Origin of the sequence: Pseudomonas sp. QD4 (assembly GCF_049199125.1) — a bacterium.
Taxonomy (GTDB): Bacteria; Pseudomonadota; Gammaproteobacteria; order Pseudomonadales; family Pseudomonadaceae; genus Aquipseudomonas.
On the sequence record NZ_JBLZOM010000001.1, the window covers coordinates 2,032,368 to 2,089,019 of the forward strand.

Consider the following 56,652-nt stretch of genomic DNA (forward strand, 5'->3'; position numbering starts at 1 on the left):
CCCCCCCCCCGCGGTGGCGCGCCCCCCCCCCCGCCCCCCCCCCCCCCCCCCCCCCCCCCCCCCCCTCCTCCCGCCCGCCGCAATAAAAAATCCCCACGATTTCAGACAAATCGGAAAAAGTGCTGTCAGAAGATTTTCTTGAATTTTAAGCAGTTGCGAAATTGCCTACAGTTAAATACTGTACGCACGTACAGCTTAATAAGGATTACTCCGTGGCCAAGTCTTCTGCTGCAAGCAATACCCCACCAGGCTCCTACGAACGGATGGGGCTACGCGTTCAAAAAATCATCAACTCCCCTACCGCACAAAAGGCCAAAGCCGCACTGATCTTCCGACTTGAAGATGAGCCTGCGGACGAATGGGCGCGTCTATTGGAGGAAATTGCTGAAAACGACAATGTCACCCTGGCCTATCGGGACGACGGCGGCGTGCAGATTTTCTGGGTCGTGCCGAAGGAAGATTGAGTCGATGATTGTCCGCTGTCTGGTTTTTTTGCTGTTCTGCGTTGCCCTCAATGCCCAAGCCGATGCGCCAAGTACGTTCAGCCAAGCGAAAAAGGTCGCCTGGAAGCTCTACGCCCCGCAATCCACCGAGTTCTACTGTGGCTGTAAATACAACGGCAATCGCGTGGACCTTGCGGCGTGCGGTTACATACCGCGCAAGAACGCCAATCGCGCAGCCCGTATCGAGTGGGAGCACATCGTCCCGGCCTGGCAGATTGGCCACCAGCGCCAATGCTGGCAACAGGGCGGGCGCAAGAACTGCACCCGCACCGACAAGATCTACCAGCGCGCCGAGGCAGACCTGCACAACCTGGTGCCGAGCATCGGCGAGGTGAATGGCGACCGCAATAACTTCAGCTTTGGCTGGCTGCCGGAGAAAACCGGGCAATACGGCTCATGCCTGACCCAGGTCGATTTCAAGGCGAAGAAGGTCATGCCGCGCCCTTCGATTCGCGGAATGATCGCCCGTACTTATTTCTACATGAGCAAGCAATACGGGCTGAACCTGTCCAAGCAGGACCGCCAGCTGTATGAAGCCTGGAACAAGACCTACCCGGTCCAGGCCTGGGAACGCCAGCGCAATCAAAGCGTGGGCTGCGTGATGGGCCACGGTAACGACTTTGTTGGCCCGGTGGATCTGAAAGCCTGCGGCTAGCCTTCAGCGCCAAGGCCTCGCCGGTTCTGCGAGGCCTGGATCCAACCTTTCAGGCGAGGTTGCCGACCGTGCCTGTCGTCAGCCCCTTCAAGCTCACTGCGCCGCCCGGTGCTCGATCACCGTTGCATTGACGTTGCGCTTCTTGGCCTTGGCCAACTTCTCCTCGAGCTCGGCCTTTTTCGCCTCGGCTTCAGCCTGGGAGTTGAACGGCCCAACCAGAATCAATTGCTTGCCGTCCTGCATCACCACGCTGGAGATAATGCCGTGCTCGATCAGCCAGCCGGTCATATCGCTCACCGCCTGCGGCAGATCGCTACCCACCAGCACGTCCCACTGCGGGGTCGCCGCCTCTTGTACCTGTTGGGCCTGGGCCGGCGCAGCGGGCTTATTGCCGGCGTCTGCCACCTTGCCTTCGCCGCAGCCAGCCAAGGCCAATACCGCAACCATCATCGCTACTGTGCGCACAACCTACCCCTTAAAATTCTGAGGCGGCGATTTTAACACTGCCGGCTGCCAGGTCACTGCCACAAAAACAGGCCGAAACAGGGAGAATCATGTTTATCGCCTCTGTATAGTTGCACCCTGGGAATTAATACATCGTCTGCGCGTCAGAAAAGAGGCACCCACTCAGTGGAACTTCGCACTAATCTATACATACGACCGATATCTGCACTGTCTGAAATCAGGTGCCCTACTACGCAATCAAGGAGAAGCTCATGCTGATACTCACCCGCAAAGTCGGTGAAAGCATAAACATCGGTGACGACATTACGATCACCATCCTGGGCGTCAGCGGCCAGCAAGTCCGGATCGGCATCAACGCCCCCAAAGACGTAGCCGTACACCGTGAAGAGATCTATCAACGGATCCAGGCCGGGCTTACCGCTCCGGACAAACGCGAAACACCTTGAGCTTGATGAGTTGCCAGCCCTTTGTCTGACCACAATGGCTGGCGCTGGACTCAGCCTCATTCCCTCCCTGCTTCGCTAGCGCCCCCTTCCTGCAACTCGACCTGAAAAGTGCAAGGCCCTGTCCTTTTGCGCCCAAGGCACGCGGCTGCCTGCACCACCGGCAATTAGCCACCTTTGTATAAATGCCCAGTAACGCATGGCGCTGTCGCAGGAGTAGCTTTCAGCTATCGCACGTACGCGAGTCAGCCAGCGTCAACGACGCCAGTCGATGCCTTATGAACCAGGAGCAGTTTGATGCAAGAGTTCGCTTATCTGCTGATCACCAATGACCCGAATGCGATGAGAACCGTTGCCGCGTGCTCCACAGAAGGCCTGTACCAGGTCAAGCGTGGCATTTTCACGTTCCGCTCCAGGGCGAATGTCGACTTCCTGCACCGCGCCCTCTCCATCATCAGCGATGAGTTCGGCATCATTCCGGTGCAGCAGGCTGAGTACAAAACCAATCGCGACACGGTCTGCAAAGCCTTCAGCCAGCTTTCCTAGGCAGCCCCGCCCTCCACCGGCCTGAACCCCAGGTCCTGAGTGAAGCGCAGCAGATAACCATCAGGATCGAGCAGCAAACAGTTCAGCTCCCCATGCAACAGGGCATCGTGGCGATACCAGCGCTCCTCGATTTCCTTGCGCAATGGGTAACCGGCGTCGGCCAGGGCTTGAACCAACACTGCAAGGTCAGGGCATTCGATCGACAGGTTCATACCGCGCCCAAACGGCTGCTCCAGTGGACCGACGCGCCACGGGGACGCTTCGCCATCGTCCTGCTCCAACATCAGTTGGCTGCCATGGAACGACAAAAAGGCAAACAGGTGCTCCGGACGCTCGTATTCGACCTTGAACCCCAGCACATCGCGGTAAAACGTCAGACTCCGCTGCAAGTCACTGACGAGCATCTCCGGAACCAGGGCATTCATCACAAACATCGGCTGCGTCCATTCAGGTAAATTCAAGGGGCGAGCCTACAACCCCCGACCCGGTTTACGCAGCCCCCGCTTACCAATGTTCACAACTGATTAAAACTTCGCAACAGATGACGCGGTGAAGCCCCCCATTGCATCAGGCATAAAAAAGGCGCCTCAACCGAGACGCCTTTGGGTCCTGCGACGCGTTACAGGCACGTACCCAGGGCCGCGAGCCTGCGCTTGGCGATCCAGTCGTCGTGAAGCGCGTAGTAACTGACGCTGGTGCCCGAAGCCTGCACCTGGATATCGGCAAAGGACTCCGCGGAACGCGTATAGACCGTGTACCCACCGCCTTTGCGTGGCTCCAGATAGGCAGCAGCATCGACGCCGAAGACCGCCTCGTCCTGCCAGGCGAACTGCACGCACTGCGCCACCAGTTGATCGGCCTTGGCCGAAGAGAGCACCCGCGAAGGACTCTTGGAGCGCGCTTCATTCATTGCCGAACTCGCGCATCCCGCAAGCAACGCCGCGGCGATCATCGCCATTAACACCCGCATGATGCTACCTCGTGCTGAAAAACCGAGAGTATCGCCCACCCTGGAGCCGGCAGATACCACACAGCCAGAAAAACCCCTGGCGACCCGCGCTCAGCACTCCGCCAGGGATGAGGCCAGTTGGGCAATGGCCTCCTGATCGTCCTCGCCCAGGCTGCGGTAATGCTCGATGATCCGGCTTTCCTCCGCACTCAGTTGGCCGTCCGACAGCTTCGAACGCTCACCGGTCAGGACATACAGCAAATCCACGCCCTTGCGCCCCACCGCCATCAGGTAATCCGACTTGGGCAGCCGCTCGCCGCTCTCGTAACGACCCTGGGCATTGGCCTCAACCCCGCCAATGGCACCGAACTCCTGCTGGGAAAGACCAAGCGCCTTGCGCTCCTCTTTCAACCGTTCTCCAAACTTGTCCATGGAATTCCTCATTCATGACGCAACACGATTAGGACCCTGCGCCGCCCCAAACGTGCCCTTTTCCAACCCCGGGTCTCGCCCGGAACAGCCGCCCACCGACAAAAATCCGCGACAACCATTGCCAGATTCGCGAACGCGGATTAATCTGCGCGCCCTTCCCACACTTTCGCAAAGGAGATCCACCATGAAATACCTGATCGCTCTTTGCAGGACGTGCCTGGTTTAAACGCTATACCCGCTAGTTTCTAGCGCCTCGCTTACTCCGGATCCGCCCTGCCACTTACCTGAATATTTTCTCCAATCAGGAATTGGACATGGACAATTGCATCCGCAATTTGTCGGCCGGCGTATCACTTATCGCCTCCGACAGCACCTGGATCGAAGACAAAGCGATCCAGCAACTTCAAACGACTGCACAACTGCCCGGCATGCGCCGCGTGGTCGGCATGCCTGACCTGCACCCAGGTCGCGGCTATCCGGTAGGTGCGGCCTTCTTTTCCAGCGAAACCCTTTACCCGGCACTGGTGGGCAATGACATCGGTTGCGGCATGACGCTGTGGCAGACGGACATCCCGAGCGCCCGACTGAACCTGGATAAGCTGGAAAAGAAAATCGGCAACATCGACACCGCCCTGGATGAGCAATGGCAGGAGGAACTGGCGCAGTTGGCGCTGGCCGCCACCGGCCACGAACACTCCCTGGGCACCATCGGCGGCGGCAATCATTTCGCCGAGCTGCAACAGATCGACGAGGTTCATGACAGCGATGCCATGGACACCCTGGGCCTGGACCGGCGCTCGCTGCTGATGCTGGTTCACAGCGGCTCGCGCGGCCTGGGCGAAGCCATTCTGCGCCGGCATGTCGATCAACACGGCCATGCCGGTATCGCGGTCGACAGCCCGGCCGGCGTCGACTACCTGCAACGCCATGACGAAGCCCTGCGCTTTGCCGAAGCCAACCGCCGGCTGATTGCGGAGCGCATCCTGGTCAATCTGCGGGCGAAAGGCCGCAGCGCGCTGGATATCAACCACAACCTGGTATCGCCCGGCAGCGTCGACGGCGAAGCCGGCTGGATCCACCGCAAGGGCGCCACACCGTCCGATCAGGGCGTGGTGGTCATCCCCGGCTCCCGCGGTGACTACAGCTATCTGGTGCAGCCCATCCCGCTTGCCAGCAGCCTGTACTCCCTGGCCCATGGCGCCGGCAGGAAGTGGATTCGCGGCGACTGCAAGGGTCGCCTGGCGGCGCGCTTCAGCTTCGATCAGCTCAAGCGCACCAGCCTCGGCAGCCGAGTGATCTGCGAAGATCGCGCCCTGATGTACGAAGAGGCTCCAGAAGCCTACAAGGCCATCGACAGCGTGGTCGGCAGCCTGCGTGACGCAGGCCTGCTGCACATCATCGCGCGACTCAAGCCGGTGCTGACCTACAAACGCCGGGGGTGCTGCTGATGGTTCTGTTACAGCTGTCATCGGCACAGGGGCCGGCCGAGTGTGAATTGGCCGTGACCAAGGCCCTGCAAAGGCTGCATGACGAAGCCGAAACCCAGGCGGTCAGTCTGTGCGTGATAGAGCGCGAACCCGGCTGGCATAACGGCACCTGCAAGTCGGTACTGGTCGGCCTTGATGGCGACAATGCCAAGGCGCTTGCCGGACGCTGGACCGGCACCCTGCTCTGGAGCTGCAAGAGCCATTACCGACCCGGGCACAAGCGCAAGAACTGGTTCTTCGCCGGCCAGGTCTTCAACGCCCCGCAAGGCAACCAGGAGAGCCAGATACGCTTCGAAACCATGCGTTCTTCAGGACCCGGCGGCCAGCATGTGAACAAGACCGACTCGGCGGTGCGCGCCACTCACCTGGCTTCAGGGATCAGCGTCAAGGTCCAGTCCGGGCGCAGCCAGCACGACAACAAGCGCCTGGCAGTGCTGCTGATTCAGCAGCGCCTCGCAGGCCTTGAGCAGGAAGCCCACAACACCCTGCGCCTGCAGCGCCGGGACTCCCACCACAAGGTCGAGCGGGGCAACGCTGTAAGGTCGTTTGCCGGCCCGACATTCATCCCCCAGGACTGACCACCATCGACCAGAGCCGCCATAAAGGCGGCTCTGCTCCAATCCCGGTGATTGGTAGTGAATGCCAATGGGGAAATCAATGAATGAGGGCTTTGCAAATCCCAGGCAACAAAAAAGGGCCCACCTTTCGGTGAGCCCTTCTAGACCGCCCAGCAGAGCGGATTTTGTTTGGTAGGCGCGATTGGACTCGAACCAACGACCCCCACCATGTCAAGGTGGTGCTCTAACCAACTGAGCTACGTGCCTGCTGTGAGGCGGCATTCTACGGAATTCCGGAGGGGTGTCAACACCTTTTTTGCAGCTAAGCCTATGAATATGCGAATTATTTAATTTTTTAGTGGCGAGCAAGACTTTATCAGCGGCTGGCAGCCGATTTTCAACTCAGGTACGATCGGCGCACTCGTAAAATATATTAAACAGAGGCTGCAGGATGGCGAACACTCCCTACCCAGAATCCTATTACGCAGCGTCGGCCAACGCCGTGCCAGAACGCCCCTCACTGCAGGGCGAGGTAGAAACCGATGTCTGTGTGATCGGTGCCGGCTATACCGGTTTGTCGAGCGCGTTGTTTCTACTGGAAAACGGTTTTCGCGTAACAGTACTGGAGGCGGCCAAAGTCGGCTTTGGCGCCTCGGGCCGCAATGGCGGGCAGATCGTCAACAGCTACAGCCGCGATATCGATGTGATCGAACGCAGCGTCGGCCCCAAGCAGGCGCAGTTGCTAGGGCAAATGGCCTTTGAGGGCGCAAGGATCATTCGCGAACGCGCGGCCAAGTACCACATCCAGTGCGACCTGAAGGACGGCGGCGTGTTTGCCGCCCTGACCAGCAAGCAGATGGGCCACCTGGAGTCGCAGAAGCGCCTGTGGGAGCGCTACGGCCATAGCCAACTGGAACTGCTGGACCAACGCCGCATCCGCGAAGTCGTGGCCTGTGATCAATACTTGGGCGGCATGCTCGACATGAGTGGCGGGCACATCCACCCGCTGAACCTGGCCCTGGGCGAAGCGGCAGCCGTGGAGTCCCTGGGCGGCACTATTTATGAGCAATCCCCGGCCCTGCGCATCGAGCGCGGCGCCAATCCGGTGGTGCACACGCCACAGGGCAAGGTCAGGGCCAAGTTCATCATCGTCGCGGGCAATGCCTATCTGGGCAACCTGATTCCGGAACTGGCCGCAAAGTCCATGCCTTGCGGCACCCAGGTCATCACCACCGAACCCTTGAGCGACGAACTGGCGAACAGCCTGCTGCCCCAGGACTATTGCGTCGAAGACTGCAATTACCTGCTGGACTACTACCGCCTTTCTGCGGACAAGCGCCTGATCTTCGGCGGTGGCGTGGTCTACGGCGCCCGCGACCCGGCCAATATCGAAGCCATCATCCGACCGAAGATGCTCAAGGCCTTCCCCCAACTCAAAAACGTCAAGATCGATTACGCCTGGACCGGCAACTTCCTGCTGACCCTCTCGCGACTGCCGCAAGTCGGACGCCTGGGCGACAACATCTATTACTCCCAGGGCTGTAGCGGCCACGGCGTGACGTACACCCACCTGGCGGGCAAGGTCCTGGCCGAAGCCCTGCGCGGCCAGGCAGAGCGCTTTGACGCCTTTGCCGACCTGCCGCACTACCCCTTCCCTGGCGGTCAGCTGCTGCGCACTCCATTTACCGCCCTGGGCGCCTGGTACTACAGCCTGCGGGACAAATACGGTTTCTAAACTCCCACAAAAAACCCCGCCAAACAGGCGGGGTTTTCATGTGTGCGGCAGAACCAAAAAACGCGACTGACATTCCAAATATCGAAAACAAAAAACCCCGGTCTTTCGACCAGGGTCTTTGCTATCAATCCGAAGCACCTGTGGCGTCTTCGTAGCTTCAAGGCGTTCAGTGGGCCTTGAGGCAGATATGGCGCAGCGGACGGGACTCGAACCCGCGACCCCCGGCGTGACAGGCCGGTATTCTAACCGACTGAACTACCGCTGCGTATCGCTTGGACTTGCGTCCATTTGAACCTTTTAAATCGTCGGACTGATCAGCTTCGAGGCTTTTCAATCTCAAGCCAGGCGAACCTGACTTGGAAAATATGGCGCAGCGGACGGGACTCGAACCCGCGACCCCCGGCGTGACAGGCCGGTATTCTAACCGACTGAACTACCGCTGCGCGTCGGTTGGAGGCTTCCTTGGAAGCTTCCGCCTTTCTTTCGAAAGACACTCAAGAAGTGGTGGGTGATGACGGGATCGAACCGCCGACCCTCTGCTTGTAAGGCAGATGCTCTCCCAGCTGAGCTAATCACCCTTTGCTTCGTTGAGGCCGCGAAATTTACGCAGATACCGAAGCTAAGTCAATAGCAGCGTTGGAGTTTTTTTCAAAAACAGCTGAGAGCAGCTAGCTTCAAGCTGCAAGAAAAAGCAGCAACAAGGGATACTGCTCACCCCTGCTTGCCGCTTGCAGCTAAAAGCTTGTCGCTGCTCTTATTCCTGATAAATCATTTTCTTGGTCATGCCGCCGTCGACCACGAACTCCTGGCCCGTGACGAACCCGGCGTTCTTCGACAACAGCCAGGCCACCATCGCCGCAACGTCCTCGACCGTCCCGACCCTGCCCGCGGGGTGCTGAGCATGATCAAGATCACTCAACGGCTGCGCACGGCGCGCTGCCGGGTCACGTGCGTCGATCCAGCCCGGACTGACCGCATTGACGCGGATTTCCGGACCCAGGCTGATAGCCAAGGCATGGGTCAAGGCCAGCAACCCACCCTTACTCGCCGCGTAAGCCTCGGTATCGGGCTCGGACTGGCCGGCGCGGGTCGAGGCCAGATTGACGATGGCGCCGCCGTGAGCGCGCAGGTAAGGCGCACAGTGCTTGGCCAACAGCATCGGCCCACTGAGGTTCACCGCCAGTACACGGTTCCAGTACGCCAGATCGAGGCTTTCCAGGGTGATATTGCGCGGATCGGCCACGGCCGCGTTGCACACCAGCGCATCGAGCCGACCAAACTGGCCGAGCACTTGCGCCACACCCTGGGCCACCTGCTTTTCGTCCGAGACATCCATGGCGATAAAGCAGGCGCTCTCCCCCATGACCTCGACCACCTTGGCGCCGCGCGCGCGATCAAGGTCGGTCAATACCACTTGCCAGCCCTCGCTGATCAGCCAGGCGGCGATCCCCAGGCCAATGCCCCGCGCCGCGCCGGTGACCAGCGCAACGCGACCATTGGCACTGCCCTGCTGCGAGGACAACTCGATCACAAGGCGGCCAGGCCGCGAGCCAGGTCGGCTTGCAGGTCGGCAACATCTTCGAGACCCACCGCGACCCGGATCAGACTGTCGCGAATGCCCGCCGCTTCACGCTCCTGCGGCGCCAGGCGACCGTGAGAGGTGGTGCTCGGGTGAGTGATGGTCGTTTTGCTGTCACCCAGGTTGGCGGTAATAGAAATCAGGCGCGTGGCATCGATAAAGCGCCAGGCACCGTCTTTGCCACCCTTGACTTCAAAACTGACCACCGCCCCGAATCCACGCTGCTGACGCTTGGCGAGTTCGTATTGCGGATGGCTTGGCAGGCCGGCGTAGTGCACCTTCTCGATGCCATCCTGCTGCTCCAGCCACTGCGCCAAGGCCAAGGCATTGGCACAGTGGGCACGCATGCGCAGGCTGAGAGTTTCGAGCCCCTTGAGGAAGATCCAGGCATTGAACGGACTCAGGGTCGGCCCTGCGGTACGCAGGAAACCCACCACTTCTTTCATCTGCTCACCGCGGCCGGCCACCACGCCGCCCATGCAACGGCCCTGGCCGTCGATGAACTTGGTCGCCGAATGCACCACCACGTCGGCACCCAGCTTCAATGGCTGTTGCAACGCAGGCGTGCAGAAACAGTTGTCGACCACCAGCATCGCACCCTTGGCGTGAGCCACTTCGGCCAGCGCGGCGATATCCACCAGCTCTGCCAGGGGATTGGACGGTGATTCGACAAACAGCAATTTGGTATTGGCCTTGATTGCCGCATCCCAGCCGGACAGGTCCGCCAGGGGCACGTAATCGACTTCGATGCCAAAACGCTTGAAGTACTTTTCAAACAGACTGATGGTCGAGCCGAATACGCTACGCGACACCAGCACATGATCGCCCGCGCTGCACAGACTCATCACCACCGACAGAATGGCAGCCATGCCGGTAGCCGTGGCCACCGCCTGCTCGGCACCTTCCAGGGCGGCGATGCGCTCTTCGAAGGCACGCACGGTCGGGTTGGTGTAGCGCGAATAGACGTTGCCTGGCACTTCGCCAGCGAACCGCGCGGCCGCATCGGCGGCCGTACGGAAGACATAGCTTGAGGTGAAGAACATCGGGTCACCGTGCTCGCCTTCCGGCGTACGGTGCTGGCCGGCACGTACGGCCAGGGTGTCGAAAGCTACGCCATCAAGGTCGCTGTCCAGCCGACCGGCATCCCAATCCTGACTCATGCCGCCTACTCCTCAAGTCTTCTAAATGCTCTGAATCAGTTGTTGTACAGATCGATGATCGCGCTGACCGCCTGGGTCTTGACCTTGGAGGCATCGTTACGCGCGTTTTCGATCTTGTTCAGATAGGCCTCATCGACGTCGCCCGTGACGTACTTGCCGTCAAACACTGCACAGTCGAAATGCTCGATCTTGATCTTGCCGCCGCCGACCGCTTCGATCAGGTCCGGCAGGTCCTGGTAGATCAGCCAATCGGCACCGATCAGGTCAGCTACGTCCTGGGTCGAACGATTGTGCGCAATCAGCTCGTGAGCGCTCGGCATATCAATGCCGTACACGTTCGGGTAGCGCACGGCCGGCGCCGCAGAGCAGAAGTAGACGTTTTTCGCGCCGGCTTCGCGAGCCATCTGGATAATCTGTTTGCAGGTGGTGCCGCGCACGATCGAGTCGTCCACCAGCATCACGTTCTTGCCGCGGAATTCCAGCTCGATGGCGTTGAGCTTCTGGCGTACGGATTTTTTCCGCGCAGCCTGGCCCGGCATGATGAAGGTACGGCCGATGTAGCGGTTCTTCACGAAGCCTTCGCGAAACTTCACACCCAGGTGGTTAGCCAGCTCGAGCGCAGCGGTACGGCTGGTATCCGGGATCGGGATAACCACGTCGATGTCATGCTCAGGACGCTCGCGCAGGATCTTCTCGGCCAGCTTCTCGCCCATGCGCAAACGCGCCTTGTACACCGAGACGCCGTCGATGATCGAATCCGGGCGCGCCAGGTACACATGCTCGAAGATGCACGGGGTCAGTTGCGGGTTGGTCGCGCACTGGCGGGTGTGCAGCTTGCCGTCTTCAGTGATGTAGACCGCTTCACCCGGTGCCAGGTCGCGGATCAGGGTGAAACCCAGCACGTCCAGGGAAACGCTTTCCGAGGCGATCATGTACTCGACGCCTTCGTCAGTGTGACGCTGGCCGAAAACGATCGGGCGGATGCCGTGCGGGTCGCGGAAACCGACGATGCCGTAACCGGTCACCATGGCCACGACTGCGTAACCACCGACGCAGCGGTTGTGCACGTCAGTCACGGCCGCGAACACGTCTTCTTCGGTCGGCTGCAACTTGCCGCGCTGGGCCAGCTCGTGAGCGAACACGTTGAGCAGGACCTCGGAGTCGGAGTTGGTGTTGACGTGGCGCAGGTCGGATTCGTAAATCTCCTTGGCCAGCTGTTCAACGTTGGTCAGGTTACCGTTATGCGCCAGGGTGATGCCGTACGGCGAGTTGACGTAAAACGGTTGAGCTTCGGCCGAAGTCGAGCTGCCTGCGGTTGGATAGCGCACATGGCCGATGCCCATGTGGCCGACCAGGCGCTGCATATGCCGTTGATGGAATACATCACGGACCAGACCATTGTCCTTGCGCAGGAATAACCGGCCATCATGGCTGGTCACGATACCGGCAGCGTCCTGGCCGCGGTGCTGGAGGACGGTTAGCGCGTCATACAGCGCCTGATTGACGTTCGACTTACCGACGATACCGACGATGCCACACATGCGACGCAACCCCTACTTAATGAAACTGAACTGAACACATCTTACTGAGGCGTTTTGGCCGGTAAGAGGTGCTCCTTGAACGGAATATCAGCGGGTACGCTGATACCGCTGGCCAGCCACTGACTGCTCCACCCCAATATGAGGTTCTTCGACCAGTCTGCAACCAATAGAAATTGTGGCACCAGTCGCGACTGCTGCCACCAGGAATCCTGTTGTACCGGCCCCAGGCTCAAAAGCCCGACCGCCACGACCACCAGCAACGCGCCACGCGCGGCGCCAAAGGCCATGCCGAGAAATCGATCGGTCCCGGAGAGGCCGGTGACGCGAATCAATTCGCCGATAAGAAAGTTGATCATTGCGCCTACCAGCAAGGTGGCGACAAACATGATGGCACAGCCCGCGATCACGCGAGCCGAAGGTGTTTCGATGTATCCGGCGAGGTACTCGGACAGTGAGCCACCGAACATCCAGGCAACGACTCCAGCGATAATCCAGGTCAGCAGCGACAGTGCTTCTTTGACGAAGCCGCGGCTCAGACTGATCAACGCGGAGATGGCGATTATTGCAACGATCGCCCAATCAACCCAGGTAAATGGCACAGTGCAGCCTACAGACGGATAAGGCGGCGCATTTTAGCAGAGCGCTTGGCTGTCGGTAAGCTGCGATTCACTGTGCTTTTCAAATCAAGCAGATAGCCTTAACCACGCTCAGGCTGAAAACGCACCACAAAACCCTTGAGGTTCTGCTGGCGACCCAGCAAGTCACGCAGGCGATCAGCTTCGGCACGCTCGATCAGCGGACCGACGAATACCCGGTTCTTGCCATCGGCGGAACGGATATAGGCGTTATAACCTTGACTGCGCAGGGTTTTCTGCAGGTTTTCAGCGCTTTCGCGGCTGGACAGGCTGGCCAGTTGCACCGACCAACTCACCGACAGGCCATTGGCATCGATCCGGCTCTGGCTGGTGTCCGGCCGTGTGCTGGCAACAGATTGAGCAGGTGTAGGCTTGGGCGCGACCGGCGCTAGAGCTGGAGCTGGCTTGATCGCAGCTGTCGGCGGTGCAACAGGAGTCGCCGGTGCACTGGGCACAATCGGCGCAGACGGTGCGGACTGCTGCACCACCTCGTCATCGCTCGGAATCGGCTCCTGGGGCAGCGCTTGCGGCTCGGGAACCACAACCGGCTCGACCTGCACCTGAGGCATGACAGGCGCTTGCGGCGCGGCAGGCGCCTCGACGCTGACATGACGCTGCTCATCTTCGCGGGAAAACAGCATGGGCAGGAAGATCACCGCCAGTGCCACCAGAACCAGAGCTCCAACCATTCGCTGCTTGTAGACGTTATCCAGCATAGCCATGTGCAGCTTCCTCCGTGGAGCGCCGGGCGAGCCACTCAAGCGCCTCGGCAACACAATAAAAAGATCCGAACAGCAGGATTTCATCCTCTGCCGTTGCAAGCGCGCACTGCCCTTCCAAAGCGGCAGCAACGCTGTCATAGGACGTTACGCGAGCCCCAAGGTTCTCCAGCGCCGCCTGCAAATCCGCAACCGGACGCGCCCGAGGGCAATCCAGAGGGGCCACCGCCCAGGTTTCGACTTGCGGATGCAGATGCTCAACCACGCCAGCCAGGTCTTTATCCGCCAGCAGACCAAACACCGCCAGACGCTTGCCAGCCAGCGGCCGACGGCCCAAGCGTTCGGCCAGGTACTGCGCGGCGTGGGGGTTGTGGCCCACATCCAGTAGCAGATTAAGGCGCTTGCCTTGCCACTCGAACTGCCGACGATCCAGGCGACCGACCACCCGGGTCTGGCGCAAGGCAGCCACTATCCGCTCCGGCTGCCAAGGTAGGCCCGTCAGCAAATAGGCCTGCAAGGCCAGGGCGGCGTTTTCCATGGGCAGATCGAGCAACGGTAAATCGTGCAGCTCCACCGGTGCACCCGAAAGATCGAGGCCGCGCCATTGCCAGTGCTGCTCGGTCATACCCAGGTCAAAATCGCGCCCACGCAGGAAGAATGGGCAATTGAGCTCACGCGCCTTGTCCAGCAGCGGCTGTGGCGGATTGAGATCCCCACACAGCGCCGGCGCGCCCTGGCGGAAGATCCCGGCCTTCTCGAAGGCCACGGACTCACGGGTATCGCCAAGATAGTCAACGTGATCGACACCAATACTGGTCACCAGCGCCAGATCCGCATCCACCAGATTGACCGTGTCCAGGCGCCCACCCAGGCCGACCTCCAGCACCACCGCATCAAGCCCGGCACGCTGGAACAGCCAGAAGGCAGCCAGGGTGCCCACCTCGAAATAGGTCAGGGAAATCTCGCCACGCCCGGCATCGACCGCGGCAAAGGCTTCGCACAGCTCGGCATCGCTGGCTTCGACGCCATCGATCTGCACCCGCTCGTTGTAACGCAACAGGTGTGGCGAGTTGTACTCCCCTACTCGCAAACCCTGGGTTCGCAGCAGGGACGCCACGAACGCACAGGTCGAACCCTTGCCGTTGGTACCGGTCACCGTAATCACCCGAGGCGCCGGCTTGCCCAATCCCATGCGGGACGCTACCTCTTGCGAGCGCGCGAGCCCCATGTCGATGGCCGACGGATGCAACTGCTCGAGGTAGGCGAGCCATTCGCCAAGGGTACGTTGGGTCATAGGTTGGCTGGAGCCGGCGGAACCACGATCGGCTCGACAGGTGCAGCAACGAACTCAGGCGTCGGCAGCCCCATCAATTGCGCCAGCAGATTGCCCAGACGTGGGCGCAGTTCCTGACGGGCGATGATCATGTCGATCGCGCCGTGTTCCAGCAGGAACTCACTGCGCTGGAAGCCTTCTGGCAGCTTTTCACGCACGGTCTGCTCGATAACCCGCGGACCGGCGAAACCGATCAGGGCCTTGGGCTCGGCAACGATCACATCACCCAGCATCGCCAGGCTCGCCGACACACCACCGTAGACCGGGTCGGTCAGCACGGAGATGAACGGGATACCTTCTTCGCGCAGACGCGCCAGTACCGCAGAGGTCTTGGCCATTTGCATCAGGGAGATCAGCGCTTCCTGCATCCGCGCACCACCGGAGGCGGCGAAGCAGATCATCGGGCATTTGTTTTCCAGGGCGTAGTTGGCGGCACGAACAAAACGCTCACCGACGATGGCACCCATGGAGCCGCCCATGAAGGAGAACTCAAAGGCCGAAACTACCACCGGGATGCCCAGCAGGGTGCCGCTCATGGAGATCAGCGCGTCCTTCTCTCCGGTCTGCTTCTGTGCAGCAGTCAGGCGATCCTTGTACTTCTTGCCATCGCGAAACTTCAGGCGATCCACCGGCTCCAGGTCGGCGCCCAGTTCGGCACGGCCTTCGGCATCGAGGAAAATGTCGATACGGGCGCGAGCACCGATACGCATGTGGTGATTGCACTTAGGGCAAACATCCAGGGTTTTTTCCAGCTCCGGCCGATACAGCACCGCCTCGCAGGACGGGCACTTGTGCCAAAGACCTTCAGGCACCGAGCTTTTCTTCACCTCGGAACGCATGATCGAAGGGATCAGTTTGTCTACTAACCAGTTGCTCATGCTTTCTTTCTCCAGTACCGGCGGCCCGAACGCTCTGGTTCGCAGCCCCGCGTATGCCCTTGAGCTAAATTCATGTGTGCGGCGATGATCGGTGCGCTACCGCGGTCAGCACGAGGCTCGACCTGCCTGTAGCGAACTGCTCCTCAGCCATCCCGACAGCCCGCAACAGAGCGGTTGCCACTTCGACTTCGGCCTGTCCGAAGACAGTGCCCACCTGTTTTGTACAGTGGAGTTATGGACGGCGGCAGACTGCCAGCCGTCACATCGACTCACTGCTGCCGCGCACGGCCTGCATAAATGCGCGAATCTTTGCCTGGTCCTTGATGCCCTTGCCCTGCTCCACCCCACCACTGACATCCACCGCGTAGGGGCGCACCTCGGCAATCGCCCGGGCCACATTCTGCGCAGTCAAACCGCCAGCAAGGATGATCGGTTTGCTCAGGCCCTGCGGTACCAGTGACCAGTCGAAGGCTTCACCGGTTCCACCGGGTACGCCCTCGACATAGGTGTCCAGCAAAATCCCGCTGGCCTTTGCATAGGTCGCGCAACGGCCGGCGATATCATCCCCGGCCTTGACCCGCAGCGCCTTGATGTAGGGCCGATGGTAGCCGTCACAATCGGCCGGCGACTCATCGCCATGAAACTGCAGCAGATCCAGGGGCACCGCATCGAGAATCTCCCCCAGCTCGCAACGGCTGGCGTTGACGAACAGCCCAACAGTGGTCACAAACGGCGGCAACGCGGCAATGATCGACCGCGCCTGCTGCACCGTGACCGCCCTTGGGCTCTTGGCGTAAAACACCAGGCCGATGGCATCAGCCCCGGCTTCGACCGCCGCCAGCGCATCCTCTATGCGGGTAATCCCACAAATTTTGCTGCGAACGGCTGTCATGTTGTTTAAACCCCGGGGCAAATCCGTAAAAGTTCTGGATGGTAGCAAATGCTTTTCCCAGCGTCAGCCGTCAAGTTCGGTGAAACCGGTGAGGAAATGTGGCCCGATGTATCGCTCCGGCAGTTGGAACTCATCCCGGTACTCGACCTGCACCAGATACAGCCCGAACGGGTGCGCCGTAACCCCGCCAGTACGCCGAATGCGGCTCTCCAGCACCTCCCCGGCCCACTCCACGGGACGCTCACCCGCGCCAATGGTCATCAACACGCCGGCAATATTGCGCACCATATGATGCAGAAAGGCGCTGGCACGGATATCCAGGACGATCATCTTGCCGTGCCGGGTAACCCGCAGATGGTGAATTTCCTTGATCGGCGACTTGGCCTGGCACTGTCCGGCCCGGAAGGCGCTGAAGTCATGGGTGCCCACCAGGTAGCGCGCGGCCTCGGCCATGCGTTCGACATCCAACGGGCGGTGGTTCCAGGTGACTTCTTCGTTGAGGTGGGCCGGGCGGATCTGATCGTTGTAGATCACATAGCGATAACGCCGGGCAATGGCCTTGAAGCGCGCATGAAAATGCGCCGGCATGACCTGGGCCCAACTGACGCTGACGTCATGGGGCAAATTGATGTTAGCGCCCATGACCCATGCCTTGAGCGAGCGCTCGGCCTGGGTGTCGAAATGCACCACCTGCCCGCAGGCATGCACGCCCGCATCGGTACGTCCGGCGCAGGACAGCACTACCGGGGAGTCGGCCACCTTGGACAGGGCCTTCTCCAGGGTTTCCTGCACGGTGGGCACGCCGGACGACTGCCGCTGCCAGCCTCGATAGCGCGAACCCTTGTATTCAACACCCAGGGCGATTCTGAAAAAGCCTGCGGCCGCCATTTCGGCGGCCGCGTTATCTATATTTGCCAAGAACTTACAGCCCGCTGATGTACGCAAAGGCGGCCATTATAAGGCCGCCGGAAGCAGACGCCATGCGCCACCGGCTTTTAGTTGCAGATCGATCTTCCGCCCAGGGCCACACCTAATGGGATTGCATCGCCACCCAGGTAATCGCTATATAGATAAATATATAACGAACCATAAAAGACCCACCCGACCGAGACCTGATGAATGACCGCCACAAGCAAAGAAGCCGTGGGCCTGGCGTACAGCCTTGAAGGCATGCTCCACGCCAAACGCATGACCTGGGAAGCGATAGCCGAGATGGCCAGGCGCATCACGCCGGGCATGCTCGAATCAGAGGCCCGTGAGCTGGGACTGGCGATTCTCAAGGACCTGAGCATGGAGCGGATCTGGCACCCGCTGCTGATTCGCTTTGGCGAAAACACCCTGAAGACCTTCAAGCAACGCTCCGAAGGCGATCCCAGGCTGGGGCAGAACGATATTTTCTTTATTGACCTGGGGGTGGTCTGGGATCGCCACGAGGGCGACTCCGGTGCCACCTTTACCACCGGCAACGACCCCGAGATGCAGGCCTGCGCGGCCGCGGCCAAAACCCTGTTCGACCGCGTGCACGACCACTGGAAGAACCACCAGTTGGCCGGCCCCGAACTCTACCGCTACGCCGAAGAGCAGGCGAGCGCCATGGGCTGGGTGCTGAACCTGGACATCAAGGGCCATCGCGTCAGCGACTTTCCCCACGCGATCTACCGCGCGGGCGATCTGGGAGATTTCGACGAGTGCCCGAACGTCGGCCTGTGGATCCTGGAGATCCAGATCGCCCACCCTACCCGGCCCTTCGGCGCATTCTACGAAGACCTGCTTACCTGAAACCGCTGCAAGCAACGCCTTGCACCGGCCAGATGGCCATCGCAGGCAAGCGCCCAAGCCGAAGCACAAACGAAAACGGCAGCCTCGAGGGCTGCCGTTTTATTTGGACCTCAGCGTCGATCAAGCCAGACGCGTCAGCATCTCCTTGGCTTCGTTTTTCTGGCCATCGCTGCCTTCGGTGATCACTTCGCCGAGAATATCCCGGGCGCCGTCGTTATCACCCATATCGATGTAGGCCTGGGCCAGGTCCAGCTTGGTGGCTACTTCGTCGGTGCCGGAGAGGAAATCGAAATCGCCCTCGTCCATGCCGACCGCCGCGTCTTCAGCCGTAAAAGTAGGCTCGGCTACGGCCGGCTGCTCCAGGCTCTGAGACAAACGATCCAACTCGGCGTTGACATCGTCCAGCTCGGAAGCGAATGCATCCTTGGGCTCGGGCTGGGCATCCATCTCGTCGGCCAGCGACAGATCGAAGTCGGCCGGCAGGTCCAGATCATCCAGTGGTGCTTCGGTGATCGTAGGCACCTCACCCAGCGGCAGATCCTTGAGATCGTCCTCCAGGCTCAACAGGAAATCCTCGTCACTCTGAGCCGTAGCCGGCAAGTCTTCGCCCAGGTCCAGGTCGAAGTCCGACAGATCGTCCAGACTTTCCTTGGCCTCGGTCTGCTGTTGCAGCACCGACTCGAAACTCAGGTCATCATCCAGCGGGAACTCGTCCAGGACCGGCTCTGCCGCAACCACAGCCGGCGAGGCCGCTTCCAGATCGTCCAGGCTCAGATCGAAATCAGCATCAAAACCTTCGATTGGCAGCTCGGCAATCGGCGCCGGAGGCTCATCCTGCAACAGCTCCTTGACGTATTCGGCATCCAACTCCGCAGCCACTGCCGCCGCGCCCAGGCCCGCAGCCGCTGCTGCCGCAACCACCATCGCCGGGAAACGGCTCTTGAGCTGCTCGACTTCCGCGTGGTTCTTGCCATTGGCCACCAACTGCCGCTCTTGAGCAACAAAGGCACTCCGATCGCCCTGGAGACCGTAGACCTCCATCAGTTTCAGGCGCAATTCACTGCGCTGCGGCTCCAGCTTGACCGCTTCTTCAAGCAGCTCAGCGGCCTGATTCAGGCGCCCGGCATTGATATGGTTCTGCGCCTGCTCCAGCACATCGGTCGGATGTTCAACCGCAGCAGCCACCACAGGGGCTACCACTGCGATCGGCGCCACAACTGGCGCAGGCGCCGGAGCAGGTACTGGGGCGACCGCCAGCTTGACGCTCGGCGCAGGCACTTCCAGGCCTTCGAAGCTGCTTTCCGGCAGATCCAGCTCCTCGGTGGTGATGTCGTTCTCTTCAGACAAGGCCCGGGCCATGCGCAAATGCTTTTCCGCTTCCTGCTGGGCCTTGCGACGGCGCGCCAGAAGCAACAGCAACAGCAGGACCAGAACCGCGCCGCCCCCTACCAGACCCAGCAGGATCGGGTTGGTCAGCAGCTCGTTGAACGTGGCGTCATCGGACTTGGGCTCCTGAGCCACCACCGGGGTAGCGTCGGGAGCGGCAGCGGCGGCGACAACCGGGGCCGGATCGGTCACCGGGGTTGCAGCAACCGCTGGAGCTTCAGGCTTGGCCACCAATTCTGCGGGCATGGCCGGCAGCACTGCCGCAGCGGCTGCAGGCTTGGCTGCGCCTTCAGCTTCGAGTTTGGCCAATTGATTGTTTTTCAACTCGATCAGGCGTTGCAGCTTATCCAGCTGGCTTTGCAGATCGGTCATGCGGCTTTTCAGCTCGGCATTGTCGCGGCGGGTGGTATCCAGGCTTTCCTGGGTGACCGCCAGTTTGTTGCTCAAATCCTTGCTGTCCCCGGCCGCGCCTTTGCCACGCCCCTTGGCGGATTCGGCAGAGACCAGGCTCAGGCTGTCTTTGGCTGGCCCCTGCCCGGCCACCTTGTCGCCGCCGCCACGACGAGTGGCATCCAGTTGCTGCTGTCCACGTGTCGCGGAGCGACGGCCCTGGCGCCAGGCAGCATTTTGCGCGGCCACTTCGGCGATCGCCTGGGGCTGCGGCAAGCTGGTGCTCTGCACCGGATCAGGCAGGCGCAGGACCTTGCCGGTTTTCAGGCGATTGATGTTGCCATCGATAAAGGCGTCCGGGTTCAGCGCCTGGATCGCCAGCATGGTCTGCTGCACCGAACCGCCGTTGCGGGCCTTGGCAGCGATTTCCCACAGGGTGTCGCGGGCCGAGGTGGTGTATTGCGCAGGCTTGCTGGCCGCGGTGACCGGTGCCCGCACCGCAGCCACTGCAGGGGCAGGCTTGGCGGCGGCTTCGGCGGTTTGTGCGGAGAATTTCGACGGATCCAGCAACACGCTGTAATCCCGCAGCAGGCGACCGTTGGGCCACATCACCTGCACCAGAAACTTGACCATCGGCTCGGACAGCGGCTTGCTCGACGTGACGCGCAAGACACTTTTGCCGCTGGCATTGATGACCGGGGTAAAACTCAGATCGTTGAGGAAGGCCTGGCGGTCGACACCTGCCTTGGCGAAATCATCTGCCGAACCCAGGCTGGGGACCACTTCGGCCGCGGTGAGATCCTTGACATCCAGCAGTTCGATTTCTGCTACCAAAGGCTGGTTCAGAGTCGACTTCAGCGTCAGCTCCCCGAGCCCAAGCGCATGCGCCATACCGGAGGACAGCGCCGATGCGGCCGCTATTGCTAACACCAGTTTGCGAACTTGAACCATAGCCTCATCCTTTGTCTGAACATTCCTCGGCCAGCGAGAAGGTGTTGTAGCAACTGCCGTAAGGCACTGCGCGCGGCCTTGAATAGCCATTGCGCGCGATTATTTACTCATGCCCTTGGAAGCACCTGACGGTAGCTCACCTCCAGCAAACCAGCCAAGCATAGCGCCCGGCTAGATTCATTCTGCAAATTGTCGCCAAGTATCTTTTACAGAAGGTCTTTTATCAACAACTCAGCCAACTGCACCGCATTGAGTGCAGCGCCTTTGCGTACGTTATCTGACGTCAGCCACAGATTAAGTTCCGCGGGGTCATCGACCCCCGTACGCACCCGGCCGACATACACCACGTCTTGTCCGACCGCATCACCCACCGCTGTCGGATAATCGCCGGCTTCCACCAACTCGACACCCGGCGCGGACTCCAGCGCCGCATTGACCGCTGCCAGGTCGATGGCGCGGCCTGACTGCAAGGTCACGCTATAGCTATCGCCAAAAAACACCGGGGCTTGAACGCAAGTGACAGAAATCTTTAACAAAGGTTGTCCCAGGACCTCACGCAGCTCACGAACCAGGCGTTTTTCCAGCAGGGTATGGCCCTGGGCATCAGGCGTACCGACCTGGGCCAATAAATTGAAGGCCATCTGCCGATCGAAAAAGCGCGGCTCCAGCGGGCGCACGTTGAGCAGTTCGGCGGTCTGGCGTGCCAGCTCCGTCACGGCTTCGCGCCCCTGGCTGGATACCGCCAGGCTCGCTGTCAGGTTGACCCGCTGCAGATCGAGCAAACCCACCAGGGGCGCCAGCACCACCGCCAGCGAGGTCGCCGAAGCGCTCGGGCTGCTCAGTTGCACCGGCTTCTGCAAGCCGGCCAACACCTGGGCATTGGCCTCGGGCACCACATTCGGCGCCTGGGCCGACGGCAACGCACCGGACAGGTCGATCACCGTGCACTGGGCCGCACTGGCGCGCGGGGCGAAGCTCAGGGTCACCGCCGGGCCGGCGGCAAAAAACACGATCTGCACTTTGCTGAAATCGAACTCGTCGACTTCACGCACACGCACGTTCTTGCCGCGAAACGGCACCGAATGCCCGGCGGACTCGCTGCTGGCCAACAGGTGCAGATTGCCGACCGGAAAATCGCGTTCTTCGAGAATCTGGACGAGGGTTTCGCCGACAGTACCGGTGGCGCCGACAACGGCGATATCAAAGGACTGGTTCATGGTGCTACCTCTGGCGAAACGTGGGGAGCGGCACTTTACCCGGCGCATGGGGGCGAGGCAATTCGCCCGCGGGCCACGGCGTGCCCGGTTTGGGCGTTATTGAAAGGAAGCCGACTGTCGGCGCCAAGAAAAAGCCCGCACCTCTTGCAAGGCGCGGGCTCGTTCAGACCATCAGCCGATCAACGCTCCAGCAGGATCCGCAGCATGCGACGCAGCGGTTCGGCCGCGCCCCACAGCAGTTGGTCACCCACGGTGAACGCGCCGAGGAACTGCGAACCCATGTTCAGCTTGCGCAGGCGCCCTACCGGAATGTTCAGGGTGCCGGTGACCTTGGTCGGGCTCAGCTCCTGCATGCTGATATCACGCTGATTCGGCACCAGCTTGACCCAAGGGTTGTGCTGGCTGATCAGCCCTTCGATATCGGCGATCGGTACGTCTTTGTTGAGTTTGATGGTCAGCGCCTGGCTGTGGCAGCGCATGGCGCCGATCCGCACGCAGATGCCGTCCACCGGGATCGGGCTCTTGAAGCGACCGAGGATCTTGTTGGTCTCGGCCTGGGCCTTCCACTCTTCGCGGCTCTGGCCGTTCGGCAGTTCCTTGTCGATCCACGGGATCAGGCTGCCGGCCAATGGCACGCCGAAGTTCTCGGTCGGGTAGGCATCGCTGCGCATGGCTTCGGCCACACGCCGATCGATGTCGAGGATCGCACTGGCCGGGTCGGCCAGTTGATCAGCGACCGCCGCGTGAGTGGCGCCCATCTGCTTGATCAGCTCACGCATGTTCTGCGCGCCGGCACCGGAGGCCGCCTGATAGGTCATGGCGCTCATCCATTCCACCAGGCCGGCTTCGAACAGGCCGCCCAGGCCCATCAGCATCAGGCTGACGGTGCAGTTGCCGCCGATGTAGTTCTTGGTCCCGGCGTCGAGCTGCTGGTCGATGACCCGGCGGTTGACCGGATCCAGGACGATGACCGCGTCATCCTGCATGCGCAGGCTGGAAGCGGCATCAATCCAGTAACCCTGCCAGCCGGCTTCGCGCAGCTTGGGGAATACTTCGCTGGTGTAGTCGCCACCCTGGCAGGTCAGAATCACGTCGAGGGTTTTCAGCTCTTCAATGCTGTACGCGTCCTTGAGCGGGGCAATATCCTTGCCCACGGACGGGCCTTGGCCGCCGACATTGGAGGTGGTGAAAAACACCGGCTCAATAAGGTCGAAGTCTTGCTCTTCCAGCATCCGCTGCATGAGCACGGAACCGACCATACCGCGCCAACCGATCAGACCTACACGTTTCATCGCAACTACACCTATACAAAAGTGGGCCACCGTCTGAGCGGTGGGCCCGAAAGATTACAGATTCCGCAGCGCGGCGACTACTGCATCGCCCATTTCCTGCGTACCTACCTTCTCGCAACCGGCAGACCAGATGTCACCGGTGCGCAAACCTTGATCCAGCACCAGGCTCACGGCCTGCTCGATGGCAGCCGCCGCGTCGTGCAGATTGAAGCTGTAACGCAGCATCATCGACACCGACAGAATGGTCGCCAACGGGTTGGCAATGCCCTGCCCGGCGATATCCGGCGCCGAACCGTGGCATGGCTCGTACATGCCCTTGTTGTTGGCATCCAGGGATGCCGACGGCAGCATGCCGATGGAACCGGTGAGCATCGACGCTTCGTCGGACAGGATGTCGCCGAACATGTTGTCGGTGACGATCACGTCGAATTGCTTCGGTGCGCGCACCAGTTGCATGGCCGCGTTGTCCACGTACATGTGGCTCAGTTCGACGTCCGGGTAATCCTTGGCCACTTGCTCGACCACTTCACGCCACAGCTGGCTGGATGCCAGGACGTTGGCCTTGTCCACCGAGCACAGCTTCTTGCCGCGCACACGGGCCATGTCGAAACCGACCCGGGCGATACGGCGGATTTCACTCTCGCTGTACGGCAGAGTGTCGTAGGACTGACGCTCGCCGTTTTCCAGCGTGCGCGTGCCCCGTGGCGCGCCGAAGTAGATACCGCCGGTCAGCTCGCGCACGATGAGGATGTCGAGACCGGAAACGATCTCCGGCTTAAGGCTCGACGCGTCGGCCAGTTGCGGGTAGAGGATCGCCGGACGCAGGTTGCCGAACAGGCCCAGCTGGGCACGGATTTTCAGCAGGCCGCGCTCAGGGCGGATATCACGCTCGATCTTGTCCCATTTCGGACCGCCCACGGCGCCCAGCAGTACTGCGTCCGCGGCGCGGGCACGCTCCAGGGTTTCGTCCGCCAGGGGTACGCCATGCTGGTCGATGGCCGCGCCGCCGATCACGTCGTGGCTCAGCTCGAAACCCAGGTTGTACTTGTCATTGGCCAGGTTCAGGACCTTGACCGCCTCGGCCATGATTTCCGGGCCGATACCGTCACCGGGGAGAATCAGAATCTGCTTGCTCATGCGTTCCTCGTTTGCTCTGTCGGCGTGCCCGCGGGCACACCCGGGAAAATGTTATCGCTCGGCCCACAGCACCAGTACATCTGTACTGAACGAACCATCGGCCTCAATCTCAAAATAATCGCGTACTTCGTTGCCCATGGCTTGCTGCAACTGGCGAATGGCAACCCGCAGCTCCTGCGGCGTGCGCATGCGCTCGACCCAGGAGTTGTACTCAAGACGCAGGCGCTGGCGCGTGGTACTGCGTGTATGCAACCCCGCCTCGCTGACCTGGTGCAGCCACTCACCCGCCGAATAATCGCGCACATGGCTGGTATCGCGCAGCACTTCAACGCTTTGCAGGTAAGTGTCGAACAGCGGGCTGCCCGGCGACATCACATCGATAAAGGCCGCGACGCCACCGGGTTTCAGCACCCGACGCACTTCGCGCAGGGCCAGGCCGAGATCGCTCCAATGGTGCGCCGAGTAGCGGCTGAAGACAAAGTCGAACTCACCATCGGCAAACGGCAGGCGCTCGGCGGCGCCCCGCACGGTGCTGATATTGCCCAGGCCACGGTCCGCCGCCGCCCCCGCCACCACATCCAGCATCTGCTGCGAGAGGTCGTAGGCCACCACTTCCCTGACCAGCGGCGCCACATGAAAACTCACATGACCGGCGCCACAGCCCAGGTCCAGCAAGCGCGCAGCGCCCTGCCCCGCCAGTGCCGATTGCAGCAGGGCGAACTCGGTGCCTTGAGCGTGCACGGCACTGCTCAGATAGGCCGAGGCCTGTTCACCGAATTGCTTTTGCACGACTTGGCTATGGGCGTTGCTGGTCATGATGAAGTCCTTTGGGAAGATGTTGCCGGGTTCAGACAATGAATTTTCGGTCGATACCGGTGGCAGCGCTGCCTGCGCATGGGCGCAGGCAGCGACGTGACAGTACTCGACGGATGACTACCGAGGTTCGGCTCAGGCGTCGCGAAACAACCAGGGCTGGCTGGCGCGATGCTTGGCTTCGAACGTCGCAATCGCATCGCCGTCCTGCAGGGTCAGGCCAATGTCGTCCAGACCGTTGAGCAGGCAGTGTTTGCGGAACGCATCGATCTCGAAGTTCAAGACCTTGCCGTCAGGACGGGTCACGGTCTGGGCTTGCAGGTCGACCTGCAACTGGTAGCCGGGGGTGGCCTCCACTTGCTGGAACAGTTCGTCGACTTCAGCGTCGCTCAAGATGATCGGCAGCAAGCCGTTCTTGAAGCTGTTGTTGAAGAAGATGTCGGCATAGCTGGGCGCGATGATGCTGCGGAAACCGTACTCTTCCAGGGCCCAGGGCGCGTGCTCGCGGCTCGAGCCGCAGCCGAAGTTCTCCCGGGCCAGCAACACACTGGCACCCTGGTATCGCTCGGCGTTGAGCACGAAATCCTTGTTCAAGGGACGCTTGGAGTTGTCCTGATACGGTTGCCCCACATCCAGGTAACGCCACTCATCGAACAGGTTCGGGCCGAAGCCGGTGCGCTTGATGGACTTCAAGAACTGCTTGGGGATGATCTGGTCGGTGTCGACGTTGGCACGGTCCAAAGGCGCGACAAGACCAGTGTGCTGGGTAAAAGCTCTCATGATTACTGCGCTCCCTGGGTCAATTCACGGACGTCGATGAAGCGACCGTTCACTGCGGCGGCGGCGGCCATGGCCGGGCTCACCAGGTGGGTACGACCACCGGCGCCCTGACGGCCTTCGAAGTTGCGGTTGGAGGTCGATGCACAGTGCTCGCCCGACTCCAAACGGTCCGGGTTCATTGCCAGGCACATCGAGCAGCCCGGCTCACGCCATTCAAAGCCGGCCTCGAGGAAAATCTTGTCCAGCCCTTCCGATTCGGCTTGAGCCTTCACCAGACCCGAGCCCGGCACCACGATGGCCTGCTTGATGGTCGAGGCCACTTTGCGGCCTTTGGCGATCACGGCGGCGGCGCGCAAGTCTTCGATGCGCGAGTTGGTGCAGGAGCCGATGAATACACGGTCCAACTGAATGTCGGTGATCGCCTGATTGGCGGTCAAACCCATGTATTTCAAGGCGCGGACAATGGAGTCGCGCTTGACCAGGTCCATTTCCTTGGCCGGGTCCGGCACGTTCTGATCCACGGCCAGAACCATTTCCGGGGAAGTGCCCCAGCTGACTTGCGGCTTGATCTGCGCAGCGTCGAGCTCGACCACGGTGTCGAAGGTGGCGTCGGCATCGGACACCAGGTCTTTCCAGGCTTCGACGGCCAGGTCCCATTCGGCGCCCTTGGGTGCAAACGGGCGGCCCTTGACGTATTCCACGGTCTTTTCGTCCGCCGCCACCAGACCCACACGAGCGCCGGCTTCGATGGACATGTTGCAGATGGTCATGCGGCCTTCGACGGACAGGTCACGGATCGCGCTGCCGGCGAACTCGATGGCATGGCCGTTGCCGCCGGCGGTGCCGATCTTGCCGATCACCGCGAGCACGATGTCCTTGGCGGTCACGCCAAAGGGCAAGGTGCCTTCAACGGACACCAGCATGTTTTTCATTTTCTTGGCGACCAGGCACTGCGTGGCGAGCACATGCTCCACCTCGGAGGTGCCGATACCGTGGGCCAGGGCACCGAAGGCGCCGTGGGTCGAGGTATGGGAGTCGCCGCAGACCACGGTCATGCCCGGCAAGGTTGCACCCTGCTCCGGGCCGATCACGTGGACGATGCCCTGGCGCACGTCGTTCATCTTGAATTCGACAATGCCGTATTCGTCACAGTTGTCATCAAGGGTCTGAACCTGCAGGCGCGAGACCTGGTCGGCAATCGCTTCGATCCCGCCTTTGCGCTCGGGCGTGGTGGGTACGTTGTGGTCCGGGGTGGCGATGTTGGCATCGATGCGCCAAGGCTTGCGCCCGGCCAGACGCAGGCCTTCGAAGGCTTGCGGCGAAGTCACTTCGTGGATGATGTGACGATCGATATAGATCAGCGCCGAACCATCGTCGCGCTGTTTAACCAAATGCGAATCCCAGAGCTTGTCGTAGAGCGTTTTGCCGGCCATCAGACGTTTCCTCATCAGCTTGTTTCTATGCCGCGGGTCATTGCTGACACCCAATCAATAACCCCTTGGCTTGTGAGGCTGATGCTATGGCGTTACATTAAATAACTCAAATTCATATTTTTTATGCTTTGGATAACCAACTGGAATACGAACATGGACCTGGCCAACCTCAATGCTTTTATTGCCATCGCCGAGACCGGCAGTTTCTCCGGGGCAGGCGAACGGCTGCATCTGACTCAACCAGCCATCAGCAAACGTATTGCCGGGCTGGAGCAGCAACTCAAGGTCCGGCTGTTCGATCGCCTGGGTCGTGAAGTGGGCCTGACCGAGGCCGGGCGCGCCCTGCTGCCACGGGCTTATCAGATTCTCAACGTACTGGATGACACGCGCCGGGCGCTGACCAACCTTACCGGCGAAGTCACCGGGCGCCTGACCCTGGCCACCAGCCACCACATCGGCCTGCACCGCCTGCCGCCGCTGCTGCGGGCCTTTACCCGGAAATACCCGGACGTGGCCCTGGATATCCAGTTTCTCGACTCGGAAGTGGCCTACGAAGAAATCCTCCATGGCCGCGCCGAACTGGCGGTCATCACCCTGGCCCCCGAGCCCCATGCGTTGGTCAAGGCCAAGCCGGTATGGGACGACCCGCTGGATTTCGTCGCCGCGCCCGAGCACCCGCTGGTCAGTAATGGCCAGGTCAGCCTGGCGGACATTGCCTTGCACCCGGCGGTTTTCCCCGGCGGCAATACCTTTACCCACCATATCGTGCAGCGCCTGTTCGAAGCCCAGGGGCTGACGCCGAACATCGCCATGAGCACTAACTATCTGGAAACTATAAAAATGATGGTGTCCATCGGCCTGGCCTGGAGCGTGCTGCCGCGCACCATGCTCGACGATCAGGTGGCGCGCATCCCTTTACCGGGCATACAGCTCACTCGCCAGCTAGGCTATATCCTGCACACCGAACGGACGCTGTCGAACGCTGCGCGGGCTTTCATGGCCTTATTGGATGCACAAATCGATTGGCCAGGGAGTCAGGCACAAGAACCCCGGCAATAATCTGTGCCTACCCTTTAATACTTTGAGCTTCCCGCGCCAAACGCCCTATTCAGCCCAAGGCCCGCAGCCAATGCCCAAACCCGCCGACCGTATGCCCCCCATGCCACGTGTCCATGCGCTTGACCCTCGTGAGTCGGAGCAAAGCTGGGAGAGTGCACCGCAATTGCTGGCCGCACTCAATGGCGCACGCCTGGGCGCCTGGTATTGGGACATCGAAAGCGGGCAAATCAGCTGGTCGCGGGGCACCCAGGCGCTGTTTGGCTTCGACCCCCGCCAGCCACTGCCCAAGGACCTGGAATACCTCGACCTGCTGCCCCCCGAAGATCGTGCCAAGACCGTCCGCGCCTTCCACTCGGTACTGGCCGGCGCGCCGCTGGAACACGCCATGCACCACCGCATCCGCTGGCCCGATGGCAGCCTGCACTGGCTGGAAATCAACGGCAGCGTGCTCCCGGACAAAAACGGCAAGCCCCGAATGATCGGGGTGATTCGCGAGATCACCCACCAGCGTCAACGGGAGCAAGCCCTCAGCAGCTCGGAAAAGCGTTTTGCCACGCTGTTTCATCTATGCCCCAACATGGTGCTGCTGACCCGCCTGGAAGACGGCCTGATCAGCGAGGCCAATCAATACTTCGAAAGCCTGTTCGGCTGGCCGGCGCACACCGTGATTGGTCGCACCACCGTGGAAATCGGCCTATGGGTCAACCCCGAGCAGCGGGTGCAACTGATCAAGGCCGTGTTGAAAAAGGGCCGGGCCGCGAGCCTTGAAGTCCAGCTGTGCGCCAGCAACGGGCAGATTCACGATGGCATTCTCAGCGCACAGAAGGTCGAGCTGGAGGGGCAGGCCTATCTGCTCAGCACCTTCCTCGACACCAGCGAGCGCAAACGCGCCGAACAGGCCCTCAAGGACAGCCAGGAGCGCCTGGACCTGGCCCTGGATTCGGCCCAGCTCGGCACCTGGGACTGGCACATTCCCAGCGGCATGCTCTACGGTTCGGCGCGGGCCGCCCAGTTGCATGGCCTGGACCCCGCACCCTTTCACGAGTCATTCGACGCGTTTTTCGAAGGCGTGCCCGACGAAGAGCGCGACAGCATGCGCAACGCCTATCGCAGCCTGCGCGAAGGCCCGGCCGGCAATTATCAACTGACCTACCGGGTGCAACTGGAGGACGGCAGCTCGCGCTACCTCGAAAGCCGCGCGCGCCTCTACCGTGATGACGCGGGCAACCCGTTGCGCATGGCCGGGACCCTGCTCGACATCACCGAACAGGTCGAGCGCGAGCAGCGCCTGGTGACCTCGGAAGAGAAGTTCGCCAGCCTGTTTCAGGTCAGCCCCGACCCGATCTGCGTGACCTTGCTGGCCACCGGGCAATTCATCGAGATCAATTCCAGCTTCACCCAGGCCTTCGGCTGGACCGTCGACGAAGTGATCGGCCGCAGCGCCGAGCAGATAGGCCTCTGGGAAGACTCCGCACAACGCCTGCAACGGGTCGAACAAGTCATCCGCGAACAGGCGTTGAACAACGTTGCAGTGGTGGTGCGGCACAAGAACGGCCAGTCCCTGACCTGCATCATTTCCAGCCGCCAGATCACCGTCGACAAGCAGCCCTGTATCGTCACCACCCTGCGCGACATCACCCAGCAGCAGCGCTCGGAGGCGGCCCTCAAGGCCAGTGAAGAGAAATTCGCCAAGGCGTTCCACTCCAGCCCCGACGCCATCATCATCTGCGAGCGCGAGAGCGGGCGGTACCTGGAGGTCAACGACGGCTTCTGCCGCCTGACCGGCTACCGCACGGAGGAGGTGCTCGGCCACACCCTGTATCAAGTCGCGATCTGGGCCGACGGCGGGCAGTTGGCGATGCTGATGGCCGAGTTGCAACTCAAGGGCCGGGTGCACCATCTGGAAATGCTCGGACGCAACAAACGCGGGGAAATCATCACCCTGGAAGTGTCGGTCGAACCCATCACCCTCAATGAAACCGATTGCCTGCTGCTGACGGCACGGGATGTCAGCCTGCTGAAGAATGCCCAGGCGCAGATCCGCCACCTGGCCTACCACGACCCGCTGACCAACCTGCCCAACCGCGCCCTGCTGATGGATCGCCTGAGCCAGCAGATCGCCCTGCTCAAGCGCCACAACCTGCGCGGTGCGCTGCTGTTTCTCGACCTCGATCACTTCAAGCACATCAATGACTCCCTCGGCCACCCGGTGGGCGACACCGTGCTGAAGATCATCACTGCACGCCTTGAGGCCAGCGTGCGCATGGAGGACACCGTGGCGCGCCTGGGCGGCGACGAGTTCGTGGTGCTGCTCAGTGGCCTGGACGGCACCCGCAGCGCCGTCACCGAACAGGTCCGCGAGCTGGCCGATACCTTGCGTGAGCTGCTGTCCGAGCCGATGTTCCTCGACGGCCAGCGCCTGCAAGTCACGCCGAGCATTGGCATTGCGCTGATTCCCGACCACGGCTCGACCCCTACCGACCTGCTCAAGCGCGCCGACATCGCCCTGTACCGAGCCAAGGATTCGGGGCGCAACACCACCCAGATGTTCCACAACACCATGCAAAAGGCGGCCAGCGAGCGGCTGCGCATGGAAACCGACCTGCGCCTGGCCCTGTCACGGGGGGAGTTCAGTGTGCACTTCCAGCCCCAGGTGGATGCCCGCGACAACCGGATTGTCGGCGCCGAAGCCCTGGTGCGCTGGCAGCACCCGGAATTGGGTGCCCAATCGCCCACGGAATTCATCAAGGTCCTGGAAGACAGCGGGCTGATCCTTGAAGTCGGCACCTGGATTCTCGACGAAGCCTGCCTGGCCTTCAGCCAGTTGATCAACGAAGGGCTGATCGACCCGCTGGATTTCAGCCTGTGCGTGAACATCAGCCCCCGGCAGTTTCGCCAGAACGACTTTGTCGAGCGCATCGAATACTGCCTGGCCCACTACCAGTTGCCCGCTTCGCTGCTGAAATTGGAAATCACCGAAGGCATCGTGATCCAGAACCTGGAAGACACCATCAGCAAGATGCGCCGCCTGAAAAAACTCGGCATCAGCTTCGCGATGGATGACTTCGGCACCGGCTACTCCTCCCTGACCTACCTCAAGCGCCTGCCGGTGGACACACTGAAGATCGACCAATCCTTCGTCCGCGACGCCACCCACGACCCGAACGACGCGGAAATCATCCGCGCCATCGTGGCCATGGCCCGCAGCCTGCAACTCAAGGTGATCGCCGAGGGCGTGGAAACTCCACAGCAACTGGAATTTCTCCAGGGCCTCGACTGCCATCTGTACCAGGGCTACCTGCACAGTCGGCCGCTGCCGCTCAAGGACCTGCGGCTGATGCTGCGCTAGGCCTTCCAAGCAGCGCCTCAGCCGCCTGTGGTGCCCAGATCGCGCTAGAACCGCCCCACTGACCTTGCACGGCAATCGCCTGCTGGTGCGGACAATCCCCTTCAAACAGAACACCGAAGCCATAAAAAAAGGCCCCGAACAAGTCGGAGCCTTTTTTGCCGAAGGGGCGTGCTGGATCAGCGTTTAAGTGACGGCGACACGCCCCCTCCCAGCTCGCCGCCTCAGTTTTGCAGGGCTGCTTGCTGTACCCCATTGATCGGGATGCGTTTTGGCTTGGCCTCTTCCGGCACGGTGCGCAGCAGGTCGATATTCAACAAACCGTTGCTCAGGCCGGCAGCCTTGACCTCGATGTGGTCGGCCAGGCGGAACGACAACTTGAACGCCCGCTGGGCAATGCCCTGATGCAGGTAGGTGACACTGTCATCGGCATCACGCTTGCCACCGCTTACGGTCAACACGCCTTTTTCAACTTGCAGCTCCAGGTCTTCTTCCTGGAAACCGGCCGCCGCGATCACGATACGGTACTGGTCGTCCGCACGTTTCTCGACGTTGTAGGGCGGGTAGCTGCTGCCCGGCTCGTTGCGCAACGCCGACTCGAACAGGTCGTTGAAACGGTCGAAGCCAACAGAGGAACGGAACAGTGGAGCCAAAGAAAATGCAGTACTCATGGGTATCTCCTGATTAGTTCAGCGAGTGGTTATCTCCGCGACCCGAATTCGGCATCGCGTACCCAAGAGATAGGGATGGAGGCAGGCATTTCAAGAGGTTTTTCTTGAAAAAATTTTCAGGCGGCGGCGCTGCCCTGGACACCCAGCAGACGCCCGACCTGATCCAGATCGGTTTCCCGGCGCATGGCCGTGAACAGCTCGACCGCCTCCGGATAATTGCGCGCGAGCATCGCCAGCCATTGCTTCAGACGCCCCGGCGCCGAGCGCGGGGTCAGTTGCGCCACGGCCTGGGCCCAGAAATCCTGGAGCAGTGGCTGCAACTCGGCCCAGGACATTTCCACCACCTCTTCTCCAGCCCGCGCTGCGGCGATCTGCCGGGCCAGGTCAGGGCGCGAGACCAGGCCACGACCGAGCATGATGTCCTCGACGCCGCTGATTTCGCGGCAACGCCGCCAGTCTTCGACGCTCCAGATATCACCATTGGCGAACACCGGCACCTTGACCACTTCCTGCACCCGCGGGATCCACTCCCAGTGCGCGGGCGGCTTGTAGCCGTCAGCCTTGGTCCGCGCGTGCACCACGATATGCGCCGCACCGCCTTCGGCCAGGGCCGTGGCGCAGACCAGGGCACCATCCGGGCTGTCGAAGCCCAGGCGCATCTTGGCGGTAACCGGGATATGGGCCGGCACGGCACGCCGTACATGCTCGACGATTTCATTGAGCAACTCGGGCTCCTTGAGCAGCACCGCGCCGCCCCGGGACTTGTTCACGGTCTTGGCCGGGCAGCCGAAGTTGAGGTCGATGACCTCGGAACCCAACTCACAGGCCAACGCCGCGTTTTCCGCCAGGCACACCGGATCGGAGCCGAGCAATTGCACACGCAGCGGCACCCACCCAGCGGTACGGGCACCGTGCAGCAATTCAGGCGCGAGTTTGTGGAAATAGGCCGGGGTCAGCAGGCGATCGTTGACCCGGATGAACTCGGTCACGCACCAGTCGATACCGCCGACTCGGGTCAGTACATCGCGCAGGATGTTGTCGACCAACCCCTCCATGGGCGCCAAAGCAATTTGCATGAATCACACTCAACGAAAAACACGGGCAAAAAAACGTGCGGCAGTTTACTGGGTTTCGCACACCAGCAGGTGTTTGGGCTGACAGAACGCTCCGCTCTCAACCCGCCTGCAAGGCCGGCCCGTAGCCTTCGAGAAACTCCGCCGGCATGCGCTTTGGCTTGCCGCTGGAAAGCTCGATGCAGACAAAGGTGGTCTGGGCGCGCAACAAGGTGGTGTTGTCGCTGGGGCGGATCAGTTGGAAGCGACGGGTCATTTTCAGGCGCTGGTCCCAATCGACGATCCAGGTCGCCAATTGCAGCTCGTCGCCTTCGTAGCCGGCGGCCAGGTAATCGATTTCATGCCGGACCACGGCCATGGCCCGGTCCAGCCGCCGGTACTCGACCAGGTCCAGGCCCAGGCGCTGGGAGTGGCGCCAGGCGCAACGCTCCAGCCAACTGACATACACCGCATTATTGGCGTGGCCCAAGCCGTCGATGTCTTGTGCATCCACCTGCAGATCAATGATAAATGGCGTTGCCAGATCCCAGCCCATGCCTCACTCCCGGTCAGTTTTTTTGACCGGGGCAGTGTACCGGATGCTCAGGCGGATTGCCGCGCCGGCAGGCGACGACCGGTGACCAGCGACAGCACGCCATCGATCACCCGCGGGTCGGCCAGTACCCGCTGATGACCACCCTCTTCCAGGCGCAGCAGGCGGCTGTCAAACCAGGCTTGATGGATCAGCTCCGACTCCTGCACCGCAACGAAGTGATCATCCTCGGCGTGCACGATCAGCCCGGGCATGTCCAATTGGTAGTGCGCCACATCGAGGGCGGCGGCGCGCATGCCCACCTTCTGCTCGACTTCATGGATAAACGCCGAGCGCGCCCGTGGCGGAAGGCCCATGTAGCGTGCAAACCCGCGCAGCAGGTCGAGAATACGCGCGGGCGCCGAGATGCTGACCAGGGTCTCGGTACGCAGGCCCAATTGCACCGCGAGCATGGCACTGGCACCGCCCATGGAATGACCGATGACGGCCCGCAGGGGCGGCAACTCCGCCGCGGCCTCGAGCATGGCGCGGGCGAACAGCACGACGTGCGCCTCGTTCCCCGGGGAGCGACCATGGGCCGGGCCGTCCAGCGCCACCACCGTATAGCCTGCAGCCACCAGGGCCTCGATCAAGCTGGCAAACTGCGTCGGCCGCCCTTCCCAACCGTGCATCAGCAACACCGTCGGGCCTTCACCCCAGCGCAACGCCGAAAGTCCGAAACGCAGGGTGATGCGCTCGGCCCGCGCCAGCAACGGCAACTCCCAGGCCCGTGGCGGGCGCTCGCGGGGCGTCATGAACACCTGCCGCATCTTCCTGGCAATCAATTGCGGGGCCACATGCCCCAAGGTGCCATTAACGCTTCGAATCCAGCCCAACCCGCTCATGGTTCATCTCCTCAGGCCAGGACGGCCCGGGTCAGAGCACCGCCGATTTGGCGGCGCGCAGCAATCGATCCGACAACTCACCCGGGCCCAGGGCCCGCGCCATGGCCAGGCCGCCAATCATCAGGGCCATATCCGCCAGAGCCTTGTCCGTGTCTTCAGGGCTGGACGCCAGCTGCGCGACCATCAACTCCACATGCTCATTGAGGGCCTTGCGGAATTCATCAGGCAGGCGCCCCAGCTCACCGATCGAAGCCGGGATCGGGCAGGCCTGCTCGGTGGAATCGCGGTGCTTGCGCGACAGGTAAAACGCCGCGACCAAGGCACGCCGTTCCTCACCGGTCAGTTCGCTGTCCATATCGGCAATCAGTCCCCGACGCTGGGCCAGCAATTGGGTGAAGGCTTCGAGCATCAGCGCGTCCTTGCTTTCGAAATGGGCGTAGAAACCGCCCACCGTCAGCCCGGCAGCGCCCATGACTTCGCCTACGCTCGGCTCGGCCGGGCCACGCTGGATCAACGCCGAACTGGCGGCCTGGAGAATGCGTTCTCGGGTTTGAGCTTTTTTATCGTTCATCGTTGCCTCCGAATATTACGAACAGAATATTATTCTCATAATAAATTTTCGCAAGTCGCGATTGTGACCGCTGGTCAGAAGGGATTTTCAGGAAAGAAAAGAGGATTGGCCAAACGCCAGACAAACAAAAGGGCCATTCAATAATTGAATGACCCTTAAAAATCCCGCAGAGCGGGTAAACGTGGCGTCCCCTAGGGGACTCGAACCCCTGTTACCGCCGTGAAAGGGCGGTGTCCTAGGCCACTAGACGAAGGGGACACAAACCCTTCTATACAACTGATCAGTGCTGAGTGCTGATCGATTCAAGGCCGGTGTGGCCAGACCTTGAACTGTAAAATTGGTGGAGCTAGACGGGATCGAACCGTCGACCTCTTGCATGCCATGCAAGCGCTCTCCCAGCTGAGCTATAGCCCCAGATTTTTCGCCTCGCGGCGGAGTGACATCTTGCAATATCACTTCTGTAAAACTGGCGTCCCCTAGGGGACTCGAACCCCTGTTACCGCCGTGAAAGGGCGGTGTCCTAGGCCACTAGACGAAGGGGACACAAACCTTCTATACAACGTGATCAGGCTGAGTCTGATCGAATTCAAGGACGGTGTGGCCAGACCTTGAACCTGTAAATTGGTGGAGCTAAACGGGATCGAACCGTTGACCTCTTGCATGCCATGCAAGCGCTCTCCCAGCTGAGCTATAGCCCCTCGTCGGTGAGGACGGGGCGAATCTTAATGGCGTATTTGAAACCTGTCAAATTTATTTTCAACAATTTTCAAAATTTTTTGCCGAGATAACAATCACTTACCGAGCAAACCCCGGAAAACCGGGGTTTGGCCGTTACATCAGCAGGGTTAAGCGATAGCGCCCAGCAGCTTTTCCCATTCCTTGTTTTCTTTCTTCGACACACCACCAAGCAAATCAAGGGCTTGGCGCAGACGGAAACGGGTCAGGTCCGGACCGAGGATCTCCATGGCATCGAGCACCGAGACCGAACTCGCCTGGCCGGTGATGGCGGCGAACATCAGTGGCATCGCATCGCGCAGTTTCAATTCCAGGGATTCAACCACGGCCTGGATAGTCGCAGTGATTGCATCCTTCTCCCACTGGCGCAGGCTTTCGAGCTTCCACAGGATCAACTGCATCAACTGGCGAACCTGGTCACCCGAGAGTTTCTTCGACTCAAACAGCTTCGCGTCCGGATTCACGCCACCGGCAAAGAAGAAGCTCGCCAACGGCGCGACCTGGCTGAAGGTCTCCACCCTGCCCTGCACCAGCGGCGCGATCTTCATCATGTATTCGGGGTTCAGCGCCCACTGCTGCACACGGCTGGCGAACTCCTCCACCGGCAGGTCACGCAGCCATTGGCCGTTGAGCCACGACAACTTCTCGATATCGAAGATCGGCCCACCCAGGGAGACACGGGACAGGTCGAAATTGTCGACCATTTCCTGCAGTGAGAACTTCTCGCGCTCGTCCGGCATCGACCAGCCCATGCGACCCAGGTAGTTGAGCATCGCCTCAGGCATAAAGCCCATGCGCTCGTAGAAGGTCACCGAGGTCGGATTCTTGCGCTTGGACAGCTTGCTCTTGTCCGGGTTACGCAGCAGCGGCATGTAGCACAGCTGCGGTTGTTCCCAGCCGAAGTACTCGTATAGCAAGATCAGTTTCGGCGCCGATGGCAGCCACTCTTCGCCACGCAGGACGTGGGTGATGCCCATCAGGTGGTCGTCGACCACGTTGGCCAGGAAGTAGGTCGGCAAGCCGTCGGTCTTCATCAGCACTTGCATGTCCATGCGATCCCACGGGATCTCGACATCGCCGCGCAGCATGTCCGGCACCACGCATACGCCTTCGCTCGGTACTTTCATGCGGATGACATGGGGCTCGCCGGCGGCCAGGCGCTGGGCGACTTCTTCCTTGGACAGCAACAGTGCACGGCCGTCATAGCGCGGGGTTTCGCCCCGGGCCTGTTGTTCGGCGCGCATCTGGTCCAGCTCTTCAGCGGTGCAGAAGCACGGGAAGGCGTGGCCCATGTCCACCAACTGCTGGGTGTACTTTTTGTAGATGTCGCTGCGTTCGCTCTGGCGGTACGGGCCGTGGGGGCCGCCAACGTCCGGACCTTCGGCCCAGGTGATGCCCAGCCAGCGCAAGGCATCGAAAATCTGCTGCTCGGACTCGCGAGTCGAACGCAACTGGTCGGTGTCTTCGATACGCAGGATGAACTCACCGCCATGCTGCTTGGCAAAGCAATAGTTGAACAAAGCGATGTAAGCGGTGCCGACGTGGGGATCCCCAGTGGGCGATGGCGCGATGCGCGTGCGGACGGTGGTCATGGCATGTCTCGGAAAGGATATAAAAGCGGAGATCAAACAGGGGGCGAATGGTAACAGGCGATGCCGACCCGGCTCCAGTCAGGAGGGCATTTAAGCCAAGGTTGCGCCTACAAACCACTGTAGCCCCGTTGCAACGGCGATTATCTTGCTGTGGCATTTACCCCTAGGTGGCTATATGCCAAATTCGCCCACGGATATATCTCCTTACACTTTTTGAATCCAGCCTGCCCATGCCTGCCCAACTCAAGCGTCGCCTGTTTGTTTTCCTGTTTCTGGTCGTGATCATCGTCCTCGGCTTTTTCGCCCATTGGTGGTTCAAGGGGCGCTTTTATGAGAGCACCGATAACGCCTACGTCCAGGGCGAGATCACCCGCGTCTCCAGCCAATTGGGGGCACGTATCGAGCAGGTGCTGGTGCAGGACAACCAGCACGTGGAAAAAGGCCAATTACTGGTCCGCCTCGAAGGCGATGACTTCCACCTCGCCGTCGACCGCGCCAATGCCGCGCTGGCCACTCGCGAAGCCGAGCGCCTGCAAGCGATGAGCAAACTGACCCAGCAAGCCAGCCTGATCGCCGCCGGTGAAGCCCAGGTAGAGTCAAGCCAGGCCAGCCTGGGCCGCTCGCAAATCGACCTGTCCCGCGCACAGACCTTGCGCAAGCCCGGGTACGTCTCGGAGGAGCGGGTCACCACCCTCTCCGCCGACAGCCATATTGCCCGCTCGCAAGTGGCCAAGGCCCAGGCCGACCTGCAAGGCCAGCGCCAGCAGGTCAATGCGCTGAACGCCGAGATCAAGCGCCTCGACGCGCAGATCGCCAACGCCCGCACCGACCTGGCCCAGGCCGAACTGAACCTGACCCGCAGCGAAATCCACGCCCCGATCAGCGGCCTGATCGGCCAGCGCGCCGCCCGCAACGGCCAGTTCGTCCAGGCCGGCGCCTACCTGCTGTCGATCGTCCCGGACCAAGACATCTGGATTCAGGCCAACTTCAAGGAAACCCAGATCGGCCATATGCAGCCTGGGCAGAAAGCCGAGCTGATTTTCGACGCCTACAGCGACACACCGATCGAGGGCCGGGTCGAGAGCCTGTTCGCCGCCTCCGGCGCGCAGTTCAGCCTGCTGCCACCGGACAACGCCACCGGCAACTTCACCAAGGTGGTGCAACGCATTCCGGTGAAGCTGACCTTCGCTGCCGACAACCCGCTGCACGGCAAGATCCGCCCGGGCATGTCGGTCACCGTCAATGTGAATATCAAAGACCCTGTCGATGGCCGGTGACCCACTGCTGCGCCCGGTCGGCGAACCGACTCGGCGCGACTGGATTGCCGTCGTGAGCGTGATGCTCGGCGCCTTTATGGCGGTGCTCGACATCCAGATCACCAACTCTTCGCTCAAGGACATCCAGGGCGCGCTGTCCGCCACCCTGGAGGAAGGCTCGTGGATTTCCACTTCCTACCTGGTGGCGGAGATCATCATGATCCCCCTCACCGCCTGGCTGGTGCAGCTGTTGTCGGCACGCCGGCTGGCGGCCTGGGTCTCGGTGGGGTTCCTCCTGGCGTCGCTGCTGTGCTCCATGGCCTGGAGCCTGGAGAGCATGATCGTGTTCCGCGCCCTGCAGGGCTTTACCGGTGGCGCGCTGATCCCGCTGGCGTTCACCCTGACCCTGATCAAGCTCCCCGAACATCACCGCGCCAAAGGCATGGCGATGTTCGCCATGACTGCCACCTTCGCCCCCTCCATCGGCCCCACCATCGGCGGCTGGCTCACGGAAAACTGGGGCTGGGAGTACATCTTCTATATCAACATCCCGCCGGGCCTGATCATGATCGCCGGCCTGCTGTATGGCCTGGAGAAGAAAGCCGCGCACTGGGAACTGCTGAAAAGCACCGACTACACCGGCATTTTCACCCTGGGGGTGGGCCTGGGATGCCTGCAGGTGTTTCTCGAGGAAGGCCACCGCAAGGACTGGCTCGAATCGAACCTGATCGTGGCCCTGGGCAGCATCGCCCTGCTCAGCCTGATCACCTTTGTCATCGTCCAGGTGTCCAAGCCCAACCCGCTGATCAACCTCGGCATCCTGCGCAATCGCAATTTCGGCCTGGCAAGCATTTCCAGCCTGGGAATGGGGGTCGGTCTCTATGGCTCGATTTACCTGCTGCCGCTGTACCTGGCGCAGATTCAGAATTACAACGCGCTGCAGATCGGCCAGGTGATCATGTGGATGGGCATTCCCCAGCTGTTCCTGATTCCGCTGGTGCCCAAGCTGATGAAGTACATTTCGCCGAAATGGCTATGCACCCTGGGCTTCGGCCTGTTCGGCCTGGCGAGTTTCTCCTCCGGGGTGCTGAACCCGGACTTCGCCGGGCCGCAGTTCAACCAGATCCAGATCATCCGCGCCCTGGGCCAACCGCTAATCATGGTCACCATCTCGCTGATTGCTACCGCCTACATACAGCCGCAGGACGCAGGATCGGCGTCGAGCCTGTTCAATATCCTGCGCAACCTGGGCGGCGCGATCGGGATTGCCCTGCTGGCCACCCTGCTGGATGCGCGAACCAAGACCTACTTCGACTACCTGCGCGAAGCCATTGTCCCGAGCAACCCGCAAGTGGCCGAGCGCCTGGCGAGCCTGGCCGAGAAGTTCGGCAGCGACAACGCAGCGCTGGGCAAACTCAGCGAAATCACCCACCAGCAGGCGCAGATCATGGCCTACAACGACGCCTTTCATTTTGTCGGGATTGCCCTGGGCATCAGCATGCTCGCGGTGTTGCTGACCAAGGCCTTGCCGGCGGGCGTGAAGGCGGGGGAAGCGCACTAGACAGGACTGCGCTGCAGCCTGGCGCGAGCACGCTCCCTTGCCACGGAAGCCCTGCCCCACAACCAATCAAACGGCGAGCAGGCGCTCACGCAGCTTGCCGATTTCGTCGCGCATCTGCGCGGCGGCCTCGAACTCCAGGTCGCGGGCCAACTGGTACATCTTCTCTTCCAGCTGGCGGATGCGCTTGGTGATCTCGCTCGGCGAACGCAGTTCGTTTTCGTACTTGGCGTTTTCCTCGGCCGCCTTGGCCATGCCCTTGCGCTTCTTGCTGCGCGAACCTGGCACGGTGGCGCCTTCCATGATGTCGGCGACATCCTTGAACACGCCCTTGGGGGTAATGCCATTGGCCAGGTTGAAGGCGATCTGCTTTTCCCGGCGACGATCGGTTTCGCCAATCGCCCGCTCCATGGAACCGGTGATCCGGTCGGCATAGAGAATCGCCCGGCCATTGAGGTTGCGCGCGGCGCGGCCGATGGTCTGGATCAGCGAGCGCTCGGAGCGCAGAAAACCCTCCTTGTCCGCATCCAGAATCGCCACCAGCGACACCTCGGGCATGTCCAGGCCCTCACGCAGCAGGTTGATCCCCACCAGCACATCAAAGGTGCCCAGGCGCAGATCGCGAATGATCTCGACCCGCTCCACGGTGTCGATATCCGAGTGCAGGTAACGCACTCTGACGCCGTGGTCGGCCAGGTAGTCGGTCAAATCCTCGGACATACGCTTGGTCAGGGTGGTAACCAGCACGCGCTCCTCTAGGGCCACGCGCTTGGTGATCTCCGACAGCAGGTCGTCGACCTGGGTCAGGGCCGGGCGGATTTCAATCTGCGGGTCCACCAGACCGGTGGGCCGTACCAACTGCTCGATCACGCGGCCGGCATGTTCGGCCTCATAGTTGCCCGGGGTGGCCGAGACAAAGATGGTTTGCGGGCTGACGCTTTCCCACTCGTCAAAGCGCATTGGCCGGTTGTCCAGTGCCGACGGCAGGCGGAAGCCGTACTCCACAAGGGTTTCCTTGCGCGAACGGTCGCCCTTATACATCGCGCCGACCTGGGGCACGCTGACGTGGGACTCATCGATGACCAGCAAGGCATCGGCCGGCAGGTAGTCATACAAGGTCGGCGGCGCGGCACCCGAGGGGCGGCCCGAGAGGTAGCGCGAATAGTTTTCGATGCCGTTGCAGTAACCCAGCTCGAGGATCATCTCCAGATCGAAACGGGTGCGCTGCTCCAGACGCTGGGCTTCCACCAGCTTGTTGTTGGAACGCAGGTACTCCAGGCGCTCCTGCAACTCGACCTTGATCCCCTCGATGGCGTCGAGCAGGGTTTCCCGCGGCGTCACGTAGTGGCTCTTGGGGTAGAAGGTGAAGCGCGGCAGTTTACGAATGACCTCACCGGTCAGCGGGTCGAAGGCCGACAGGCTCTCGACCTCGTCATCGAACAGTTCGATGCGGATCGCTTCCAGATCGGATTCCGCCGGGTAGATGTCGATCACATCGCCGCGCACACGAAAGGTCGCACGGGCGAAGTCCATGTCATTGCGGGTGTATTGCAGGTCGGCCAGGCGGCGCAGCAGGGCGCGCTGGTCGAGTTTGTCGCCGCGGTCCACGTGCAGGACCATTTTCAGGTAGGTTTCCGGACTCCCCAGGCCGTAGATACAGGACACGGTGGTGACGATGATCGCGTCCTTGCGCTCCAGCAGCGCCTTGGTCGCGGACAGGCGCATCTGCTCGATGTGGTCGTTGATCGAGGCGTCTTTCTCGATAAAGGTGTCGGACGACGGTACATAGGCTTCGGGCTGGTAGTAGTCGTAATAGGAAACGAAGTACTCCACCGCGTTATTCGGGAAGAACGCCTTGAACTCGCCATACAGCTGCGCGGCCAGGGTCTTGTTCGGCGCCAGCACCAGGGTTGGGCGGTTGATCTGGGCAATCACGTTGGCAATGCTGAAGGTCTTGCCCGAGCCGGTCACACCCAGCAGCGTCTGGTGCGCCAGCCCGGCCTCGATGCCCTCGACCATCAAGCGAATGGCTTCCGGCTGATCGCCGGCGGGCTCGAAGCGGGTGACTAGCTGGAAGTCGGACATAACATACCTCTGGATTCACTCCTGGGCCGGGGGGTGGCCAGGCAGGAATGAGAAAGACCGCGAACGACGACTGTCGCCGGGGAAACGGGGATTGTCCTAGATGTGGTGGCAAATACCACCGCTTTCAAGGCAAAGGTCCTACACCCCTTAACGCCTTTGACGTTGCAATAAGACTAACGGTCGAAAAATAAACCGAAAAACTTGCGGCAAAAGCTCAATCGCCTGTCGCCGCCCGCAGTGATGGCCTCTATACTAGCTCCCCGTTTGTGCACCGCTCTAGTGCATTCGGCTGGAGCGCGACACGTCCCTCCACACTCCATTCAGAGCCGCCGTAAAAATGAGCCTGTTCTCCGCTGTCGAAATGGCACCACGCGATCCAATCCTGGGCCTCAACGAAGCATTCAACGCTGACACCCGTACCAACAAGGTCAACCTGGGGGTCGGTGTTTACTGCAACGAGGAGGGGCGAATTCCACTCCTGCGCGCCGTTGTCGAAGCCGAGACGATTCGCGTAGCCCAACACGCTTCCCGGGGCTACCTGCCGATCGACGGTATCGCTGCCTACGACCAAGCCGTACAAAAACTGCTGTTCGGTAACGATTCGCCGCTGATCAGCGCTGGCCGAGTCATCACTACCCAGGCCGTTGGTGGCACGGGTGCCCTGAAAATCGGCGCTGACTTCCTCAAGCAGCTGCTGCCCAATGCCGTAGTCGCCATCAGCGACCCAAGCTGGGAAAACCACCGCGCGCTGTTCGAAACCGCCGGTTTCCCGGTGCAGAACTACCGCTACTACGACGCCGCCACCCACGACGTTAACCGTGCCGGCCTACTGGAAGACCTCAACGCCCTGCCCGCCCAGTCCATCGTGGTGCTGCACGCCTGCTGCCATAACCCGACCGGCGTCGACCTGAGCCCGGCCGACTGGAAAGACGTGCTGGAAGTGGTCAAGGCGAAAAACCTGGTGCCGTTCCTCGACATGGCCTATCAGGGCTTTGGCGATGGCATCGACGAAGACGCCGCCGCCGTGCGCCTGTTCGCCGAATCGGGCCTGAACTTCTTTGTTTCCAGCTCGTTCTCCAAGTCGTTCTCGCTGTATGGCGAACGTGTTGGCGCGCTATCGATCGTCAGCGAGTCGAAGGAAGAAAGTGCCCGCGTACTGTCGCAAGTCAAACGCGTGATCCGCACCAACTACTCCAACCCGCCGACCCACGGCGCCAGCATCGTCGCCGCGGTCCTCAACAGCCCGGAACTGCGCGCCCAGTGGGAGCAGGAACTGGCAGAAATGCGCCTGCGCATTCGTGGCATGCGCATGCAAATGGTCGACATGCTGGCCAAGGCCGCGCCGCAGCGCGACTTCAGCTTCGTCGGTCGCCAGCGCGGCATGTTCTCCTACTCCGGCCTGACCGTTGAACAAGTGACGCGTCTGCGCAGCGAGTTCGGCATCTATGCCCTGGACACCGGCCGCATCTGCGTCGCCGCGCTGAACCAGAACAACATCGAAGCCGTGACCAAGGCCATCGTGCAGGTGATCTGAGTCCAACCCGGCAACACAAAAAAGGGGAAGCCAATCGGCTTCCCCTTTTTAGTCCACACTACGCTCACCTGTAGAAGCCGGCTTCTACCACGATCCGCCTCCTCTTCCCTGTCGAGAATGCCTATGAAAAACGATGACCTGCGGGCAGACCGCGACGAGCTTGACCATTTCATCCCACGCCAGCAAAAGCGTGAAAAAAGCCTGGTACTGCAAGTTGCCCTGGGGGTGTTTCTCGGCGGCCTGGCGCTGTGGCTGGTGCAATTGGCTGCCACCACACTGGCCGCCAAGTTCATGCTGGGCACCCTCACCTTCGGCGGCTGAGAAACTCAGCCAGCCAGCTCGGCGGCACGCTGGCTGGCAGCGTCGTCAAAGGCGACATACAAGGATTCGGCAACCTGGCTCTTGATCGCCTTGGCGCTTTCCAGGCCCAGGACAAAACCCTCGGCCTTGCCCCCGGCGCGATTCAGATCCTCGGCGGTGCCGGCCTGGGTAATGGCGTCCCACAACTTGCTGGCCTGTGGACCTACGCCTTTGGGCAGACTGATCTGGTCGATGCTCATGCGAACACCTCCCACAGGGCGCTGGAAATGGCAGGTGCAACGGGTGAAACCATGAAGCGGGTCATAAAGCGTACCTTTGCGGCTTGAGGCCGGCAGCGCGTGAAACCACTTCCGGGGCGCCATGGTAGACCGCTACCGCCGTTCTGGTAACCGCCAACTGCCGATTGACCCTTAACCGTCGCGCGCGCGACGGTTGACACCCCTAGCACCGACAAAATCGCTTCTCGCGCTTGACTTCTCTTTTCCAATCAGTAAGATACGGCGCATTCCGCGATAGCTCAGTTGGTAGAGCAAGTGACTGTTAATCACTGGGTCCCTGGTTCGAGTCCAGGTCGTGGAGCCATACAAGGTTGCAGAGAAGGCTTTCAAAGGCTCTGAAACCCAAAAAACCCGCCTTCTGGCGGGTTTTTTCGTTTTGGCGTTCTGTCGGATTCCGGTGGGCATCAGACTATTCCAAGACAGTGATGAGCCGCCTCAAAACCCACCTCCTCCGCATCAAGCAACAGGAGTGTTCGCTGCAAGCTCATGCGCGGGCTCGGGCTCGGGCTCGGGCTCGGGCTTGATCTTGAACCAGAGGGCGTACATCGCTGGCAGGAACACCAGGGTCAGCACGGTGCCGGCAAACGTACCGCCAATCAGGGTGTAGGCCAGCGTTCCCCAGAACACCGAATGGGTCAGCGGAATGAACGCCAACATCGCCGCCAACGCCGTGAGAATCACGGGCCTCGCGCGCTGCACAGTGGCTTCGACCACGGCGTTGTAAGGCGACAGGCCGGCTTGCTCATTGGAATGAATCTGGCCAATGAGGATCAGCGTGTTGCGCATCAGAATCCCTGACAAGGCAATCAATCCCACCAAGGCGTTGATCCCGAACGGCTGCTGGAACAGCAGCAGAATTGGCACTACACCAATCAGGCCCAAAGGTGCGGTGGCGAACACCATCATCATTGCCGACATCGAGCGCACCTGAATGATGATGGTCAGCAACATCAGCGCGATCATGATCGGGAACAACGGCAGCAGTGCCTTGTTCGCTTTACCCGACTCCTCGATCGAGCCGGCAAACTCAATGCGGTAGCCCGCCGGCAGTTTTTCGATGATGGGCTGCAACTGCGTGATCAAGGCGTTGGAGACATCGGGAGGCTGAAGACCTTCAGCCACGTCACCGCGCACGGTGATGGTCGGCGTCCGATCACGACGCCGCAAAATGGGCTCCTCCATGCGCACATCCACCGCCCCTACCTGGGACAGCGACACGCGCTGTCCTTGGGCGCCGGTCAGTGTGAAGGCGACAATTTTCGATGGATCCAGACGCGTCTCCCCAGCGGAGCGAGCGACCACCTGAACCGAGCGAATGTCCTCACGCACCTCGGTGACCGGCACCCCCGTGAGCAGAAATTGCAGCTGTTGCGCGACATCGGTCGAGGTCAAGCCGAATGCTTGCAGGCGATCCTGATCCAGCGTGAGATGAAGTGCCGGCGCGCGCTCGCCCAAGTCGGTGTTGACGGTCCTCATCATGGGGCTGGCGGTCATGACCCCACGCACCTGCGCGGCAATATCTCGCAGCACCGCGGGGTCGGCGCCCATCACCCGAAAGGCCACCGGATACGGTGAATAAGGACCAAATACCAACTGCGTTACCCGCACCCGAGCTTCAGGCGCCAAGCCATCGGCTGCGGCTTGCCTGAGGCGGAGCTTGATCGCCTCGCGCTCTTGCTGACTCGCGGTCAGGACGACGATTTTTGCGAAGGATGGATCGGGTAGCTCAGGGGCCATCGCCAAATAGAAGCGCGGCGCGCCCTGGCCAATGTAAGCGGTGACGATCTTGGCTTCCGGCTGCCGAGCCAACCACGCCTCGACCTTTGCCGCCGCCACATCAGTCTGTTCGATAGAGGTGCCGTAAGGCATCTGCACCTCAACCAGCACCTCCGGTCGGTCGGATGTTGGAAAGAACTGCTTCTTGACCACGCCCATGCCCAGAATCGCAACAACAAACAAGCCCACGACGGATGTCGCCACCAGGCCTTTGCGGCGGATCACACTGCCCAGCAGGCGCCTGAAACGCTGGTAGTTCGGTGTACCGTAAATCGCCGTATGCCCGCCTTCAGGCACCTTGATCTGCGGCAGCAGCTTGACGCCCAGGTAAGGGGTAAACACCACGGCCACCACCCAGGAAGTGATCAGCGCAATGCCAACGATCCAGAACATGTTCGCGGTGTACTCACCAGCGGTCGACTTGGCAAACCCGTTGGGCATAAAGCCGATCGCCGTCACCAATGTCCCTGACAACATCGGCGCGGCCGTGTGGCTCCAGGCATAAGCGGAGGCCTTGATTCGGTCGTAGCCCTCCTCCATCTTCACCACCATCATTTCAATGGCAATGATTGCATCGTCCACCAGCAGTCCCAGCGCCAGAATCAACGAGCCCAGGGTAATTCGATCGAAGTCTTTGCCCGTGGCCGCCATGACAATGAACACGGCCGCCAGGGTCAGCGGCACCGCCGCGGCAACCACAACGCCGACACGCCAGCCCATGCTGAGAAAACACACCAGCAGCACCACGCCCAGGGCAGCAAAAAACTTCACCATGAACTCGTTGACGGATGCGCCAATATTCACCGCCTGATCCGTGACCTTGGTCAGGCTCATGCCCAAAGGCATCTGCTCGTTGATCGCTGTGGCCTCGGCCTCCAGCGACTTCCCCAGATCCAGACCGTTCCAGCCATCGCGCATGACCACGCCGAGCAACAATGCGGGCTCGCCGTTATTGCGTACCAGAAATGTCGCGGGGTCCTCATAACCGCGCTTGACCTCAGCCACATCGGACAACTTGAGGGTTCTGCCCTGCACCGTCAGTGGGGTATTACGAATCTTCTGCAGGTCATCAAACGCGCCATCCAGGCGGATGAAAACCTGTGGGCCCTTCGCTTCTACCGAGCCGGCCGGCGTTATCATGTTTTGCGCGTTCAACGCACTGAAGATGTCTCGTGCGGAAATGCCCAGTGTCGCCAAACGCTCGTAGGACAGCTCGACAAAAATGCGCTCGGCCTGTTCACCGATGATGTTGACCTTCTTAACACCTGCCACATGCAGCAGACGCTGGCGCAAGCTCTCGGCTTCGCGCACCAACAGACGTTGCGGCTCGCCCTTGGCCTTGAGCGCATAGAGCGCGAAGGTGACATCGGAATACTCATCATTGACCATCGGGCCGATCACCCCAGACGGCAACCCCTTCTGCTCATCCAGGATTTTCTTGCGCGCCTGGTAAAACTCCTCCTGGACGGCTGAGGGCGGCGTGCTATCGAGCAGATAAACCGTGGTGAATGCCAAGCCGGGCCGGGTAAAGGTCTCGGTCCGGTCGTACCAACGCAGTTCCTGCATGCGCTTTTCCAGCTTTTCTACCACCTGGTCCTGGATCTCCTGGGCCGTCGCCCCAGGCCAGACGGTGACCACCGTCATTTGTTTAATAGTGAATGCGGGGTCTTCCGCACGCCCCAGTTTGAAGAAGGCGTACAACCCACCCACAGAAATCAGCAGGATCAAAAACAGGGTGATTGAGCGCTCGCGTACTGCCAGCGCCGAAAGATTGAAGCCGCTCATCGACTCACCTCAACCACCGTTTTTTGCGTGGCACCGGCAAGTTCAGTCCTGACTTTCTCTCCCTCATTCAATAGGTGCGCACCCAATGCGACGACACGATCACCCGCCTGGAGATCACCCGTCACGCGCACGCTGGCCTCGTTGTTCAAGCTGCGAACCTTGATCGGGCGCCATACCACATGCTCCGGCTCTCCCCCAACCACCCAAACACCCGGGCCTTTACCCGCGTCGTAGATAGCCCCCATGGGCACCTGTAATTCCTTGGCATCAGCAACATCCGTATCAGCGATAACCACTGAGACAGTCGAACCCAGGGTGGCGTTGGAGAGCGACCCCTCCAGCACATAACGCGCTTCAAACGTTCGGGTCTGTCGGTCCGCAGAGTCGGACAGCTGACGTAAACGGGCGCTGCCTGCACGCTGGTTCTGCCCGTAGAGCTCAACTGTCGCCGCCGAGCCCAGCGCAGGACGTAGCGTCTCGGGCAACTGGATCACGGCCTCGCGCTGCCCTGAATGGGCAACGCGTACCACCACCTGACCTGCGCCAACCACCTGCCCCGGCTCCGCCAAGGTATCCACTACCACCCCGTCAGCATCCGCCAGCAACGTCGAATATCCGGTCGCGTTTTTCGCCACATCAGCCTGGGCCTGGGCAGCGTTGAGCTGGGCTTTCGCCGAGTCGGCAGCTGCTTTGAACCCTGCATAAGCTGAAGCAGATACCGCTCCGACGGACACCAGATCACGGTAGCGAAGCTCGTCATCTGAGGCCTGCCGAGCTCGGGCCATGGCAGCCAGTACCGCTTCCTGCTGTGCCCGCGCGGTCAGCGTCAGGTCGTTGGCATCGATGCGCATGAGTGGCTGCCCACGCTTGACACTCTGTCCAGCATCCACCAAACGCTCCAAGACCTTCCCAGGCACCCGAAAACCGAGATCGCTCTGAACGCGGGCCGCGACGATACCGGTGAATACCCGTGCCGCAGGCGCGGAGGGTTGGACCACGCCGATGCGCACCAAGGGCACCTGAAGGCGAGGATCGGCAGGAGTGGCCTCGTTGCAGGCCGCTAAGGCAAACGGCAGCGAGACAATGAAAATGAGTGACATGCGGTGGCGCTGGATCATAAAGACCTCTCGGTAGCGGATACATCATGCTTATTCAAGTGACCAATTCTGTCAATAGTCACTACCGAGATGAATGGACATCACGCACTTGGTCGGAGCAAAGCAAAGAGGCTTGATATCTAGTTTTTCAGTCGCACACGCTGATACGGATGCTCAGCGCATCCGTCAGCAGAGGTTTAAGGCATCAGGCTGCGCAGAACAAGATTGGAGATGAGAGAAGGGGCTTCTTCAACAAAATCGAGGTTGTACTGCAATAGCAGAGGATTGATGAAGGGCCGCAGAGCGAGATGAATTGCCTCTACCGTTTCGTCCAGCGGTGTCTTGCGTTCAAACTCGCCGAGCTCTCGCCCCTCACGCACGATTTGCAACACGAAGCTCTTGATCTGAGCGTCATAGACTTGTGAGCTGGGCCAGCGCTCCGACGCAGAGAACGCTGCGATGTCGTAGAGTTTACGGTCGTTAAAGAACAGGCTCACACCCGTAGCGATTACGGTTTTTACCAGGCGCCGAAAACGTTCAGTCGGCGAGATGCCGTCTACATTGATGGCCTGCTCCACTGCCACAATGATTTCAGTCAGGCAATTTGTACAGATTGCTTCACCAATCGCCTGCTTGGATTCAAAGAATTTGTAGATGTAAGCCTTGGAAAAGCCGATGGCCTTGGCTAGGTCAGAAACCGTTGTTTTGCCATAACCGTACTGACTGAAATGCGCGTTGGCCGCCGCAACAATCTGGTCTCGAATGTCGTGATCGGCTGGGCCACGGGCGCTGGGCGAAGAAACTGATGGCTGATTCATGCGAGCAGCTTACTCATCCCAAAGGTGGTTGACAACTTGTGACCAAATTGTAATATCGTCACAAACCGACCCTTTCGCAGGTATCGCATGCATCTTCCCCATCGTTTCGCCGTCTTACTGTGTTTGGGTATGGTTGCAGGTTGCGCAGTGGGCCCCGACTACTCAAAACCCAGTGTGGAATTGCCCGAGCATTTCTCGGCGCAAACGTCCAAGGCACGACAAGGGGGCGCCGCAAATGTCGATCTCGCCGCGTGGTGGAATGCATTTAATGACCCGATACTCAGTCAGCTGATAAATCGAGCACTTGAACAGAACCTCGATTTAGCCCAGGCAAGCGCAAGGATCGAGCAGGCTCGCGCCGGTTTGGGCGCAGCTAACGCAGCCCTCCTGCCGTCGGCTACCGTCAACGGTCAAGCGGCCCGAGCCCGTCAGTCATTGGAGACTCCATTGGGCCAAGTGCTCAATTCAGACCCTTCCTATAATCGCTACGGCAGTGCCTATGAGGCGAATTTGAATGCCAGCTGGGAGCTGGATGTGTTTGGCGGCCTACGCCGAAGCAGAGAAGCCGCCTTCGCCGATTATCAGGCCTCGCAAGCCGGAGCGATTGCCACACGCCTGGCAGTGGTCGCGCAGACAGCCGACCTTTACATCAGCATCCGTGGCCTTCAAGCACGCCTGAAAATTGCCCGGCAGCAAGTAGACACGCGACAACAACTGCTCACCACCATCGAACACCTCTACGCAAAAGGACTGGCAGCTGAACTGCAGTTGAACCAGACCCAAGGCGCGCTGAATCAAGCGCAGGCTACCGTTCCGGTACTGCAAGCCGGCCTTGATGCGTCAATGAATGCGCTGGATGTCATGTTGGGCAAGGCGCCGGGCACTTATAGCGCGCAGTTGACTAAGCTGGCGCCCATCCCTGATGTACCAGGCCTCTCGGACATGGGCGCTCCGGCCGATATGCTGCGTCGACGTCCAGACTTGATCGTGGCTGAGCGCCGGCTTGCGGCATCCAACGCACGCATCGGCGAAGCCATGTCCGAGTACTACCCCAAACTGTCTATAGGGGCGCTGCTCGGCAGTGCTACCTCGGTGTCCAGCGCAAACCTGTTCAGCAACGGCGCCAGTCAGGCTTCGGCGGCGCTGGGATTACGCTGGAGGCTGTTCGATTTTGGCCGCATCAACGCTCAAATTGATTTGGCGAAAGGCCAAGAAGCCGAAGCCTTAGCCGCTTACCGCCAGTCCGTTCTGCGGGCCTGCGAAGATGTTGAAAGCGCTTTTTCGGCGCTGATCAACCGCGAGCAGCAATCGACACAACTTGCCCAGGGCGAATCGGCGTATGCAAAAGCCCGAGCGACGTCGTTTGTCGCCTATGAAAAAGGCGTGGTCAGCCTGATCGAAGTACTGGATGCCGATGAACACCTTTTAGCAGCATCTGATGGCAGAGTTCAGGCACAAACTGAATCGGCTCGCGCTGCAGTGGCCACGTTCAAAGCAATGGGCGGCGGTTGGCAGCGAGACGACTCAGATGCTCGCGTTGTCTCAAAAAGAGCGGGAACTCGAATGTTTTTTCCTGATTCAGGGATATCGAAAGAACTCCAATAAAAAACGGGTTGGATTAGGATAATCGTAGGATTTGAATACTAAAAAATAGAACAATTTCATTTAAAAAAAACACTTATAGCCATGTCCGTAATGAGCCATACAAGGTTGCAGAGAAGGCTTTCAAAAGCTCTGAAACCCAAAAAACCCGCCTTCTGGCGGTTTTTTTCGTTTTGGCCTGGCGCTGGTTGCTCGCCGTTTTAAACAGCGTTGCGCTGAATGAGCCCAAACCGGTCACGGGCCATCGCAGACGAGGGAGGTTACCCCTCGCCCACGAAGCGGCTACCGGCCTAGAAGCTGTATTTGGTGCTCACCATCAAGTTGCGCGGCTCGCCGTATGAACCGCTGTAGAAGTTGCTATCCAGGGAACTGATGTACTTCTTATCAAACAGGTTGTTGACCGTGGCAGTGGCCGACCACTGGGGCGTCAGTTGATAGCGGGTCATCAGATTTACGGTGGCGTAGTCGCCCTGCTTGACCTGTGTCGGGGCAGGCAGGCGCCCGCTATCGATCGTCATGTGGATCCCGCTTTGCCAGTTCACACCCCCGCCTATGGTCAGGCGATCCAACTCGCCGGGCAGGCGGTAGGTGGTCCAGATTTTCAGCAGATCGGCAGGGATCGTGGTTTTGATCCGCTCGTGGTCATCGTCCTTGACCACGCTGTGGCTGTAACTGGCAGCCAGGTTCCAGTCCGGTAGCAGCTCGCCGCTGGCTTCCAGATCGACGCCCCGGGTCCTGGTCTTTTTCGCCACATAGGCCGTCAATGTATCGCTGCCAGCGACCATGCCATCGGCCACGGCATCATTCTCCAGATCAACTTCGAACAACGCGATGGATGTGTTCAGCCGACCGTCGTAGTAATCACTTTTGAGGCCGATCTCGTAGTTGTTGCCTTCCCGGGGATCCAGCATCTTTCCCGCGCTGGTGCGGTACGGCTGCGGCTTGAAGATGCTGGTGTAGCTGGCATAGACCGAGTGGTTGGGAGTCAGGTCGTAAACCACGCCGGCATAGGGCGTGACCTCGCCGTTGACCCGCAATGTATCGTCGGTGTTATAGGCCACCATGTTGGCCACGTTGTAGTGCAGCGAGGCATCGTAGCGGTAGTTGCTCACCCGTGCCCCGAGGATCAGCGATAGCTCATCGGTGGGTTTGAGACGAGTCGCCAGGTAGGCGCCATTCTGCCATTGGTCGATGTTGTCGTCTTCGCGGTTGAAATTGTAGGCAGCGCGCGGCGCGTAGTTGTCCCAGCTGTAGATATTCACCGGTTTGCCACTGACGCCGTTGTTGCTGGTGCCATTGGCCAGCAGGTTGCCAAAGCCGTTGCGGCGGTTTTCGTAGTCCTGGAAGTTGAAGCCAAACACCAACTCATGCTCGCGCCCCATGAACTGGAACGGGCCCGAGAACATGATATCCAGGCCTTTTTGCTCCTGGGTGTTGTCACCCTTGGTTGCGGTGTAGCTCAGGCCGCTGCCGGTCTGCGCGTTAACGAAACCGGTGGTGGTACCGACGATAATCGAGTCGTAATCCCGAGTGCCATACATGGCGTTGGCGGAGACTTTCAAGGTCCAGTCATACGCCAGCTTGTGCTCGATCGAGGCGAAGGTGTTCACCGATTCCTGGCGATTGCTGCTGTCGCGGCTGGCAGGGTTATCGCTGCGCGAGGTGTGCAGGCGATTGCCCTTGCTGTCGAGCAACGGCAACCCGGTGGTCGAGAACCCACGCGGGTCATTGTCGAGGTACTCGACACCCAGGGTCAGCAGCGTGCTGTCGCTCACATCAGCTTCCATCACTGCATAGAGGATGGTTTTTTCCTGCTGCAGATGATCGGTAAAACTGTTGCCCTGCTGATAGGCCGCCACTGCACGCCCGCGCAAAGCACCGTTCTCGGTGAGCGGGCCGGACACATCCACTTCGCTGCGATACAGGTTCCAGGAGCCCAGGCCGGCACTGATGTACCCCTGAAACGTCGAGGTCGGTTTTTTGCGAATCAGGTTGATCGTGCCGGAAGGATCACCAGCGCCTGACAGCAACCCGGAAGCCCCGCGCAGCACCTCGACCCGGTCATAGATCGCCATGTCGGACAGCGATTGCGGCAAGGCCTGGGTGAAGGCAAAGGACGTGGTGGGCATGCCGTCATATTGATAGTTATCAATGGCCAGACCCCGGGAGAAAACATACAGCCGGTCACTGCCCGGGCTTTGCACGTTGATTCCGGGCGTCTGTTCCAGCACCTGCCCGATACTGCGCAAGTTCTGGTCGTCGATGCGCTGGCGGGTCATAACGCTGACCGACTGCGGCGTTTCGCGCAGTGACAGGTTCAGTTTGGTCGCGGTGCTGGTCACACCCGTGGTGTACGAGCCCGTCCCCTCAGTCGTGCCCTCCATTTCCTGGGCATCGATGCGGACGGCGCCAAGATCCAATGCTCCGTTAGGCTCCAGGCGGGAGACCAGATAGGTTCTTGCATCAATCTTCTGTGCCCGCAGACCGCTGCCTTCGAGCAATACGGCGAACCCCTGCTCGATGCTGTAGGCGCCATTCAACCCGGAAGTCTTGCGCCCGGCGGCCAAGCTGGCATCGAACGACACCACCACCCCGGCCTCTGCGGAGAAGCGGGTAATCGCCGCCCCCACCGGGCCTGCCGGGATCCTGAAGCTTCGCTGTTCGGTACTGGGCTGAGCCTGCCCGGCGTTGACGACCATGGGCGTCAGGAGCATGCACGGCAAGGCCAGGCTTGCGCAGAGAATGGCCTTGGCCAGCGGCGATTTGCGAGCCCGATAGGGGCGATCAGCAAGGTAGTTGATTTGCCGGAGGGACATGAAAGCTCCTGAAATGTTTGGCAGAGTTTTATAAGTTCAGGAGTAGGTCGAACAGGCTCAGGCCTTTCTACAGAGACCCGAGTGATTTTTTTGCCGATCAGGTTTTCTTCAGCACACGGGTCCAGTAGCGGGTGCGCTGGAGCACCTGCACCGGAAGTGCACGAGCGATGGCGGCCAGGGCCAGCTCGGTGTTGTCCAGCGGGAACACACCCGACAGGACCAGGCTGCCTGCGTCGTCCGAGCAGCCCAGGTAGCCCGGACGATAGCGGCTCAACTCGCCAAGCAGACGCTGCAAGGGCCAGTCGTCAACCCGCAACAAGCCCTCCACCCAACTGTCACTGCCCGGCGCCGCCGCTTGCAGTGGGCCGAAATCGTCGCGACTGAAACTCATCGTCTGCCCGGCGTCGACCCTTTGAATCCGACCGTTACCCAGGCGGACCTGCACCGCATGTTCCGACACGCTCAACGTGGTAGTGCCGGCATGCTGCCGCACGTCAAACCGGGTGCCCAACGCCTGCATATCGCCCTGGGCGCTACGCACGATAAAGGGCCGGGGGTCTTTGCCGGTCTGGACCTGGATTTCCCCGGCCCGCAGCCTGATCAAGCGCACTTGGGCGTCGAACTGGATATCCACAGCGGTCGAGGTGTTGAGGGTCAGCCGGGTGCCATCGGCCAATTGCAGGCTGCGCCGCTCGCCGATCGCGGTGCGCTGATCAGCCATCCACAGGGGTGCCTGCCGGTAGCCGGACCACCCCAGACCGCTGACACCACCGATCACGATGATTCCTTTGAGCAGTGAACGACGGTTCAGCTGCGCCAGCGCGACAGGCGCGTGATCGAGCACCTCGTACGCCATGGCACTCGGCAGTTTGCCCAATTGCAGTTGCAGTCGCTCAACTCGCTGCCAGGCCCAGTGGTTGGTCGGGGTTTCCATGCACCAGCGGCGCCAGGCGTCTTGCAGCGCCGTATCGTCTGGCGCCCCCGACCGGCAGGCTAACCATTGTGCTGCAGCGCGCAATGCCTGACGTTTTTCGTCGGCAGTCACAGCTCGGATTCCAGGGCGAACAACAGGCAATGCTCGGAAGCCTTGGCCACATACTGGGTAATTGAACTGACCGATACCCCCAGTCTGGCGGCGATTTCCTTGTAGCCCATGCCTTGCAATTGCGAGAGGAGAAACGCCTGTTTCACCTTGCGCCCCAAGCCGTCGAGCATGGCATCCACCGCATGCAGCGCTTCGACCATCAGCAGCTTGTCTTCAGGTGACAACGCATAGGCCTCCGGCTGCTGGGCCAGCGCTTGCAGATAAGCCTGCTCCAGCGCTCTGCGGCGGAAACTGTCGACCATCACTCGCCGTGCGATAGTCGCCAGGTAGTAGCGAGGCTTTTGCAGCAGAGGAGTGGCCGGGCCTTTGCGTTCACTGAGCAGCAACCGCACAAAGGTGTCCTGGGCCATGTCTGCCGCCTGATGAGAACATCCCAGGCGCATCCGCAACCAGCGCACCAACCAACCATGGTGGTCACAGTACAGGCTGGTGATGGACTGAGGAGCTTCGGGTGGAGAGGCACCGGAGGAC

The 56,652-nt window shown here is 60.8% G+C and carries 49 protein-coding genes and 9 tRNA genes (1 of these 58 cut by a window edge); 16 read left to right on the forward strand and 42 right to left on the reverse strand.

The genetic code is table 11. From position 1 onward, the window contains the following. Positions 1-212 precede the first annotated feature (212 nt). Together ACOZJV_RS09055 and ACOZJV_RS09060 are read left to right on the forward strand one after the other, a co-directional pair. Entirely contained in the window at positions 213-464 is a 252-nt protein-coding gene (locus ACOZJV_RS09055) for a DUF1654 domain-containing protein (protein ID WP_078474028.1), read from the forward strand. Positions 465-468: 4 nt separating this feature from the next. Beyond that, positions 469-1,158: an endonuclease gene (locus tag ACOZJV_RS09060; RefSeq protein WP_020300180.1), complete on the forward strand. Its 690-nt coding sequence runs from the start codon at positions 469-471 to the stop codon at positions 1,156-1,158. Positions 1,159-1,251: 93 nt separating this feature from the next. Here ACOZJV_RS09060 and ACOZJV_RS09065 read toward each other — a convergent pair whose 3' ends face one another. Next, entirely contained in the window at positions 1,252-1,608 is a 357-nt protein-coding gene (locus ACOZJV_RS09065) for an SPOR domain-containing protein (RefSeq protein WP_421547595.1), read from the reverse strand. A gap of 266 nt (positions 1,609-1,874) precedes the next feature. Between ACOZJV_RS09065 and csrA the strand changes: the two genes are divergently transcribed. Both csrA and ACOZJV_RS09075 read left to right on the forward strand, forming a co-directional pair. Then, positions 1,875-2,069, forward strand: coding sequence for a carbon storage regulator CsrA (gene csrA, locus ACOZJV_RS09070; protein ID WP_007920550.1), 195 nt, complete (start codon positions 1,875-1,877; stop codon positions 2,067-2,069). Positions 2,070-2,363: 294 nt separating this feature from the next. Continuing rightward, positions 2,364-2,612: a hypothetical protein gene (locus ACOZJV_RS09075; RefSeq protein ID WP_020300182.1), complete on the forward strand. Its 249-nt coding sequence runs from the start codon at positions 2,364-2,366 to the stop codon at positions 2,610-2,612. Here the strand turns inward: ACOZJV_RS09075 and ACOZJV_RS09080 are convergent. The 3 genes from ACOZJV_RS09080 to ACOZJV_RS09090 form a co-directional block, all read right to left on the reverse strand. Continuing rightward, entirely contained in the window at positions 2,609-3,046 is a 438-nt protein-coding gene (locus ACOZJV_RS09080; RefSeq protein ID WP_421547412.1) for a bleomycin resistance protein, read from the reverse strand. The genes ACOZJV_RS09075 and ACOZJV_RS09080 overlap by 4 nt on opposite strands. Before the next feature lie 185 nt (positions 3,047-3,231). Next, complete coding sequence (locus ACOZJV_RS09085; protein WP_078474025.1) at positions 3,232-3,582, reverse strand: hypothetical protein; 351 nt, start codon at positions 3,580-3,582, stop codon at positions 3,232-3,234. A gap of 90 nt (positions 3,583-3,672) precedes the next feature. Then, the gene (locus tag ACOZJV_RS09090; protein WP_020300185.1) at positions 3,673-3,993 is read right to left on the reverse strand and encodes a helix-turn-helix domain-containing protein; all 321 of its coding nucleotides are present in this window, start codon (positions 3,991-3,993) and stop codon (positions 3,673-3,675) included. Positions 3,994-4,307: 314 nt separating this feature from the next. Between ACOZJV_RS09090 and ACOZJV_RS09095 the strand changes: the two genes are divergently transcribed. Next, positions 4,308-5,441, forward strand: coding sequence for an RNA ligase RtcB family protein (locus ACOZJV_RS09095; protein WP_201130282.1), 1,134 nt, complete (start codon positions 4,308-4,310; stop codon positions 5,439-5,441). After that, positions 5,441-6,058, forward strand: a complete 618-nt coding sequence (gene prfH / locus ACOZJV_RS09100) for a peptide chain release factor H (protein ID WP_201130281.1) — start codon at positions 5,441-5,443, stop codon at positions 6,056-6,058. The genes ACOZJV_RS09095 and prfH overlap by 1 nt, the downstream gene beginning before the upstream one ends. Before the next feature lie 169 nt (positions 6,059-6,227). Here prfH and ACOZJV_RS09105 read toward each other — a convergent pair. Then, a tRNA-Val gene (locus tag ACOZJV_RS09105) sits at positions 6,228-6,304 on the reverse strand. A gap of 184 nt (positions 6,305-6,488) precedes the next feature. Between ACOZJV_RS09105 and ACOZJV_RS09110 the strand changes: the two genes are divergently transcribed. Further along, complete coding sequence (locus ACOZJV_RS09110) at positions 6,489-7,772, forward strand: NAD(P)/FAD-dependent oxidoreductase (protein WP_421547413.1); 1,284 nt, start codon at positions 6,489-6,491, stop codon at positions 7,770-7,772. A 188-nt stretch (positions 7,773-7,960) separates the two neighbouring features. Here ACOZJV_RS09110 and ACOZJV_RS09115 read toward each other — a convergent pair. The 12 genes from ACOZJV_RS09115 to truA all read right to left on the reverse strand — a co-directional run bounded on the left by ACOZJV_RS09115 (position 7,961) and on the right by truA (position 17,397). Next, positions 7,961-8,037: transfer RNA gene (locus ACOZJV_RS09115), tRNA-Asp, on the reverse strand. Between the two features lie 101 nt (positions 8,038-8,138). Further along, positions 8,139-8,215 (reverse strand) — tRNA-Asp (locus ACOZJV_RS09120). 59 nt (positions 8,216-8,274) lie between these two features. Beyond that, positions 8,275-8,350, reverse strand: a tRNA-Val gene (locus ACOZJV_RS09125). 176 nt (positions 8,351-8,526) lie between these two features. Next, the gene (locus ACOZJV_RS09130) at positions 8,527-9,294 is read right to left on the reverse strand and encodes an SDR family oxidoreductase (protein WP_207202425.1); all 768 of its coding nucleotides are present in this window, start codon (positions 9,292-9,294) and stop codon (positions 8,527-8,529) included. A gap of 5 nt (positions 9,295-9,299) precedes the next feature. Further along, entirely contained in the window at positions 9,300-10,511 is a 1,212-nt protein-coding gene (locus tag ACOZJV_RS09135; protein ID WP_078474021.1) for an O-succinylhomoserine sulfhydrylase, read from the reverse strand. 35 nt (positions 10,512-10,546) lie between these two features. Next, a complete protein-coding gene (gene purF / locus ACOZJV_RS09140) occupies positions 10,547-12,052 on the reverse strand; it encodes an amidophosphoribosyltransferase (RefSeq protein WP_078474020.1) in 1,506 nt (501 codons plus the stop codon). Positions 12,053-12,093: 41 nt separating this feature from the next. Then, positions 12,094-12,651 (reverse strand): CvpA family protein, encoded by a 558-nt coding sequence (locus tag ACOZJV_RS09145; RefSeq protein WP_020297838.1) that lies wholly within the window; start codon positions 12,649-12,651, stop codon positions 12,094-12,096. A gap of 98 nt (positions 12,652-12,749) precedes the next feature. Then, positions 12,750-13,409: an SPOR domain-containing protein gene (locus ACOZJV_RS09150; RefSeq protein WP_421547414.1), complete on the reverse strand. Its 660-nt coding sequence runs from the start codon at positions 13,407-13,409 to the stop codon at positions 12,750-12,752. Further along, the gene (gene folC, locus ACOZJV_RS09155) at positions 13,393-14,700 is read right to left on the reverse strand and encodes a bifunctional tetrahydrofolate synthase/dihydrofolate synthase (protein ID WP_201130277.1); all 1,308 of its coding nucleotides are present in this window, start codon (positions 14,698-14,700) and stop codon (positions 13,393-13,395) included. The genes ACOZJV_RS09150 and folC overlap by 17 nt, the downstream gene beginning before the upstream one ends. Then, complete coding sequence (gene accD / locus ACOZJV_RS09160) at positions 14,697-15,617, reverse strand: acetyl-CoA carboxylase, carboxyltransferase subunit beta (RefSeq protein WP_078474017.1); 921 nt, start codon at positions 15,615-15,617, stop codon at positions 14,697-14,699. The genes folC and accD overlap by 4 nt, the downstream gene beginning before the upstream one ends. 259 nt (positions 15,618-15,876) lie before the next feature. After that, on the reverse strand, positions 15,877-16,509 hold the full coding sequence (locus tag ACOZJV_RS09165; RefSeq protein WP_421547415.1) for a phosphoribosylanthranilate isomerase: 633 nt from the start codon (positions 16,507-16,509) through the stop codon (positions 15,877-15,879). Between the two features lie 63 nt (positions 16,510-16,572). Further along, entirely contained in the window at positions 16,573-17,397 is an 825-nt protein-coding gene (gene truA / locus ACOZJV_RS09170) for a tRNA pseudouridine(38-40) synthase TruA (RefSeq protein WP_020297833.1), read from the reverse strand. A gap of 231 nt (positions 17,398-17,628) precedes the next feature. Between truA and ACOZJV_RS09175 the strand changes: the two genes are divergently transcribed. Next, positions 17,629-18,288 carry a M24 family metallopeptidase gene (locus ACOZJV_RS09175; RefSeq protein WP_201130275.1) on the forward strand — a complete coding sequence of 220 codons (660 nt, stop codon included), beginning with the start codon at positions 17,629-17,631 and terminating at the stop codon, positions 18,286-18,288. A 120-nt stretch (positions 18,289-18,408) separates the two neighbouring features. Here the strand turns inward: ACOZJV_RS09175 and ACOZJV_RS09180 are convergent, their stop codons facing one another. From ACOZJV_RS09180 to leuC, 7 genes are all read right to left on the reverse strand, one after another. Next, a complete protein-coding gene (locus ACOZJV_RS09180) occupies positions 18,409-21,015 on the reverse strand; it encodes a FimV/HubP family polar landmark protein (protein WP_421547416.1) in 2,607 nt (868 codons plus the stop codon). A 206-nt stretch (positions 21,016-21,221) separates the two neighbouring features. Beyond that, positions 21,222-22,232, reverse strand: coding sequence for an aspartate-semialdehyde dehydrogenase (locus tag ACOZJV_RS09185; protein WP_078471267.1), 1,011 nt, complete (start codon positions 22,230-22,232; stop codon positions 21,222-21,224). A 179-nt stretch (positions 22,233-22,411) separates the two neighbouring features. After that, positions 22,412-23,524 (reverse strand): aspartate-semialdehyde dehydrogenase, encoded by a 1,113-nt coding sequence (gene asd, locus ACOZJV_RS09190; protein WP_020297829.1) that lies wholly within the window; start codon positions 23,522-23,524, stop codon positions 22,412-22,414. 54 nt (positions 23,525-23,578) lie between these two features. After that, a complete protein-coding gene (gene leuB, locus ACOZJV_RS09195; RefSeq protein WP_078471266.1) occupies positions 23,579-24,661 on the reverse strand; it encodes a 3-isopropylmalate dehydrogenase in 1,083 nt (360 codons plus the stop codon). A 51-nt stretch (positions 24,662-24,712) separates the two neighbouring features. After that, on the reverse strand, positions 24,713-25,477 hold the full coding sequence (locus ACOZJV_RS09200) for a class I SAM-dependent methyltransferase (RefSeq protein ID WP_421547417.1): 765 nt from the start codon (positions 25,475-25,477) through the stop codon (positions 24,713-24,715). Positions 25,478-25,609: 132 nt separating this feature from the next. Continuing rightward, positions 25,610-26,254 (reverse strand): 3-isopropylmalate dehydratase small subunit, encoded by a 645-nt coding sequence (gene leuD, locus ACOZJV_RS09205; RefSeq protein ID WP_020297826.1) that lies wholly within the window; start codon positions 26,252-26,254, stop codon positions 25,610-25,612. 2 nt (positions 26,255-26,256) lie between these two features. Next, positions 26,257-27,687, reverse strand: a complete 1,431-nt coding sequence (gene leuC / locus ACOZJV_RS09210; RefSeq protein WP_020297825.1) for a 3-isopropylmalate dehydratase large subunit — start codon at positions 27,685-27,687, stop codon at positions 26,257-26,259. 153 nt (positions 27,688-27,840) lie between these two features. Here leuC and ACOZJV_RS09215 point away from each other — a divergent pair, with 153 nt between their 5' ends. Further along, positions 27,841-28,746, forward strand: coding sequence for a LysR family transcriptional regulator (locus ACOZJV_RS09215; protein WP_078471264.1), 906 nt, complete (start codon positions 27,841-27,843; stop codon positions 28,744-28,746). A gap of 70 nt (positions 28,747-28,816) precedes the next feature. Continuing rightward, complete coding sequence (locus ACOZJV_RS09220) at positions 28,817-32,095, forward strand: sensor domain-containing protein (RefSeq protein ID WP_078471263.1); 3,279 nt, start codon at positions 28,817-28,819, stop codon at positions 32,093-32,095. Positions 32,096-32,316: 221 nt separating this feature from the next. Here the strand turns inward: ACOZJV_RS09220 and ACOZJV_RS09225 are convergent, their stop codons facing one another. The 10 genes from ACOZJV_RS09225 to gltX form a co-directional block, all read right to left on the reverse strand. After that, the gene (locus ACOZJV_RS09225; RefSeq protein ID WP_020297822.1) at positions 32,317-32,763 is read right to left on the reverse strand and encodes an Hsp20 family protein; all 447 of its coding nucleotides are present in this window, start codon (positions 32,761-32,763) and stop codon (positions 32,317-32,319) included. Between the two features lie 116 nt (positions 32,764-32,879). After that, positions 32,880-33,839: a tRNA dihydrouridine synthase gene (locus tag ACOZJV_RS09230; RefSeq protein ID WP_421547418.1), complete on the reverse strand. Its 960-nt coding sequence runs from the start codon at positions 33,837-33,839 to the stop codon at positions 32,880-32,882. A gap of 97 nt (positions 33,840-33,936) precedes the next feature. Next, positions 33,937-34,371, reverse strand: a complete 435-nt coding sequence (locus tag ACOZJV_RS09235; protein WP_421547419.1) for an acyl-CoA thioesterase — start codon at positions 34,369-34,371, stop codon at positions 33,937-33,939. A 47-nt stretch (positions 34,372-34,418) separates the two neighbouring features. After that, positions 34,419-35,252, reverse strand: a complete 834-nt coding sequence (locus tag ACOZJV_RS09240) for an alpha/beta fold hydrolase (protein ID WP_078471261.1) — start codon at positions 35,250-35,252, stop codon at positions 34,419-34,421. A gap of 31 nt (positions 35,253-35,283) precedes the next feature. Further along, positions 35,284-35,823, reverse strand: coding sequence for a TetR/AcrR family transcriptional regulator (locus ACOZJV_RS09245; RefSeq protein WP_078471260.1), 540 nt, complete (start codon positions 35,821-35,823; stop codon positions 35,284-35,286). 182 nt (positions 35,824-36,005) lie between these two features. Further along, positions 36,006-36,081: transfer RNA gene (locus ACOZJV_RS09250), tRNA-Glu, on the reverse strand. An 80-nt stretch (positions 36,082-36,161) separates the two neighbouring features. After that, positions 36,162-36,237 (reverse strand) — tRNA-Ala (locus ACOZJV_RS09255). A 53-nt stretch (positions 36,238-36,290) separates the two neighbouring features. Continuing rightward, positions 36,291-36,366 (reverse strand) — tRNA-Glu (locus tag ACOZJV_RS09260). Between the two features lie 79 nt (positions 36,367-36,445). Beyond that, positions 36,446-36,521: transfer RNA gene (locus ACOZJV_RS09265), tRNA-Ala, on the reverse strand. A 147-nt stretch (positions 36,522-36,668) separates the two neighbouring features. Continuing rightward, positions 36,669-38,150: a glutamate--tRNA ligase gene (gene gltX, locus ACOZJV_RS09270; protein WP_078471259.1), complete on the reverse strand. Its 1,482-nt coding sequence runs from the start codon at positions 38,148-38,150 to the stop codon at positions 36,669-36,671. 230 nt (positions 38,151-38,380) lie between these two features. On the opposite strand from gltX, the gene ACOZJV_RS09275 reads away from it, so the two are divergent. Beyond that, positions 38,381-39,427, forward strand: coding sequence for an HlyD family secretion protein (locus ACOZJV_RS09275; RefSeq protein WP_078471258.1), 1,047 nt, complete (start codon positions 38,381-38,383; stop codon positions 39,425-39,427). Next, complete coding sequence (locus ACOZJV_RS09280; protein ID WP_421547420.1) at positions 39,417-40,967, forward strand: MDR family MFS transporter; 1,551 nt, start codon at positions 39,417-39,419, stop codon at positions 40,965-40,967. The genes ACOZJV_RS09275 and ACOZJV_RS09280 overlap by 11 nt, the downstream gene beginning before the upstream one ends. 66 nt (positions 40,968-41,033) lie before the next feature. On the opposite strand, the gene uvrB is transcribed toward ACOZJV_RS09280, so the two are convergent. After that, positions 41,034-43,049 (reverse strand): excinuclease ABC subunit UvrB, encoded by a 2,016-nt coding sequence (gene uvrB, locus ACOZJV_RS09285; protein WP_078471256.1) that lies wholly within the window; start codon positions 43,047-43,049, stop codon positions 41,034-41,036. A gap of 337 nt (positions 43,050-43,386) precedes the next feature. Here uvrB and ACOZJV_RS09290 point away from each other — a divergent pair, with 337 nt between their 5' ends. Both ACOZJV_RS09290 and ACOZJV_RS09295 read left to right on the forward strand, forming a co-directional pair. Further along, positions 43,387-44,583 carry an amino acid aminotransferase gene (locus ACOZJV_RS09290; protein WP_078471255.1) on the forward strand — a complete coding sequence of 399 codons (1,197 nt, stop codon included), beginning with the start codon at positions 43,387-43,389 and terminating at the stop codon, positions 44,581-44,583. Positions 44,584-44,706: 123 nt separating this feature from the next. Beyond that, positions 44,707-44,904: a hypothetical protein gene (locus tag ACOZJV_RS09295; protein WP_078471254.1), complete on the forward strand. Its 198-nt coding sequence runs from the start codon at positions 44,707-44,709 to the stop codon at positions 44,902-44,904. A gap of 5 nt (positions 44,905-44,909) precedes the next feature. Here ACOZJV_RS09295 and ACOZJV_RS09300 read toward each other — a convergent pair whose 3' ends face one another. After that, positions 44,910-45,143, reverse strand: a complete 234-nt coding sequence (locus tag ACOZJV_RS09300) for a hypothetical protein (protein WP_078471253.1) — start codon at positions 45,141-45,143, stop codon at positions 44,910-44,912. 267 nt (positions 45,144-45,410) lie between these two features. Here ACOZJV_RS09300 and ACOZJV_RS09305 point away from each other — a divergent pair. Then, positions 45,411-45,486, forward strand: a tRNA-Asn gene (locus ACOZJV_RS09305). A 152-nt stretch (positions 45,487-45,638) separates the two neighbouring features. Here the strand turns inward: ACOZJV_RS09305 and ACOZJV_RS09310 are convergent. The 3 genes from ACOZJV_RS09310 to ACOZJV_RS09320 form a co-directional block, all read right to left on the reverse strand. Next, positions 45,639-48,743: an efflux RND transporter permease subunit gene (locus ACOZJV_RS09310; protein ID WP_421547421.1), complete on the reverse strand. Its 3,105-nt coding sequence runs from the start codon at positions 48,741-48,743 to the stop codon at positions 45,639-45,641. After that, entirely contained in the window at positions 48,740-49,861 is a 1,122-nt protein-coding gene (locus tag ACOZJV_RS09315; protein ID WP_421547422.1) for an efflux RND transporter periplasmic adaptor subunit, read from the reverse strand. The genes ACOZJV_RS09310 and ACOZJV_RS09315 overlap by 4 nt, the downstream gene beginning before the upstream one ends. A 176-nt stretch (positions 49,862-50,037) precedes the next feature. Further along, on the reverse strand, positions 50,038-50,658 hold the full coding sequence (locus tag ACOZJV_RS09320) for a TetR/AcrR family transcriptional regulator (protein ID WP_421547423.1): 621 nt from the start codon (positions 50,656-50,658) through the stop codon (positions 50,038-50,040). A gap of 87 nt (positions 50,659-50,745) precedes the next feature. On the opposite strand from ACOZJV_RS09320, the gene ACOZJV_RS09325 reads away from it, so the two are divergent. Further along, a complete protein-coding gene (locus ACOZJV_RS09325) occupies positions 50,746-52,263 on the forward strand; it encodes an efflux transporter outer membrane subunit (protein WP_421547424.1) in 1,518 nt (505 codons plus the stop codon). A 287-nt stretch (positions 52,264-52,550) separates the two neighbouring features. Here ACOZJV_RS09325 and ACOZJV_RS09330 read toward each other — a convergent pair whose 3' ends face one another. The 3 genes from ACOZJV_RS09330 to ACOZJV_RS09340 all read right to left on the reverse strand — a co-directional run. Continuing rightward, positions 52,551-55,076, reverse strand: a complete 2,526-nt coding sequence (locus tag ACOZJV_RS09330; protein WP_421547425.1) for a TonB-dependent siderophore receptor — start codon at positions 55,074-55,076, stop codon at positions 52,551-52,553. Positions 55,077-55,173: 97 nt separating this feature from the next. Then, positions 55,174-56,121 carry a FecR domain-containing protein gene (locus ACOZJV_RS09335; protein WP_421547426.1) on the reverse strand — a complete coding sequence of 316 codons (948 nt, stop codon included), beginning with the start codon at positions 56,119-56,121 and terminating at the stop codon, positions 55,174-55,176. Further along, on the reverse strand, positions 56,118-56,652 hold the 3' portion of the coding sequence (locus ACOZJV_RS09340) for a sigma-70 family RNA polymerase sigma factor (protein ID WP_201130268.1). The gene runs 2 nt beyond the window's last position; the window shows 535 of its 537 coding nt (coding positions 3-537); its start codon straddles the right edge of the window (only 1 of its three bases is visible, at position 56,652); its stop codon occupies positions 56,118-56,120. Before ACOZJV_RS09340 ends, ACOZJV_RS09335 begins: the two co-directional genes overlap by 4 nt.

Bases quoted from the DNA above. Each gene is read 5' to 3' on its own strand.
- ACOZJV_RS09060 (WP_020300180.1), top strand. From the start codon at position 469: ATGATTGTCCGCTGTCTGGTTTTTTTGCTGTTCTGCGTTGCCCTCAAT.
- ACOZJV_RS09065 (WP_421547595.1), bottom strand. From the start codon at position 1,608: ATGATGGTTGCGGTATTGGCCTTGGCTGGCTGCGGCGAAGGCAAGGTG.
- csrA (WP_007920550.1), top strand. From the start codon at position 1,875: ATGCTGATACTCACCCGCAAAGTCGGTGAAAGCATAAACATCGGTGAC.
- ACOZJV_RS09075 (WP_020300182.1), top strand. From the start codon at position 2,364: ATGCAAGAGTTCGCTTATCTGCTGATCACCAATGACCCGAATGCGATG.
- ACOZJV_RS09080 (WP_421547412.1), bottom strand. From the start codon at position 3,046: ATGTTTGTGATGAATGCCCTGGTTCCGGAGATGCTCGTCAGTGACTTG.
- ACOZJV_RS09085 (WP_078474025.1), bottom strand. From the start codon at position 3,582: ATGCGGGTGTTAATGGCGATGATCGCCGCGGCGTTGCTTGCGGGATGC.
- ACOZJV_RS09090 (WP_020300185.1), bottom strand. From the start codon at position 3,993: ATGGACAAGTTTGGAGAACGGTTGAAAGAGGAGCGCAAGGCGCTTGGT.
- ACOZJV_RS09095 (WP_201130282.1), top strand. From the start codon at position 4,308: ATGGACAATTGCATCCGCAATTTGTCGGCCGGCGTATCACTTATCGCC.
- prfH (WP_201130281.1), top strand. From the start codon at position 5,441: ATGGTTCTGTTACAGCTGTCATCGGCACAGGGGCCGGCCGAGTGTGAA.
- ACOZJV_RS09110 (WP_421547413.1), top strand. From the start codon at position 6,489: ATGGCGAACACTCCCTACCCAGAATCCTATTACGCAGCGTCGGCCAAC.
- ACOZJV_RS09135 (WP_078474021.1), bottom strand. From the start codon at position 10,511: ATGAGTCAGGATTGGGATGCCGGTCGGCTGGACAGCGACCTTGATGGC.
- purF (WP_078474020.1), bottom strand. From the start codon at position 12,052: ATGTGTGGCATCGTCGGTATCGTCGGTAAGTCGAACGTCAATCAGGCG.
- ACOZJV_RS09150 (WP_421547414.1), bottom strand. From the start codon at position 13,409: ATGGCTATGCTGGATAACGTCTACAAGCAGCGAATGGTTGGAGCTCTG.
- folC (WP_201130277.1), bottom strand. From the start codon at position 14,700: ATGACCCAACGTACCCTTGGCGAATGGCTCGCCTACCTCGAGCAGTTG.
- accD (WP_078474017.1), bottom strand. From the start codon at position 15,617: ATGAGCAACTGGTTAGTAGACAAACTGATCCCTTCGATCATGCGTTCC.
- ACOZJV_RS09165 (WP_421547415.1), bottom strand. From the start codon at position 16,509: ATGACAGCCGTTCGCAGCAAAATTTGTGGGATTACCCGCATAGAGGAT.
- truA (WP_020297833.1), bottom strand. From the start codon at position 17,397: ATGGCGGCCGCAGGCTTTTTCAGAATCGCCCTGGGTGTTGAATACAAG.
- ACOZJV_RS09175 (WP_201130275.1), top strand. From the start codon at position 17,629: ATGACCGCCACAAGCAAAGAAGCCGTGGGCCTGGCGTACAGCCTTGAA.
- ACOZJV_RS09180 (WP_421547416.1), bottom strand. From the start codon at position 21,015: ATGGTTCAAGTTCGCAAACTGGTGTTAGCAATAGCGGCCGCATCGGCG.
- ACOZJV_RS09185 (WP_078471267.1), bottom strand. From the start codon at position 22,232: ATGAACCAGTCCTTTGATATCGCCGTTGTCGGCGCCACCGGTACTGTC.
- asd (WP_020297829.1), bottom strand. From the start codon at position 23,524: ATGAAACGTGTAGGTCTGATCGGTTGGCGCGGTATGGTCGGTTCCGTG.
- leuB (WP_078471266.1), bottom strand. From the start codon at position 24,661: ATGAGCAAGCAGATTCTGATTCTCCCCGGTGACGGTATCGGCCCGGAA.
- ACOZJV_RS09200 (WP_421547417.1), bottom strand. From the start codon at position 25,477: ATGACCAGCAACGCCCATAGCCAAGTCGTGCAAAAGCAATTCGGTGAA.
- leuD (WP_020297826.1), bottom strand. From the start codon at position 26,254: ATGAGAGCTTTTACCCAGCACACTGGTCTTGTCGCGCCTTTGGACCGT.
- leuC (WP_020297825.1), bottom strand. From the start codon at position 27,687: ATGGCCGGCAAAACGCTCTACGACAAGCTCTGGGATTCGCATTTGGTT.
- ACOZJV_RS09215 (WP_078471264.1), top strand. From the start codon at position 27,841: ATGGACCTGGCCAACCTCAATGCTTTTATTGCCATCGCCGAGACCGGC.
- ACOZJV_RS09220 (WP_078471263.1), top strand. From the start codon at position 28,817: ATGCCCAAACCCGCCGACCGTATGCCCCCCATGCCACGTGTCCATGCG.
- ACOZJV_RS09225 (WP_020297822.1), bottom strand. From the start codon at position 32,763: ATGAGTACTGCATTTTCTTTGGCTCCACTGTTCCGTTCCTCTGTTGGC.
- ACOZJV_RS09230 (WP_421547418.1), bottom strand. From the start codon at position 33,839: ATGCAAATTGCTTTGGCGCCCATGGAGGGGTTGGTCGACAACATCCTG.
- ACOZJV_RS09235 (WP_421547419.1), bottom strand. From the start codon at position 34,371: ATGGGCTGGGATCTGGCAACGCCATTTATCATTGATCTGCAGGTGGAT.
- ACOZJV_RS09240 (WP_078471261.1), bottom strand. From the start codon at position 35,252: ATGAGCGGGTTGGGCTGGATTCGAAGCGTTAATGGCACCTTGGGGCAT.
- ACOZJV_RS09245 (WP_078471260.1), bottom strand. From the start codon at position 35,823: ATGAACGATAAAAAAGCTCAAACCCGAGAACGCATTCTCCAGGCCGCC.
- gltX (WP_078471259.1), bottom strand. From the start codon at position 38,150: ATGACCACCGTCCGCACGCGCATCGCGCCATCGCCCACTGGGGATCCC.
- ACOZJV_RS09275 (WP_078471258.1), top strand. From the start codon at position 38,381: ATGCCTGCCCAACTCAAGCGTCGCCTGTTTGTTTTCCTGTTTCTGGTC.
- ACOZJV_RS09280 (WP_421547420.1), top strand. From the start codon at position 39,417: ATGGCCGGTGACCCACTGCTGCGCCCGGTCGGCGAACCGACTCGGCGC.
- uvrB (WP_078471256.1), bottom strand. From the start codon at position 43,049: ATGTCCGACTTCCAGCTAGTCACCCGCTTCGAGCCCGCCGGCGATCAG.
- ACOZJV_RS09290 (WP_078471255.1), top strand. From the start codon at position 43,387: ATGAGCCTGTTCTCCGCTGTCGAAATGGCACCACGCGATCCAATCCTG.
- ACOZJV_RS09295 (WP_078471254.1), top strand. From the start codon at position 44,707: ATGAAAAACGATGACCTGCGGGCAGACCGCGACGAGCTTGACCATTTC.
- ACOZJV_RS09300 (WP_078471253.1), bottom strand. From the start codon at position 45,143: ATGAGCATCGACCAGATCAGTCTGCCCAAAGGCGTAGGTCCACAGGCC.
- ACOZJV_RS09310 (WP_421547421.1), bottom strand. From the start codon at position 48,743: ATGAGCGGCTTCAATCTTTCGGCGCTGGCAGTACGCGAGCGCTCAATC.
- ACOZJV_RS09315 (WP_421547422.1), bottom strand. From the start codon at position 49,861: ATGATCCAGCGCCACCGCATGTCACTCATTTTCATTGTCTCGCTGCCG.
- ACOZJV_RS09320 (WP_421547423.1), bottom strand. From the start codon at position 50,658: ATGAATCAGCCATCAGTTTCTTCGCCCAGCGCCCGTGGCCCAGCCGAT.
- ACOZJV_RS09325 (WP_421547424.1), top strand. From the start codon at position 50,746: ATGCATCTTCCCCATCGTTTCGCCGTCTTACTGTGTTTGGGTATGGTT.
- ACOZJV_RS09330 (WP_421547425.1), bottom strand. From the start codon at position 55,076: ATGTCCCTCCGGCAAATCAACTACCTTGCTGATCGCCCCTATCGGGCT.